This window comes from Xanthobacter albus (assembly GCF_043194895.2).
Lineage (GTDB): Bacteria > Pseudomonadota > Alphaproteobacteria > Rhizobiales > Xanthobacteraceae > Xanthobacter.
Genome location: NZ_CM195532.1, coordinates 1,085,393 through 1,142,480, shown reverse-complemented (window position 1 = coordinate 1,142,480; position 57,088 = coordinate 1,085,393). Strand labels below are relative to the sequence as shown.

The 57,088-nt window shown below is 69.3% G+C and carries 49 protein-coding genes and 1 tRNA gene (2 of these 50 cut by a window edge); 21 read left to right on the top strand and 29 right to left on the bottom strand.

Translation table 11 applies throughout. The features are described 5' to 3' along the window. From V5F75_RS05060 to V5F75_RS05035, 6 genes are all read right to left on the bottom strand, one after another. Positions 1-631, bottom strand: partial view of an ATP-binding protein gene (locus V5F75_RS05060; protein ID WP_394033391.1) — the 5' portion only. Its footprint begins 845 nt before the window's first position; 631 of the gene's 1,476 nt are visible here — the first part of the coding sequence; its start codon is at positions 629-631; the stop codon falls past the left edge of the window. Positions 632-817: 186 nt separating this feature from the next. Next, positions 818-1,183: an HPr family phosphocarrier protein gene (locus V5F75_RS05055; protein ID WP_394033390.1), complete on the bottom strand. Its 366-nt coding sequence runs from the start codon at positions 1,181-1,183 to the stop codon at positions 818-820. Beyond that, positions 1,152-1,553, bottom strand: coding sequence for a PTS sugar transporter subunit IIA (locus tag V5F75_RS05050; RefSeq protein WP_394033389.1), 402 nt, complete (start codon positions 1,551-1,553; stop codon positions 1,152-1,154). Before V5F75_RS05050 ends, V5F75_RS05055 begins: the two co-directional genes overlap by 32 nt. A 105-nt stretch (positions 1,554-1,658) precedes the next feature. Then, positions 1,659-2,105 (bottom strand): HPr kinase/phosphorylase, encoded by a 447-nt coding sequence (locus tag V5F75_RS05045; RefSeq protein WP_394033388.1) that lies wholly within the window; start codon positions 2,103-2,105, stop codon positions 1,659-1,661. Between the two features lie 6 nt (positions 2,106-2,111). Beyond that, positions 2,112-3,875, bottom strand: coding sequence for a sensor histidine kinase (locus tag V5F75_RS05040; protein WP_394033387.1), 1,764 nt, complete (start codon positions 3,873-3,875; stop codon positions 2,112-2,114). A gap of 70 nt (positions 3,876-3,945) precedes the next feature. Further along, entirely contained in the window at positions 3,946-4,644 is a 699-nt protein-coding gene (locus V5F75_RS05035) for a response regulator transcription factor (protein WP_394033386.1), read from the bottom strand. A gap of 270 nt (positions 4,645-4,914) precedes the next feature. Here V5F75_RS05035 and V5F75_RS05030 point away from each other — a divergent pair, with 270 nt between their 5' ends. Further along, on the top strand, positions 4,915-5,682 hold the full coding sequence (locus tag V5F75_RS05030; RefSeq protein WP_394033385.1) for a HugZ family pyridoxamine 5'-phosphate oxidase: 768 nt from the start codon (positions 4,915-4,917) through the stop codon (positions 5,680-5,682). Positions 5,683-5,814: 132 nt separating this feature from the next. After that, positions 5,815-7,428: a phosphoenolpyruvate carboxykinase gene (locus V5F75_RS05025; protein WP_394033384.1), complete on the top strand. Its 1,614-nt coding sequence runs from the start codon at positions 5,815-5,817 to the stop codon at positions 7,426-7,428. A gap of 45 nt (positions 7,429-7,473) precedes the next feature. Here the strand turns inward: V5F75_RS05025 and V5F75_RS05020 are convergent, their stop codons facing one another. Continuing rightward, positions 7,474-8,001: a BA14K family protein gene (locus V5F75_RS05020; protein ID WP_394033383.1), complete on the bottom strand. Its 528-nt coding sequence runs from the start codon at positions 7,999-8,001 to the stop codon at positions 7,474-7,476. Positions 8,002-8,225: 224 nt separating this feature from the next. On the opposite strand from V5F75_RS05020, the gene V5F75_RS05015 reads away from it, so the two are divergent. Next, complete coding sequence (locus tag V5F75_RS05015; RefSeq protein ID WP_394033382.1) at positions 8,226-8,864, top strand: BA14K family protein; 639 nt, start codon at positions 8,226-8,228, stop codon at positions 8,862-8,864. 180 nt (positions 8,865-9,044) lie between these two features. Here the strand turns inward: V5F75_RS05015 and infC are convergent, their stop codons facing one another. Next, entirely contained in the window at positions 9,045-9,569 is a 525-nt protein-coding gene (gene infC / locus V5F75_RS05010; protein ID WP_394033381.1) for a translation initiation factor IF-3, read from the bottom strand. Between the two features lie 377 nt (positions 9,570-9,946). On the opposite strand from infC, the gene V5F75_RS05005 reads away from it, so the two are divergent. The 3 genes from V5F75_RS05005 to V5F75_RS04995 all read left to right on the top strand — a co-directional run bounded on the left by V5F75_RS05005 (position 9,947) and on the right by V5F75_RS04995 (position 13,944). Next, a complete protein-coding gene (locus tag V5F75_RS05005) occupies positions 9,947-10,792 on the top strand; it encodes a DUF3108 domain-containing protein (protein WP_394033380.1) in 846 nt (281 codons plus the stop codon). 310 nt (positions 10,793-11,102) lie between these two features. After that, positions 11,103-12,506 carry a glutamine synthetase family protein gene (locus V5F75_RS05000; RefSeq protein ID WP_394033379.1) on the top strand — a complete coding sequence of 468 codons (1,404 nt, stop codon included), beginning with the start codon at positions 11,103-11,105 and terminating at the stop codon, positions 12,504-12,506. Positions 12,507-12,651: 145 nt separating this feature from the next. Beyond that, positions 12,652-13,944, top strand: coding sequence for an NAD(P)/FAD-dependent oxidoreductase (locus V5F75_RS04995; protein WP_394033378.1), 1,293 nt, complete (start codon positions 12,652-12,654; stop codon positions 13,942-13,944). Between the two features lie 108 nt (positions 13,945-14,052). Here V5F75_RS04995 and V5F75_RS04990 read toward each other — a convergent pair whose 3' ends face one another. The 3 genes from V5F75_RS04990 to V5F75_RS04980 form a co-directional block, all read right to left on the bottom strand. After that, positions 14,053-14,448 (bottom strand): hypothetical protein, encoded by a 396-nt coding sequence (locus V5F75_RS04990; RefSeq protein WP_394033377.1) that lies wholly within the window; start codon positions 14,446-14,448, stop codon positions 14,053-14,055. Positions 14,449-14,682: 234 nt separating this feature from the next. Continuing rightward, the gene (locus V5F75_RS04985) at positions 14,683-15,423 is read right to left on the bottom strand and encodes a TerC family protein (protein ID WP_394033376.1); all 741 of its coding nucleotides are present in this window, start codon (positions 15,421-15,423) and stop codon (positions 14,683-14,685) included. Beyond that, positions 15,423-16,394: a lipid kinase gene (locus tag V5F75_RS04980; RefSeq protein WP_394033375.1), complete on the bottom strand. Its 972-nt coding sequence runs from the start codon at positions 16,392-16,394 to the stop codon at positions 15,423-15,425. The genes V5F75_RS04985 and V5F75_RS04980 overlap by 1 nt, the downstream gene beginning before the upstream one ends. A gap of 682 nt (positions 16,395-17,076) precedes the next feature. On the opposite strand from V5F75_RS04980, the gene V5F75_RS04975 reads away from it, so the two are divergent. The 9 genes from V5F75_RS04975 (at position 17,077) to V5F75_RS04935 (ending at position 27,012) form a co-directional block, all read left to right on the top strand. Next, positions 17,077-17,793 (top strand): TetR/AcrR family transcriptional regulator, encoded by a 717-nt coding sequence (locus V5F75_RS04975; protein ID WP_394033374.1) that lies wholly within the window; start codon positions 17,077-17,079, stop codon positions 17,791-17,793. 42 nt (positions 17,794-17,835) lie between these two features. Beyond that, the gene (locus tag V5F75_RS04970) at positions 17,836-18,201 is read left to right on the top strand and encodes an ArsC family reductase (RefSeq protein ID WP_394033373.1); all 366 of its coding nucleotides are present in this window, start codon (positions 17,836-17,838) and stop codon (positions 18,199-18,201) included. 145 nt (positions 18,202-18,346) lie between these two features. Then, complete coding sequence (gene lptF / locus V5F75_RS04965; protein ID WP_394033372.1) at positions 18,347-19,504, top strand: LPS export ABC transporter permease LptF; 1,158 nt, start codon at positions 18,347-18,349, stop codon at positions 19,502-19,504. Between the two features lie 17 nt (positions 19,505-19,521). Continuing rightward, complete coding sequence (gene lptG, locus V5F75_RS04960) at positions 19,522-20,613, top strand: LPS export ABC transporter permease LptG (RefSeq protein WP_394033371.1); 1,092 nt, start codon at positions 19,522-19,524, stop codon at positions 20,611-20,613. A gap of 236 nt (positions 20,614-20,849) precedes the next feature. Continuing rightward, positions 20,850-23,192 (top strand): LPS assembly protein LptD, encoded by a 2,343-nt coding sequence (locus V5F75_RS04955; RefSeq protein WP_509212141.1) that lies wholly within the window; start codon positions 20,850-20,852, stop codon positions 23,190-23,192. A gap of 240 nt (positions 23,193-23,432) precedes the next feature. Further along, positions 23,433-24,353 (top strand): SurA N-terminal domain-containing protein, encoded by a 921-nt coding sequence (locus tag V5F75_RS04950; RefSeq protein WP_394033369.1) that lies wholly within the window; start codon positions 23,433-23,435, stop codon positions 24,351-24,353. Continuing rightward, positions 24,353-25,387, top strand: coding sequence for a 4-hydroxythreonine-4-phosphate dehydrogenase PdxA (pdxA, locus tag V5F75_RS04945; RefSeq protein ID WP_394033368.1), 1,035 nt, complete (start codon positions 24,353-24,355; stop codon positions 25,385-25,387). The genes V5F75_RS04950 and pdxA overlap by 1 nt, the downstream gene beginning before the upstream one ends. Then, positions 25,384-26,271: a 16S rRNA (adenine(1518)-N(6)/adenine(1519)-N(6))-dimethyltransferase RsmA gene (gene rsmA, locus V5F75_RS04940; protein ID WP_394033367.1), complete on the top strand. Its 888-nt coding sequence runs from the start codon at positions 25,384-25,386 to the stop codon at positions 26,269-26,271. Before pdxA ends, rsmA begins: the two co-directional genes overlap by 4 nt. A gap of 192 nt (positions 26,272-26,463) precedes the next feature. After that, complete coding sequence (locus tag V5F75_RS04935) at positions 26,464-27,012, top strand: methyltransferase family protein (protein WP_394033366.1); 549 nt, start codon at positions 26,464-26,466, stop codon at positions 27,010-27,012. On the opposite strand, the gene metH is transcribed toward V5F75_RS04935, so the two are convergent. The 3 genes from metH to V5F75_RS04920 form a co-directional block, all read right to left on the bottom strand. Further along, positions 26,975-30,739: a methionine synthase gene (metH, locus tag V5F75_RS04930; RefSeq protein ID WP_394033365.1), complete on the bottom strand. Its 3,765-nt coding sequence runs from the start codon at positions 30,737-30,739 to the stop codon at positions 26,975-26,977. The genes V5F75_RS04935 and metH overlap by 38 nt on opposite strands. A gap of 154 nt (positions 30,740-30,893) precedes the next feature. After that, a complete protein-coding gene (gene metF / locus V5F75_RS04925) occupies positions 30,894-31,862 on the bottom strand; it encodes a methylenetetrahydrofolate reductase [NAD(P)H] (RefSeq protein ID WP_394033364.1) in 969 nt (322 codons plus the stop codon). Then, the gene (locus V5F75_RS04920; protein ID WP_394033363.1) at positions 31,862-32,911 is read right to left on the bottom strand and encodes an ArsR/SmtB family transcription factor; all 1,050 of its coding nucleotides are present in this window, start codon (positions 32,909-32,911) and stop codon (positions 31,862-31,864) included. The genes metF and V5F75_RS04920 overlap by 1 nt, the downstream gene beginning before the upstream one ends. A gap of 256 nt (positions 32,912-33,167) precedes the next feature. Between V5F75_RS04920 and V5F75_RS04915 the strand changes: the two genes are divergently transcribed. Both V5F75_RS04915 and V5F75_RS04910 read left to right on the top strand, forming a co-directional pair. Next, positions 33,168-34,343, top strand: coding sequence for a L,D-transpeptidase (locus V5F75_RS04915; RefSeq protein ID WP_394040913.1), 1,176 nt, complete (start codon positions 33,168-33,170; stop codon positions 34,341-34,343). A gap of 365 nt (positions 34,344-34,708) precedes the next feature. Then, the gene (locus tag V5F75_RS04910) at positions 34,709-35,284 is read left to right on the top strand and encodes an HdeD family acid-resistance protein (RefSeq protein WP_394033361.1); all 576 of its coding nucleotides are present in this window, start codon (positions 34,709-34,711) and stop codon (positions 35,282-35,284) included. Positions 35,285-35,393: 109 nt separating this feature from the next. Here the strand turns inward: V5F75_RS04910 and V5F75_RS04905 are convergent, their stop codons facing one another. From V5F75_RS04905 to V5F75_RS04875, 7 genes are all read right to left on the bottom strand, one after another. Then, complete coding sequence (locus V5F75_RS04905; protein ID WP_394033644.1) at positions 35,394-38,516, bottom strand: efflux RND transporter permease subunit; 3,123 nt, start codon at positions 38,514-38,516, stop codon at positions 35,394-35,396. 29 nt (positions 38,517-38,545) lie between these two features. Continuing rightward, complete coding sequence (locus V5F75_RS04900) at positions 38,546-39,643, bottom strand: efflux RND transporter periplasmic adaptor subunit (protein WP_394033360.1); 1,098 nt, start codon at positions 39,641-39,643, stop codon at positions 38,546-38,548. A 198-nt stretch (positions 39,644-39,841) separates the two neighbouring features. Beyond that, the gene (locus V5F75_RS04895) at positions 39,842-40,456 is read right to left on the bottom strand and encodes a TetR/AcrR family transcriptional regulator (RefSeq protein ID WP_394033359.1); all 615 of its coding nucleotides are present in this window, start codon (positions 40,454-40,456) and stop codon (positions 39,842-39,844) included. A 145-nt stretch (positions 40,457-40,601) separates the two neighbouring features. Then, positions 40,602-42,200: an ABC transporter substrate-binding protein/permease gene (locus tag V5F75_RS04890; protein ID WP_394033358.1), complete on the bottom strand. Its 1,599-nt coding sequence runs from the start codon at positions 42,198-42,200 to the stop codon at positions 40,602-40,604. Positions 42,201-42,241: 41 nt separating this feature from the next. Beyond that, positions 42,242-43,015: an amino acid ABC transporter ATP-binding protein gene (locus tag V5F75_RS04885; protein WP_394033357.1), complete on the bottom strand. Its 774-nt coding sequence runs from the start codon at positions 43,013-43,015 to the stop codon at positions 42,242-42,244. Between the two features lie 156 nt (positions 43,016-43,171). Then, positions 43,172-44,158 carry an NAD(P)-dependent oxidoreductase gene (locus V5F75_RS04880; protein WP_394033356.1) on the bottom strand — a complete coding sequence of 329 codons (987 nt, stop codon included), beginning with the start codon at positions 44,156-44,158 and terminating at the stop codon, positions 43,172-43,174. Positions 44,159-44,290: 132 nt separating this feature from the next. Next, positions 44,291-44,779: an Hsp20 family protein gene (locus V5F75_RS04875; RefSeq protein ID WP_394033355.1), complete on the bottom strand. Its 489-nt coding sequence runs from the start codon at positions 44,777-44,779 to the stop codon at positions 44,291-44,293. A gap of 234 nt (positions 44,780-45,013) precedes the next feature. Between V5F75_RS04875 and V5F75_RS04870 the strand changes: the two genes are divergently transcribed. Then, a complete protein-coding gene (locus tag V5F75_RS04870; RefSeq protein WP_394033354.1) occupies positions 45,014-45,958 on the top strand; it encodes an alpha/beta fold hydrolase in 945 nt (314 codons plus the stop codon). Between the two features lie 13 nt (positions 45,959-45,971). Here V5F75_RS04870 and hisN read toward each other — a convergent pair whose 3' ends face one another. Both hisN and V5F75_RS04860 read right to left on the bottom strand, forming a co-directional pair. Next, a complete protein-coding gene (gene hisN / locus V5F75_RS04865; RefSeq protein ID WP_394033353.1) occupies positions 45,972-46,754 on the bottom strand; it encodes a histidinol-phosphatase in 783 nt (260 codons plus the stop codon). Between the two features lie 1,139 nt (positions 46,755-47,893). Next, on the bottom strand, positions 47,894-48,781 hold the full coding sequence (locus tag V5F75_RS04860) for an N-formylglutamate amidohydrolase (protein ID WP_394033352.1): 888 nt from the start codon (positions 48,779-48,781) through the stop codon (positions 47,894-47,896). 221 nt (positions 48,782-49,002) lie between these two features. On the opposite strand from V5F75_RS04860, the gene V5F75_RS04855 reads away from it, so the two are divergent. The 3 genes from V5F75_RS04855 to hemH all read left to right on the top strand — a co-directional run bounded on the left by V5F75_RS04855 (position 49,003) and on the right by hemH (position 50,806). Further along, on the top strand, positions 49,003-49,329 hold the full coding sequence (locus V5F75_RS04855) for a response regulator (protein WP_509212170.1): 327 nt from the start codon (positions 49,003-49,005) through the stop codon (positions 49,327-49,329). Between the two features lie 163 nt (positions 49,330-49,492). Continuing rightward, a tRNA-Val gene (locus V5F75_RS04850) sits at positions 49,493-49,567 on the top strand. Between the two features lie 195 nt (positions 49,568-49,762). Then, positions 49,763-50,806, top strand: coding sequence for a ferrochelatase (hemH, locus tag V5F75_RS04845; RefSeq protein ID WP_394033351.1), 1,044 nt, complete (start codon positions 49,763-49,765; stop codon positions 50,804-50,806). Positions 50,807-50,908: 102 nt separating this feature from the next. Here the strand turns inward: hemH and V5F75_RS04840 are convergent, their stop codons facing one another. The 6 genes from V5F75_RS04840 to V5F75_RS04815 all read right to left on the bottom strand — a co-directional run. After that, positions 50,909-52,153: a phenylacetate--CoA ligase family protein gene (locus tag V5F75_RS04840; protein ID WP_394033350.1), complete on the bottom strand. Its 1,245-nt coding sequence runs from the start codon at positions 52,151-52,153 to the stop codon at positions 50,909-50,911. 50 nt (positions 52,154-52,203) lie between these two features. Beyond that, the gene (locus tag V5F75_RS04835; RefSeq protein WP_394033349.1) at positions 52,204-53,043 is read right to left on the bottom strand and encodes an ABC transporter ATP-binding protein; all 840 of its coding nucleotides are present in this window, start codon (positions 53,041-53,043) and stop codon (positions 52,204-52,206) included. A gap of 67 nt (positions 53,044-53,110) precedes the next feature. Continuing rightward, complete coding sequence (locus V5F75_RS04830; protein WP_394033348.1) at positions 53,111-54,406, bottom strand: ABC transporter substrate-binding protein; 1,296 nt, start codon at positions 54,404-54,406, stop codon at positions 53,111-53,113. A 98-nt stretch (positions 54,407-54,504) separates the two neighbouring features. Then, the gene (locus V5F75_RS04825; RefSeq protein ID WP_394033347.1) at positions 54,505-55,575 is read right to left on the bottom strand and encodes a branched-chain amino acid ABC transporter permease; all 1,071 of its coding nucleotides are present in this window, start codon (positions 55,573-55,575) and stop codon (positions 54,505-54,507) included. A 4-nt stretch (positions 55,576-55,579) separates the two neighbouring features. Beyond that, positions 55,580-56,473, bottom strand: a complete 894-nt coding sequence (locus V5F75_RS04820) for a branched-chain amino acid ABC transporter permease (RefSeq protein ID WP_393987504.1) — start codon at positions 56,471-56,473, stop codon at positions 55,580-55,582. A gap of 133 nt (positions 56,474-56,606) precedes the next feature. Continuing rightward, a protein-coding gene (locus V5F75_RS04815) for a long-chain fatty acid--CoA ligase (protein WP_394033346.1) crosses the window boundary here: on the bottom strand, positions 56,607-57,088 show its end. The gene runs 1,486 nt beyond the window's last position; the window shows 482 of its 1,968 coding nt (coding positions 1,487-1,968); its start codon lies off the right edge, out of view — the gene reads right to left on this strand; it ends in the stop codon at positions 56,607-56,609.

Sequence of the window (57,088 nt, the reverse complement as noted above, 5' to 3'; positions counted from 1 at the left end):
TGCGTTCCGTGAGCCGCCGCATGGGCCGCACGAACAGGGCATTGAGACCGAAATAGACGAGGGCGCCGGCCGCCGCCGCCACCAGCAGCGACACCAGCAGCGTGGTGGTGGTGAAGCGCAGCAGCGCGCGCTTCAGCGGCGTCTCCGACATCACGATCTCGATGAAGTCGGCGCCGGACGGCGGATCGCCCACCACCCGCAGCATGCGCCCGTGGGGCGCGGCGAGCGTGTCGAACGCGCCGGCGACCGCGCTCAGGAGCGTGACGTCGCGCATGTCCACATGCACGTCCACCTCGGGCGGCATATCGGAGACGGCGAGCAGGCGGCGCGTCTCCTCGCGCTTCACCACGATCACCTGGGCGCCCACGCTCGCCAGGAGCTGGCGGGTGAGGTCCATGGGGATGCTGTCCTGCGGGGCCGCGTCGAGCACCAGGGCCGCCGTGCGGGCGGCGGCGAGGCGGTCCGAGAGCCAGGCGACGCGGAAATTGGCGATGGTGGGCACCAGCACCGCCGCCTCCACCGTCGCCACCACGATCACGGTGAGCACCAGCAGCTTCGCCGAGAGGCTGAAGCCGCGCCGGCGGGTATGCAGCGGGGTCGTCGCGGGCTGGTCGGCTCTCGAAGCGAACATGGCACCCTGGGCGGAACGCCCGTCCCCGGCGGCTTCCGCGCACCGCGCGCGGAAATGTGAACGCTAGAAATAAGCATAGACCTTGCGCGGCGCCAGCGCAGGCATTTCCCGCGAGGATGGCGGAAGGTCGCGCACGTGCGCCGGGGGCTCGTGGGGGCTTGCGCCAGGGGCCGGGTGGCCGGGGCCCTATTCCTCTTCGCCGAAGCGGTCCGCCACCAGGGTGGCGAGGGCGTCGAGCACCGCCGCCGCCTCGCGGCCGGTGGCCGTGACGGTGACCGAGGTGCCGGGCGAGGCCGCCAGCATCATCAGCCCCATGATGGAATTGCCGCAGACCTCCTCGCCGCCGCGGCACACGCCCACGCGGGCGTCGAACCGCTCCACCGTCTGCACGAATTTGGCGGAGGCACGGGCGTGAAGGCCGCGCTTGTTGATGATGGGCAGCACCCGGACCAGGGCGCCCTCGGCCACAGGGTGGCCGCAGGCGAGCGCCGCCTCTTCCGCGAGGGCGGGATCGAAGGGGCTATTTGCCGGCGAGGACGCGGCTTGCGACATTGATGTATTTCCTGCCGGCTTCCTGGGCCACGTCCACGGCCTCGGCCAGCGGCAGCTCGCCCCGCACCTTCGCGAGCTTGACGAGCATGGGCAGGTTGATGCCCGCCACCACTTCCACGTCCGGGGTGTTCATGACCGAGATGGCGAGGTTGGAGGGGGTGCCGCCGAACATGTCGGTCAGGATGACCACCCCGTCGCCGGAGCGCACGCGCTCCACGGCTTCGATGATGTCGTGGCGTCGCCGCTCCATGTCGTCGTCCGGCCCGATGGTGACGGCGGCGATCTGGCTTTGCGGGCCCATGACGTGCTCAAGCGCCGAGCAGAACTCATCGGCGAGGCGACCGTGGGTGACGAGGACAAGACCGATCATGCTTCCTCCGCCTTCACCCCCCGATGAAGGCCTCCCGCACCGCGGGGATGCCATATTCAGAGCGGCTCAAAATTTACGCAAGGGGTGCAACGCACAAAAGCAGATTTAGTTTTCGCACGGCCGGCTGGCGAGCGCGGCGGCCACCAACAACGCAGCGCGATCAAGACGATCGACAGCGATGCGCGGCAGCGCGCAGCCAGAGATGAGAACGGTTTGCGCCTCTTCCGGCGGCAGGCGCGCCGCATCGGCGGCCTGCAGGTCCACCACCAGGGCCAGCGACACCCTGTCGCGATGCGGCAGGTGCCGCACCCCCAGCCCACGCACCTCGATGAGCCCCGCCAGCGCCGCCGGCGGCCGCGCCACCAGCGCCCCGCCCTCCTGCGCCAGCAGCACGCGGTCGTCCGCCACCAGCTCCGCCGGGGGCAGCGCCCGGGGCGCGTCCAGGATGAGCGAGAGCGCGAGGGTGGACTTGCCCGCCCCCGAGGTGCCGCGGATGAGCACCCCCCGCCCGCCGATGGCGACACAGCTCGCGTGGACGGAGGGGGCGGCCATGGCGCCTCAACCGGCGGGAAGGCGCACGACGAAGCGGGCGCCGGCCACGCGCTCCGCGCCGTCCGCCCCCCTGGCCATGCGGTTCTCGGCCCAGATGCGCCCGCCGTGGGCGTCCACGATCTGCCGGGAGATGCTGAGGCCCAGGCCCGAGTTCTGGCCGAAGCCCTGGTGCGGGCGGTCGGTATAGAAGCGCTCGAAGATGCGCGAGAGGGCATCGGGCTGGATCCCCGGCCCGTCGTCGTCCACGAGGATCTCCATCGCGTCCTTCAAGTGACGGCAGGTGACGCGCACCTCGCCGCCGTGGGGCGAGAAGGAGCGGGCGTTCGACACCAGATTGTCCACCACCTGCCCGAGGCGGGAGGCGTGGCCCGGCACCACGAACGAAGCGGAAGCGCCGGAGGCGCGCTCGAACGCGAGCGCCACCGTCACGCCGTCGTCCTTGCGCACGTCCTGGGCCATGCCCACCACCATCTCCAGGAGCTGCTTCAGGTCCACCTCCACCGCCTCCTGGCGCTGGAGCTCGGCATCGAGGCGGCTCGCGTCGGAGATGTCGGAGATCAGGCGGTCGAGGCGCTTCACGTCGTGCTGGATCACCTCCATCAGCCGCCCGCGGGAGGTGTCGTTCCTGGCGAGCGGCAGGGTTTCCACCGCGCTGCGCAGGGAGGTGAGCGGGTTCTTCAGCTCGTGCGCCACGTCGGCGGCGAAGCTCTCGATGGCCTCGATGCGGTTGTAGAGCGCGCGCGTCATGTCCCGGAGCGCGCCGGAGAGATGCCCGATCTCGTCGGAGCGGGCGGTGAAATCGGGAATCTCCACCCGCGTCTTGATGCGCCGGCGTACCCGCTCGGCGGCGGCGGCGAGCTTGCGCACAGGATCGGCGATGGTGCCGGCCAGCAGCACCGAGAGCAGCACCATCACCACCGCCGCAACCAGGAACACGCGCACGATGACGAACCGCTCGGCGCGCACCGCCTCGTCGATCTCGCCGCCCTGGGTGGACAGCAGCAGCACGCCGAGGATGGCGCGGAAGCGCTGGATGGGCACCGCCACCGAGACCACCACCCGGCCGCGCTCGTCCACCCGCACCTCGCTCGCCTTGCCGCCCAGGGCGGCGGTGGCGACCTCGGGATAGTCCTTGCCGGCGAGCGGGCCGTGTTCCTTGTAGAGCGGCAGGTCGCCGCGGCCGAACCAGAGCTGCACCGCCCGCCACAGGCGCTCCAGGGGACCGGGCTTCGGCTCCGTGGGCGAGGGAATGTCATAACGCAGGATCTCCCCGCGCGAGTAGAGCGAGCGGGAATCGAGCAGGAGCTGGCCGTCGCGGTCGTAGATGCGCGCGCGGGTGCGGGTGGGGCCCACGAGGCGCCGCAGCACCGGCGCCACCCGCTCCGGATTGATGGGGAATTCCAGCGGCGCGAAGCCCTCCTCGCCGGGGCCGTAGCTCTCCCCCGCCTGCAGCTCCAGGAGCCGCTCGGGGTCCACGGTGATGGAATTGGTCTCCACCTGGGCCGAGGAGGCGATGGCGGCGGCGATGATCTCGCCCTGCACCAAGAGGCTCTGGATGCGCGCGTCGATGAGGCCCGAGCGGAACTCGGACAAATAGAGGATGCCCGACACCAGCGCGCACAGGCCAGCGAGATTGAGCAGCACGATGCGCTGGGTGAGCGAGGAGAAGCTCTTGACCGCAACGAAGCGCCGCGCGCGCTTCAGCGCGCCGAGCACGCCGCGCGCCTCGGGCTCGGCCGCGCCCTCGCGGGGGTCCGCGTCCACCGTCATCTCCCGCTCCTGCGCACCCGGCGCCGCGCGGCGCCGGAAGCCATTGCCCGCCGTGGCACCTGCGCGATGCTCATTCCTTGAAGCGGTAGCCGACGCCGTAGAGGGTCTCGATCATCTCGAAGCTCTCGTCCACCGACTTGAACTTCTTGCGCAGGCGCTTGATGTGGCTGTCGATGGTGCGGTCGTCCACATAGACCTGGTCGTCATAGGCCGCGTCCATCAGGGCATTGCGGCTCTTGACCACGCCGGGGCGCTGGGCCAGCGCCTGGAGGATGAGGAACTCGGTGACGGTGAGGGTCACCGGCTCGGCCTTCCAGGTGCAGGTATGGCGCTCGGGGTCCATGCGCAGGTTGCCGCGCTCCAGCACCTTGGCGCTGTCCACCTCGCGCGGGGCCACGCCGTCCTTGGCGCCGGCGCGGCGCAGCACGGCCTTCACCCGCTCCACCAGCAGGCGCTGGGAGAAGGGCTTCTTGATGAAGTCGTCGGCGCCCATCTTGAGGCCGAACAGCTCATCGATCTCCTCGTCCTTGGAGGTGAGGAAGATCACGGGCATGTCGGTCTTCTGGCGCAGGCGGCGCAACAGCTCCATCCCGTCCATGCGCGGCATCTTGATGTCGAGGATGGCGAGGTCGGGCGGATTGGTCTTGAAGCCGTCGAGCGCGGAGGCGCCATCGGTGTAGGTCTCGATGCGATAGCCTTCCGCCTCCAGGGCGATGGACACCGAGGTGAGGATGTTGCGATCGTCGTCAACCAGGGCGATGGTGGGCATGACACCTCTTTCAGCCGTCGGACAAGCCGGCTCTCTGCAGCCATAACGCGCCTGTGAACCCGCCGCGCGTGGCCGAAATGTGACACTCAAGCGCCAACCGCCGCAAAATAGCGAGATTCTCACCGGACGCCAAACCTTCTCCCCGCTTCAGCGGTGGATGACGCCGCCCGAAGCCGGAACCGTTCCAATGTCGCACCCGCGGCGGCGCCCGCCCTTGCGGGCCGCCGGGGGCGCGGCCATCCTCCGCCGCGACAAGAGGGAGACGCGACCGTGACCGACACCGCATCCGACACCCCTGAGGCCGCGCCGGAGCCGAAGCCCGTGGCCGTGACCGCCGCCGCCACCGTGCGCCGCCTCATCCGCGAGGCCCGCTTCGGCACCCTCGCCACCCTGGACGCCGACGGCGGGCCCTATGCCTCCCTGGTAGCCGTAGGCACCGATCCGGAGGGGCGCCCCACCCTGCTCATCTCCCGCCTCGCGCGGCACACGCAGAACATCGCGCGCGACACCCGCGTCTCGCTCATGATCTCCGACGCCGGCGCCGCCGACCCGCTGAACGCCGCGCGGGCGAGCCTCGTCGGCCGCATCGTGGAAGCGGGCGACCCGCTGGTGCGCGCGCGCTACCTCGGCCGCCACGAGGCCGCGACCGGCTATGCCGACTTCAAGGACTTCGGTTTCTTCCGCATCGACGTGGACCATGCGCACCTGGTGGAAGGCTTCGGCCGCATCGTGGACGTGCCGGGCGAGAAGCTCCTCACCGACTGGAACGGCGCCGACGACATCCGCGCCGCCCATGACGGCATCGTTTCCCACATGAACGCCGACCATGCCGACGCCGTGGCCCTCTACGCCACCGTGCTCGCCAAGGCCCCGGATGCCGCCTGGCGCATGGTGGGCATCGACCCGGAAGGCTTCGAGATCACCTCCGGTGAGCACGTGCGGCATCTCATCTTCCCGCAGCGCAGCAACAACGTGGGCGAGATCCGGAAAAGTCTTGTCGCCTTGGTGGAGGAGGCCCGCAAAGCCAAGGTGGCCTGAAGGAAAGACACGAAAAGCGCCTTTTCTTCCCTCATCTCCTCTTCTAGCCTTGGGATGCGCGGGGCTGCGGCCCGCCGCCTCCGCGCCCAGGGCCGGTTCCAAGCCGGCGAGAACATCCATGGAGGAAACGCCGTGCTTGAGACCGGTCACCGCAACAGCGCCTGCGGCGCGGACAGCTTCGGCTTGAGGCACCTGACCGCCGTCCACTGGAACCTGCCCGAGCCGCAGCTTTACGAGCACGCCCTGCAGCGGCTGGAAGGCCGGCTCTCCTCCGGCGGCGCGCTGATGGCCGAGACCGGCGCCCACACCGGCCGCAGCCCCAAGGACAAGTTCGTGGTGCGCGACGGCGCCACCGAGGGCACCGTGTGGTGGGACAATGCCGGCGCCATCTCGCCCGCGCAGTTCGAGGCCCTCTACCAGGACTTCCTGGCGGCGGCCGAGGGCAAGGAGCTCTACGCCCAGGACCTCCACGGCGGCGCCGATCCCGCCTGCCGCATCAAGGTGCGCGTCTACACCGAGCTCGCCTGGCACTCGCTGTTCATCCGCACCATGCTGCGCCGGCCGGAGCGCGCCGAGCTGGACGGCTTCGTGCCCGAGCTCACCATCATCGACCTGCCCTCCTTCAAGGCCGATCCGGAGCGGCACGGCGTGCACTCGCAGACGGTGATCGCGGTGGATTTCAGCCGTGGCATCGTGCTCATCGGCAATTCGGCCTATGCGGGCGAGATGAAGAAATCGGTCTTCACCGTGCTCAACTACCTGCTGCCGCAGAAGGGCATCATGCCCATGCACTGTTCGGCCAACGTGGGCGCCGACGGCGACGTGTGCCTGTTCTTCGGCCTGTCCGGCACCGGCAAGACCACCCTCTCGGCGGACGCCCGCCGCACCCTGGTGGGCGACGACGAGCATGGCTGGAGCTTCGACGGCGTCTTCAATTTCGAGGGCGGCTGCTACGCCAAGACCATCCGCCTGTCGGCGGAGGCGGAGCCGGAGATCTTCGCCGCCTCCAACCGCTTCGGCACGGTGCTGGAGAACGTGGCCCTCGATCCCGCGACCCGAGTACCGGACTTCGACGACGACAGCCGCACCGAGAACACCCGCGCCGCCTATCCGCTCCACTTCATCCCCAATGCCAGCGCCACCGGCCGGGCGGGAGTGCCGAAGAATGTGGTGATGCTCACCTGTGATGCGTTCGGCGTGCTGCCGCCCATCGCCCGCCTCACGCCGGCGCAGGCCATGTACCACTTCCTGTCCGGCTACACCGCCAAGGTGGCCGGCACGGAGCGGGGCGTGAAGGACCCGGAGGCCACCTTCTCCACCTGCTTCGGCGCGCCCTTCATGCCGCGCCACCCCTCGGTCTACGGCAACCTGCTGCGCGACCTCATCGCCACCCACGGCGTGGACTGCTGGCTGGTGAACACCGGCTGGACCGGGGGCCGCTACGGCGTCGGCCGGCGCATGCCCATCAAGGTGACACGCACCCTGCTCGACCGGGCGCTCGACGGCTCCCTGAAGGACGCCGACACGCGCACCGATCCCTATTTCGGCTTCAAGGTGCCCACCAGCGTGCCGGGCATCGAGCCGCACATCCTCCATCCCTCCAAGACCTGGGCGGACAAGGGCGAGTTCGACGCCACCGCGCGCCGGCTGGTGGCCATGTTCCAGGAGAATTTCGCGAAGTTCGAGGCCCATGTGGACGCCGCCGTGCGCGACGCCCAGCCCCACGTGCGCATCGCCGCCGAATAGGCGGCGGAACAGAGGGCGGCGGGTGCGCCGCCCTCCGCGCGGCCCTCACGGGCAGGAATAGACCTGGCCGTCGTAGCCGATGAAGGTGCCGGTGCGCGGGTCGTAGGAGCGGTAGCGCTGCATGCAGTAGGCCACCGCCTCGCGCTGCTGCTGGGCGCTCATCTGGTTGTTCTGCTGCGCGGCCGAGATCGCCGCCGCGCCGAGCGCCGCGCCCACGATGCCCGCGGCGATCCAGGCGCCGCTGTTGTCGCGGTAATACCAGCCGTTGTTGCGCCAATAGGGATTGCCCCAGCCCGGGTGCGGCCCCGGAGGCGGGGGACGCCAGCCGGGCGCGGGACGGGGGCCGCGGCCCGGGCCGGGACCAGGGCCCCACCAGCCGGGCGGGGGCGCCTGCACCTTGACGGGGCCGGCGGCGTGATCGCCGAGAGGCGCCAGTCCACCGGCGAGGCCCTGCGCCTGCACCGGCGCCATGGCGGCGGCGATGCCGGCCGCGCCAATGCTGGCGGCCAGCACCCACGACATCGCCCGGCGGGCGAGCGGGGAGGCGGCGACCGTATGCTCTCGCATCTGCATGCTGTTCTCCGTTTGCGCCGCCGTGACGCGGCGCGGCGAATCCTGTGCCCCAGGCGGAAGGCCGCTTGAAGGCAACGCGAGCGCCAACGCTACAGGCGACATGGTAAACGATTTGCGTCACGCCGCCGCAATTGCCGTTTTCTTGACGCAGGGGGACGCCGCTCCTGTTCAAGAATCGACACAATGGCGCGCGAACGTGGGAATGCTCGATTGGAGTACTCATCATGTTCGGGATCAAGAAGGTGGCCCTGGCGGCGGCGGTCGCGGCAAGCGGCATCCTTTGGTTTTCCCCGGTGCCCGCGGGGGCGCAGGCCCTGCGCCTCGGCCTCTCGGACCAGACCGCTCTCGGCGCGGGGGTGGAACAGGTCCAGTGGCACGGGCGGCCGCGCGGCGCCTATCGCGGACCGGCGATGCGGGGCGGCTACCCCGCGCGCATGGCCGGGCCCCGCTACATGGGCCCGCGATACGGAGGCCCTCGATACGGAGGCCCGCGTTATGCGGGTCCGCGCTACATGGGGCCCCGCTACGCGGTTCCACGCTATGTCCAGGGTGGCCCGGGGTGGGGCAATCCGGGGTGGCGCCCGCCGCCCGGCGCCTGGGGTCCGGGCCGGTGGTATCCCGGCCAGGGCTGGTGGCGGCCCAATTATGGCTGGGGCTATTATGACAACAGCGGTGCCTGGATCGCGCTCGGCGTGGCGAGCGGCCTCGCCCTCGGCGCAGCCGTGGCGGCGCAGCCGACCTATGTGGAGCCCGTCTATCCGTCCGGCGACGCGGTGGCCTACTGCGCGCAGCGCTACCGTTCCTATAACGTGCGCACCGGCACCTTCACCGGCTACGACGGGCTGCAGCACCCCTGCCCCTGAGGCGGAAGCCCGACCGGCGCATCCGTGCCGGTCAGGCCCTGTCATGAACCGCGTGGACATGCAGGAGGGACGCGAACGCCCAGGCGCCCCGGCCCTCCCTGCGCAGCCCCAAAACACAAGGACCCGGAGCGGCCTCCCGCTCCGGGTCCTTGTCGTTCGAGCATCAAGTCTCCGGCGCCGTCAGCGGGGCGCGAGGATCATGATCATCTGCCGGCCTTCCAGCATCGGCTCCGCCTCGACCTTGGCGATGGTGGAGACCTCTTCCTTCAGCTTCTGGAGAAGCTTGTAGCCGATGTCCTGGTGCGCCATCTCGCGACCGCGGAAGCGCAGCGTCACCTTCACCTTGTCGCCTTCCTCGAAGAAGCGCTGCATGGCGCGCATCTTCACCTCGTAGTCGTGGTCGTCGATGCCGGGTCGCAGCTTGATCTCCTTGACCTCGACCACCTTCTGCTTCTTGCGGGCCTCGGAGGCCTTCTTCTGATTCTGGTACTTGAAGCGGCCGTAGTCGAGAATCTTGCAGACCGGGGGCGCGGAATTGGGCGCGATCTCCACGAGGTCGAGGCCGGCTTCCTGCGCCAGCGCCAGCGCGTCGCGGATGGCCACCACGCCGCGGTTCTGGCCCTCCTGATCGATCAGCTGGACTTCGCGGATGCGGATTTCCTCATTGACGCGCGGTCCATCCTTCTCCGGCGCGACGGGTCTCATGGGGCGGCGAATGGCTGCGATCTCCTCAGCAGTGGAACCTGTTCCGCGGGCGCTCGGGGCGGCACCGACTGTCGCGCGGCCTCTTTCGCTGCCGCCGTCGTCGTAACCCAAGGCTCGGGGGTGACCCCAAAGATCGTGATAAACGGGCCGAAAGTCAATGACCCTGCGGGATTTCGCGCGATTCGGCGGCGCCGGGCCCGGCAGCCGCAGCCAAGCTTACCCGCGCGGGCCCGCTGGACGGTTGCGGGCGACGCACGGCATAGTCGCAGCAGCCACAGTTCAGCCGCGTTCGGCCCGCATCTCGATGCCGATTCCCCTGCGCGCGTGCGGAACGGGGGCCGCATTCTCGCCGGCCGCGCCGGAGCCACGGTGAAACCATGACCCACGCCGCTTTTCCACCGCGCCCGCTGCGCGGCCTTCTCGCCGCCGCGCTCCTCGCCGCCGCGACGCCGGCGCTGGCCGATGGCCGGCTCGACGCCAAATACGTGCTGAGCGTGGGCGGGGTGGAGCTCGGCCGCGCCTCGGTGGTGCTGGAGGCGGGCAGCGAGGCCTATGAGATTTCCGGCTCCGGCCGCATCACCGGCGTGCTGCGCGCCGTGTCCTCCGGCAAGGGCGTGGTGGCCGCCCGCGGCATGCTCACGCCCAGCAAGATGGTGCCCCGCCTCTATGCCCTGAACGCCGAGGCCGACGGCAAGAAGGAGGGCGCGCGCCTCGCCATGGCCGGCGGCGCGGTGGCGGAGATGGAGGTGGAGCCGCCCCTGAAGCCCCTGCCCGACCGCATCCCCGTCACCAACGAGACGCTCCAGAACATCATCGACCCCATGAGCGGCGCGTTCGTCTACGTGCCGCCCCCGACGAACCCGCTCTCGGCGGCCGCCTGCGAGCGGGCGGTGCCGGTGTTCGACGGGCGCCAGCGCTACGACATCGTGCTCAGCTACCTGCGCACCGAGCAGGTGAAGGCTTCCGGCTATAAGGGCCAGGCGGTGGTGTGCGGGGTGCGCTACAAGCCGGTGGCCGGCCACCGGCCCACCCGCTACACCGTGCAGTATATGGAAGACAACAAGGACATGTTCGTGTGGCTCGTGCCCATCGAGGGCACCCGTCTCATGGCGCCGTTCAAGGTCTCCGTCGCCACCATGATCGGCACCGCCGTGTTCCAGGCCACCAGCTTCGAGGCCAAGGCCAAGGACGCCCCGGTGCCCGCGAGCGCCCAGAAGCCCTGATCGGGACGGGCGCGGCTCCCCCCGCGGGAATCGGCGGGCGCGGGCGCGGCCCCACCAGCCCTGGTAGGGGGCGAAAGGCGAACATCCCGTCCCGCGCGATTCGGTCGTGATTCGTTCGGCCCCTGTTCACGCGGGGGCCGCGGGGCCGCCGGCCGTCCCCCGGCGGGACACGACGGCCCGAACCACGGGATGCCGCCGGAAATTACCGCGATGCAGCAAAGGCTGTGCCGGCCGGCGCGTCCCGCGTTGACACTCCCCGTGCCGCCGGTGTTCCCTGAGGGCGCGTGAGCGTGTCACGCAAGAGGACATCATGTCGAAACGCTCCAAGGTTGCGGAGAAGCATGCGGCCGACGCGCCGCGCGGCCCGGCCTCCCTCGCCGAAGCCAAGGCCTGGATGGCAGCACGGGAGATCACCGAGATCGAGTGCACCGTGCCGGACCTTGCCAGCGTCGCCCGCGGCAAGATCATGCCGGTTTCCAAATTCCTCACCTCGCCGGTGATGAACCTGCCGCTTTCCGTCTTCCTTCAGACCATTTCCGGCGAATATCCCGCCTATGAGGGCCTGGTCGATTCGGTGGTCGCCGACAGCGACCTCGTGCTCGAGCCCGACTTTTCCACCCTCTGCACGGTGCCCTGGGCGCAGGACCCCACCGCCCAGGTGATCCACGACGCCTACCACCGCGACGGGCGCCCGGTGGAGATCGCGCCCCGGCAGGTGCTGAAGAACGTCCTCAGCCTGTACGCGGCCAAGGGCTGGAAGCCGGTGGTGGCGCCGGAGATCGAATTCTATCTGGTGGAGCCGAACACCGATCCGGACTATCCGCTGAAGCCGCCGGTGGGCCGCTCCGGCCGGCCCGAGATCGGCCGCCAGTCCTACTCGATTCAGGCGGTGAACGAGTTCGACGCCCTGTTCGAGGACATGTACGACTATGCCGAGGCGCAGGGCCTGGAGATCGACACCCTGATCCACGAGGACGGCGCCGCGCAGATGGAGATCAACCTGCGCCACGGCGATCCCCTGGCGCTGGCCGATCAGGTGTTCCTGTTCAAGCGCACCATCCGCGAGGCGGCGCTCGCCCACAAGATCTACGCCACCTTCATGGCCAAGCCCATCGCCAACGAGCCGGGCAGCGCCATGCACATCCACCAGTCGGTGGTGAGCGCCGCGACCGGGCAGAACATCTTCTCCGACGAGAGCGGCGACCCCACGCCCGAGTTCTTCTCCTTCATCGCCGGGCACCAGAAATACCTGCCGGCGGTCATGTGCATCCTGGCGCCCTATGTGAATTCCTACCGGCGCCTCACCCGCGATTCCATGGCGCCCATCAACCTGCAATGGGGCTATGACAACCGCACCGCGGCCCTGCGCGTCCCTCCGTCCTCTCCGGCGGCGCGGCGGGTGGAGAACCGGGTGCCCTCGTCCGACGCCAACCCCTATCTCGTCATCGCCGCCTCCCTGGCCTGCGGCTATCTCGGCATCGTCGAGGGGCTGCGCGCCACCGACCCGCTGGAGGACGACGCCAAGAATCTCGGCTTCGAGCTCCCCCGCGGCCTTCTGGAGGCGCTGGCCGAGTTCGAGGACTGCCAGCCGCTGGCCGATGTGCTCGGCAAGCGCTTCGTCGCCACCTATGCGGCGGTCAAGCAGGCGGAGTTCGAGACCTTCATGCGCGTCATTTCCCCGTGGGAGCGCGAATATCTGCTGCTGAACGTGTAGGACCCGGCACGGCGGGAGATCCTCTCGCGGGCCCACGAGGTCTGCGGGAAGGGGCCCGCAGCGCCGGTCCAGCACCGCGACGACGATGCCCCCCGCGCGCCCACACCGGCGGCGGGCTCTCCGGACGCCAGCAACGGAGCGTTTCATGGCCCCTCCCCGCCCCATGGCGCACCCCGCCTCATGGTATGTGGCGACCGCCAACCCCATGCCGGACTTCCCGCCCCTCCAGGGCGCGGCGAAGGCCGACGTGTGCGTGCTCGGCGGCGGCTACACCGGCCTCTCGGCGGCCCTGCACCTCGCCGAGGCCGGCTTCGACGTGGTGCTGCTGGAAGCCTCGCGGGTCGCCTCCGGCGCCTCGGGGCGCAATGGCGGGCAGATCCATTCCGGCCAGCGCCGCCACCAGGACTTCCTGGAAGCGGCGGTGGGCCTCGACGACGCCCGCAAGCTGTGGGCGCTGGCGGAGGAATCGAAGGTGCTGGTGCGCGACCTCGTCGCGCGCCACGCCATCGCCTGCGACCTGAAGGACGGCCTCATCCTGGCCGACCACAAGCCCCACTACGTGGCCGAGAGCCACGCTTATGCCGCCCACCTGCGCGACACCTACGGCTATACCGCGATCGAGCCCCTCGACCGCGCGCAGATGCGCGCCCTGGTGGGCTCCCCCGCCTATTACGGCGGCGTGTTCGACCATGGCGGCGGCCACCTGCACCCGCTCAACTTCGCCCTCGGCCTCGCGGCGGCGGCGGCGCGGGCCGGCGCGCGCATCCACGAGGGCACCCGCGTCACCGCGGTGGCGGACGGCGCCGACGGCGTCACCGTGACCACCGAGGGCGGCGGCACCGTGAAGGCCGCCTTCCTGCTCGAATGCGGCAACGGCCTCATGGACGGGCTCGACCGGCGGGTGGACACCCATGTCATGTCCATCTGCAACTACATCGCCGCCACCGAGCCCCTGGGCGAGCGGGCGCGGAGCATCATCGCCAACGACGCGGCGGTGGCGGACAGCAAGTTCGTGGTGAACTACTTCCGCCTCTCGCCGGACGGGCGGCTCCTGTTCGGCGGCGGCGAGAGCTACCGCCGCAACCTGAGGGACAACATCCCCGAGTTCGTGCGCCCCTTCATGGCGCGCATCTTCCCGCAGCTCGCCGATGTGCGCATCGATTACGGCTGGGGCGGCGTGCTCGGCATCACGCTCACGCGCCTGCCGTTCGTGCGGCGGCTCTCGAAGCATGTGCTGGTCTCGGCCGCCTATTCCGGCCACGGGGTCGCGCTCGCGCCCCTGTTCGGCAAGATCCTGGCGGAGGCGGTGCAGGGCCAGCTCGAGCGGTTCGACCTGCTGGGCCGCCTGCCGGTGCCCAGCTTTCCCGGCGGCACGCTGCTGCGCTACCCGCTGCTGGTGGCGGGCCTCAGCTACTACGCCCTGCGCGACAAGCTCTGAACGGCGCACCACGCCGAGCGGCGTGGCGCCATCGCCGGGCGCGGCCAAACGCGGGCCCGCGCCCCTTCATCAGCTTCCCTCGGATGCCACCGAAGGCCCCACCTCTGCTCAGTCCAGGCCGCCGAGGCGGCGGGCCTCGGCCAGCGCCTTGAAGCAGCCGCTCTCGTCGCCCGCCGCCTGCAGGTTCATGGCCTGGTTGAGCGCGCCGTAGGCACCCGTCTGCGGCCCGGTGAGGCCGGCCGCCTCCAGCGAGCCGGGCGTGGGCTGCTGGGCATCCTGCGCGCCGATGCTCTGCGCCTGGGCGGGCGGCTGCTTCGGCGGCGGGAACTTGGCCTTGAGCTGCTGCTGCACGGTGACGATCTGCTCCAGGCACGCCTGCGCGCGCGCGGGCAGGCTGCCGGCCAGGAGCCCCACGGCGAGGGTGGCGAACAGCGCCGCCTTGAGGGCGACGGCCTTGAGCGGAAGGCAGATGAAGGCGAGCGCACGCACGATGACGGGTCCCATGGCCGTTCCTCGGTTCTGAAGCATTGTCCCGCGGGCCGGCACCGACGCGGGGCCGGTGCCTTGTTCCTGTTAGAGCGTTTTCGAGCGAAGTGGAAACCGGTTCGCGTGAAGAAAACGCGTCAACTCGAAAATCTGGAGCGTTTTCCCGAGTCCAGGCAAGGGGGGAACGCTCCGGAGCCCAGCCCCGCCCGCCCCGCAAGGGGGCAGACGGCGCCGCCGGGCGGAACCCCGGCCTCAGCCGTGCCCGGCCTTCTCCCGGCGCCTGCGGGCCACCATGTTCAGCCCCTCGATGGCGGCCGAGAAGCCCATGGCGGCATAGACGTAGCCCTTCGGCACATGGGCGCCGAAGCCCTCCGCGATCAGCGTCATGCCGATCATGATGAGGAAGCCGAGGGCCAGCATCACCACCGTGGGATTGGCCTCGATGAACCGGGCCAGCGGATCGGCGGCGAGCAGCATGCAGGTCACCGCCACGATGACGGCAATGATCATGATCGGGATGTGCTCGGTCATGCCCACGGCGGTGATGATGCTGTCGATGGAGAACACGAGGTCCAGCATCAGGATCTGCGCGATGGCCGAGACGAAGCCCAGGGACACCTTGGTGTCGAACAGGTCGTCGCTGGGGTGGGGGTCCACGTTGTGGTGGATCTCCTTGGTCGCCTTCCACACCAGGAACAGGCCGCCGGCGATGAGGATCATGTCGCGCCAGGAGAAGCCCTGGCCGAACACCGTGAACACCGGCGCGGTGAGGGTGACGATGATGGCCACCGTGCCGAGCAGGCCCAGCCGCAGGATCAGCGCGAGGCCGATGCCGATGCGCCGCGCCTTGGCGCGGTATTGCGGGGGCAGCTTGTTGGTAAGGATGGAGATGAAGATGAGGTTGTCGATGCCGAGCACCACTTCCATGGCGATCAGCGTGACGAGCGCGACCCAGGCCGCGGGATCGGCGGCAAGCTGCAGCAGGTAATCCATTACGAGGCACCTTGGAAAATGGACATCGGGAGGGGCGAAGCGGGGGCCTGCGACGGCCCCGGCACGGGCGGCGGCGCATGGACGCGCAGGGCCGCGGGCAGCACGCGGAAACAGGCGGGCGTGAAGGTGACGAGCTCGCCATCGGTGTTGACGGGCCGGGGCCGGCTGGTGCGCACCACCACTTCGGTGGTGCCGAAGGCGCGCACGTCGTTCCACTGCCCCTGCGTGCCCCGGCGCAGCGAGGGCAGCAGCGCCAGCAGGCGCCACCAGTGGTCCACCTCCAGGCTGTAGAAATCGAGCCGGCCGTCGTCGGCCGTGGCGCCGGCTTCCACCGCCATGCCGCCGCCGTAGTAGCGCCCGTTGCCCACCGAGACCTGGAGCGTGCGCACGTTCTCCACCGTGCCGTCATGCTCGATGAAGGCGGTGAACAGCCGCGACTGCCACAGCAGGCGCGCCGCCACCACGGCATAGCCGAGCACGCCGAAGCGCTTCTTGGCCGCGGCGGTGAGGACGCGGGCGAGATCGGCGCTGAAGCCGATGCTGGCCACGTTCAGGAAGGGGTGGCCGTTCACGTCGCCGAGGTCCACCGGGCGCGGCGCGCTCTCCACGATCAGCCGCGCCGCCGCCACCGGATCGGCAGGAATGCCGAGTGTGCGGGCGAAGTCGTTGGCGGTGCCGAGCGGCAGCACGCCCAGCGGCAGCCCCGTGTCGCGCAGCCCGGAAGCTGCGGCATTCAGGGTGCCGTCGCCGCCCCCCACGATCACCAGATCGACGGTGCCGGCCGCGGCGCGGATGAGATCGGAAAGGACGGCGGGGCCCGCCACGCGCTCCGGCCACGGCGCCTCAGCGAGCACGATGCCGCCGGCGGTGAGCGCCGCCCGCGCCGGGCCGAGCGGCGCGGCACCCTGGCGGGCGCGGGGATTGACGATGAGAAGGGCGCGCCGCGGTCCGCGCGGCGGAAGCGCCGTCATGGGAGCCGCCCGGCGGGCGCGCCTTCGGCGGCGCGCGGCAGGGAAAGCGGGGAAAACACGAAAACCGGCATGGGGCCTCGGGACGTGGCAGCGGGGACGCTGCATGCCGCGAGGCGACGGCGACCGGGGCACGCCGGATCACCGCGCGTCCAGGCGACACGCGAAGATCCGACATCACGCGGCTGGAAGTCGCGCCAGAGGGGCCCGGATCGGTGTGCCTAAGGTAAGGGCGAAGGGCGCCGCACCAAGGTCGGCATACTGTGGCGTAATGCCGCATACCGCATCGCAGCACGGCGGAGGCGTCGGCCACGGCGTGGCGGAGCGAGACACCCGCGAGCGCGCGCGGGGCAAGGAATATGGCGGTGCGGGAGAAAACCGAAGGGAGGGAGGAGAGCGGGGGCGATGCCCTCCTCCCTCAGCCCGATCAGCCGATGGGTTGCGGAGCCAGCGAACTGACCGAACGGTTCGGTCGAACGACTTTGACATACCCCACCCCCTTGGGTATGGCAAGAGGGAACCGAACGGTTCGGTCAAAACTTCTGAACCCAGCGGCCTCTCCACCGCGGGCCAATGCCCTTCCGGCGCCGTCGCACGCCGCTTGCATGGAGCTCCATGCCCGACGGCCGACTTGCGCATACGGTACGGGATGGCACAGAACGGGGATGAAAGGAGAGGACGCCAGGTGACGACCCAAGACCCCATCGCCCTCCAGGACCCCGCCGCGCCCCGCCGCCCGTTCACGCAGACGCGGAGCCCGGCGCCGGCCTGCGACGTGCGCGAGAACGCGACTGCCGCCGGGCAGGACCCCGAGAAGCGCCGCAAGATTCTCTCCGGCGCGCGCGAGGTCTTCCTGGAGCGCGGCTTCGACGCCGCCAGCATGGGCGACATCGCCCGCGCCGCCGGGGTGTCCAAGGGCACGCTCTACGTCTACTTCCAGAACAAGGAAGACCTGTTCTCCGCCCTCGTCTCCAGCGAGTGCAGCGAGACCGCCGAGCGCCTGTTCGTGCTCGACCACAACGAGCCCGACATCGAGAAGGTGCTCTCCACCCTCGGCCACTCCTTCATCGCGGCGATGATCCGGCCCGAGCACATGGCGACCCTGCGCACTGTGATCGCCATCGGCAGCAAGTTTCCAGAGATCAGCCACCTCTTCTTCGAGGCCGGCCCCTGCCAGGGCATCCGCCGGCTCAGCGACTTCCTCACCGCCAAGGTGGAGCAGGGCGCGCTGAGCATCGACGATGTGGAACAGGCCGCGAGCCAGTTCCTCTCCCTGTGCAAGGACGGCATCACGGTGCCGATCCTGATGGGCAGCGCCGAATCGCCGGACCCCGCCCACGCGGAGAAGGTGGTGAAGGGCGCGGTCTACCTCTTCATGAGCGCCTACGGCACGAAACGCTGAGCCGCCGGTCCCCCAGCCCCTTCGCCAACGGGATAGGATTGCATGTCGAACGCGGTGACCCTCTACGGCATCAAGGCCTGCGACACCATGAAGAAGGCCCGCGCCTGGCTCGATGCCAATGCCGTCGCCTATGCCTTCCACGACTACAAGACCGAGGGCCTCGACCGCGCGACGCTCGCCGGCTGGGTGGAGAAGCTGGGCTGGGAGCCGCTGCTCAACCGCGCCGGCACCACCTTCCGCAAGCTGCCGGAGGCGGACCGCGCCGGGCTCGACGCGGAGAAGGCCATGGCGCTGATGCTTGCCCAGCCCTCCATGATCAAGCGGCCGGTGCTGGCGCGCGGCGGCGCGCTATTGGTGGGCTTCAAGCCCGAGGCCTACGCCGCCGCCTTCACGGGGCAGGCCGCGTGACCGCAGCGGCTCGCCCGGGCACGCCATCGTTCCGCCGGGGCTGCCCCTGGGGACGAATTGCGCCCTCCGCCGGTTGCGGCTATCCAGGGCGGCCCGACAACCAAGCGAGCGCGGCGGGCGGCTCCACGCACTGGGTAGAGGCTTGATGGGCCGTCTCGATCGCTACATCTTCTCAACGGCCGCCGTGGCCTTCGCGGGGGTGGTGGTGGTGCTCGCGGGCATGATCTGGTCCACCCAGGCGCTGCGGCAGCTGGACCTCGTCACCAGCCAGGGCCAGACCATCATCGCCTTCGTGGCCATCACCAGCCTGACCATGCCGACCCTGGTGCTGGTGATCGCCCCGGCGGCTCTGTTCATCGCCACCGCCTACACCCTGCTGAAGCTCAACGGCGACAGCGAGATCGTGGTGATGGCCGCGGCCGGCATGAGCCCATGGCGGCTGCTGCGGGCGCTGATCCTGCTCGCCATCCTGGTCTCGCTGTTCTGCTCCGCTCTGGCGGTGCTGGTGGTGCCCACCAGCCTCCGCGCCTTCCGCGACCAGGTGACCAAGGTGCGCGCCGACGTGGTGTCGTTCGTGGCGCAGCCCGGACGCTTCGTGACGCTGACGCCGGGCCTCGTGTTCCATGTGCGCGAGCGCGCCTCCAACGGCGTGATGCACGGCATCTTCATCCACGATGCCCGCGACAAGGAGATCACCACCTACCTCGCCGAGCGCGGCCAGATCGTGGACAACGAGGCCGGCACCTTCCTGGTGCTGGAGAACGGCTCCATCCACCGCCGCGGCGGGGAAAAGAGCAACTCGACCTCGGTGGTGGAGTTCCAGCGCTACGCCCTGGACCTGTCCTCCCTCGCGCCCAACAACCCGGCCCAGGACATCCGCCCGGCCGAGCGCCCCATCGCCTATGTGTACCAGCCGCCGGAGGACGACATCTACCAGAAGGTGCAGCCGGGGCGGTTCCGGGAGGAGCTGCACAAGCGCCTCTCGGCCGGGCTTTATCCGCTCGCCTATTTCGCCATCGCCGCGGCGGCGCTGGCGCGGCCGCGCACCACCCGCCAGAGCCGCGGCGCGGCGCTCCTCGCCATCATTCCCGCCATGGCCGCGGTGCAGATCGGCAATTTCGCCATCGCCGGCCAGCTGCGCGCCCAGGATGCGGCGGTGCCGCTCATCTACATCTTCCCGCTGGTGGTGGTCGTCCTGTGCGCGCTGCTGCTCAGCGACCGGGTCAACATCACGCCGCCGCGCGCCCTCACCGCCTTCGGCGAGGGCCTGGGCCGGCTCTTCACCCGCCGCAAGGCGGCCTGAGCGATGGGTGCTGCACCATGATCGGCCCCACCCTCGGCTTCTATTTCGCGCGGCGCTTCGCCTCGGCGGTGGCGCTGATCTTCTTCGGCTGCGTCGCCCTCATCATGCTGGTCGACTTCCTGGAGATGGCCCGCCGCACCGCCGACCGCGACAATGTCACGGTCGCCATGGTGGCGCTGGTCACGGTCTTTCGCGCGCCGGCCTTCACCGAGCAGCTCCTGCCGTTCGCGGTGCTGTTCGGCTCCATCGCCACCTTCGTGCTGCTGTCGCGCCGGCTGGAGCTGGTGGTGGCGCGGGCGGTGGGCCTCTCCGCCTGGCAGTTCATCGCGCCGCCGGTGATCGTGGCCTTCCTCATCGGCGTGTTCGCCACCACCGTGTTCAATCCGGTCTCGGCCGACTTCAAGGAGCGCGCCAACGAGCTGGAGAGCGAGATCTTCGGCTCCTCCCCCACGCTCGCCATCACCGGCAAGCAGGATTTCTGGGTGCGGCAGCAGAGCCTGGACGGCCAGAGCATCATCCAGGCCTCCGCCTCCTCGCAGGGCGGGCGGGTGCTTTCTTCCGTCGTGGTTTATGAATTCTCAACGGACGGAAAGCTCATGGAGCGGGTGGAGGCGCGCACCGCCACCCTCGGCGACGGATCGTGGATTCTCAAGGACGCACGGGTCATCATCCCCGGCCAGGACCTGCAGAAATTCGACACCTACCTCATTGCCACCAATCTCGACCCCAATCAGGTCCAGGACAATCTGGTGGCGCCCGAGACAGTGCCATTTTGGCAACTGCCGTCGGCTATTCGCAGTGCGGAACACGCCGGCTTTGGCGCAGCGCGGTATCGGCTTCAGTTCCAAAGCCTTTTGGCTCGGCCCTTTTTGCTGGTGGCAATGGTGCTGATCGCCGCGGTGGTGGGCCTGCGCGTGTTCCGCTTCGGCGGTGTGGGGCAGACGATTCTCGGTGGCGTGGCCGCGGGCTTTCTGCTTTATGTGGGGACCAAGCTTGCCGAGGATCTCGGAGAAGCAGGAATTGTTCATCCTGTTGCTGCAGCATGGTTTCCAGCGGTGACGGGAATCGTTATGGGGGCTCTCATTCTGTTGCATCGGGAGGACGGATGAGGGTCGCTTCGAACCCCGTCTCAGAGCTCGGAAGCTCCAGCCACGGTCTTCGGATTCGGGGTGCGGGTCTTCGTGTATCCGCTCTGATGGGCCTCTTCCTGCTCCTGTCGCCCGCCGTCGGCCCTGCTGCGGCGCAGCAAGGAGCCTCCACGGCTGCCCCCACTCAGGCCGCCGCCCCCCAAGGGTCCGCCCCTCAGGGGATGACGACGGGTGCCGCCTCGGCATTCGGCGGCACCATGCTGCCCAACCATCAGCTCGACCCGAACCAGAAGATGCTGGTGACGGCCGACCAGATGGAATACGACACCCAGGCCGAGACGGTGGCCGCCGTCGGCAACGTCCAGATCTATTACGACGGATCGACCCTCGAGGCCGACCGCGTCGAGCTCGACCGCAAGGCCAACGTCCTGCGCGCGAGCGGCCATGTCCGCATGAAGGAGAAGGACGGCAAGATCGTCACGGCCGACAATCTCGAGCTAACCCAGGACTTCAAGCAGGGCTTCATCAATTCCCTGCGGCTCGACACGCCGGACAAGACCCATTTCGCCGCCGCGCGGGCCGACCGCACGGAAGGCAACGTGACCGTGCTGCAGAACGGCGTCTACACCGCCTGCGAGCCGTGCCGGGAAGACCCCACACGTCCGCCGCTGTGGCAGATCCGGGCCAAGAAGATCATCCACAACCAAGACGAGCGGATGATCTACTATGAGCATGCCACGCTGGAGTTCTTCGGCCTGCCCATGGCCTACTTCCCGTACATGTCGTCGCCTGACCCGACGGTGAAGCGCAAGACCGGCTTCCTCGCGCCGGACTTCTTCACCTCGAGCCAGATCGGCTACGCGGTGGGCATTCCCTTCTTCTGGAACATCGCGCCCGACCGCGACATGACCATAACCCCGGCATACACCTCCAAGCAGGGTCTGCTGATGCAGGGCGAATGGCGCCAGCGCCTGATCAACGGCAGCTACGCCATCCGCGCCGCCGGGATCATGCAGGAGGACAAGGAAGCGTTCATGAACAACGCGTCCGACCCCCTGCCCGGCTACAGGGACAATCGCGGCGCCATCCAGACCACCGGCAACTTCGCCATCAACCAGTTCTGGTCCTTCGGCTGGGACGGCACCCTCGCGTCCGATCGCACCTTCCTGCGCGATTACGACCTGATCGGCGACTCGGTGACCACCAAGATCTCCACCGCCTACCTCACCGGCCAGGGCGACCGCTCCTTCTTCGATCTGCGCGGGCTGTACTTCCTCGGCCTGTCGGTGACCGACAACCAGGACACCATCCCGATCGTCGGCACGCTCAACTACTCCAAGGTGTTCGACAAGCCACTGTGGGGCGGCGAATCCGGCTTCAAGGTGAACCTCACCAGCATGACCCGCGACGAGGCCGCCTTCCTCGGCACCTCCTCCCTGTGGTCCAGCGGCGGCGCCACCGGCGTGCCCACCGGCTCGTGCACGCTCGCCAATCCCAATGCGGCGCAGTGCCTGCTGCGCGGCGCTCCCGGCGACTACACGCGCCTTTCCGGCGATCTCTACTGGAAGAAGACCATCACGGACTCCTGGGGCCAGATGTGGACCCCGTTCGTGACGGCGCGGGTGGACGTGGCCTCGGTCAACGTCGGCGCCCTGCCCTACAACTACATGTACGGGCCGACCCTGCCCGGCCAGAATCCCCTCCAGTCCGGCAGCGAAGACCTCATCCGCGCCATGCCGGCGGTGGGCGTGGACTACCGCTACCCCTTCATCTCGATGGAAAGCTGGGGCACCCAGACCATCGAGCCGCGGGCGCAGATCATCATCCGCCCGAACGAGACCGACATCGGCTCCTTCCCCAACGAGGATGCCCAGAGCCTGGTGTTCGACGACACCAACCTCTTCGAGATCAACAAATATTCCGGCTATGACCGGGTCGAGGGCGGCAGCCGCGCCAATGTGGGCCTGACCTATACGGCCAACGTCAACGGCTTCGGCACCCTGAGCGCCCTGGTCGGCCAGTCCTACAACCTGTTCGGCAAGAACTCCTTCGCCTACGGAGACATGGCCAACACCGGCCTCGAATCCGGCCTGGAGACCAACGCCTCCGACTACATCGCCCGGGTGAGCTATTCGCCCACCAGCAACCTGGAGCTCATCTCCCGCTTCCGCTTCGACAATGTGGACTGGTCGCTGCAGCGGCTGGAGCTTCAGGGCCGCGTCGCCGTCGACAAGCTGAGCGTGTCGGTCACCTACGGCCGATACGAGGCGCAGCCGTTGCTCGGCTATTACAACCTGCGCGAGGGCGTCTACACGACCGCGTCCTACAAGCTGAACGACTTCTGGACCCTCAACGGCGGCGTGCGCTACGACATCGCCCAGTCCGAGATGGACTACACCCTGCTGGGCGTAGGCTATAAGGACGACTGCTTCACGCTGAACTTCAACTACATCCAGGACTACAGCATCAACGGTCCCAATTCCTCTCCGGTCACCAAGCTGATGCTCCGCATCGGCCTGCGCACCCTGGGCGAAAGCGGGATCTCGACCTCGATGGGCTCCGGCTCCGGCTCCGGTTCCTCGAACAGCCTGTTCCAGTAGCACCGTGGCCGGCGCCTTGAGCGCCGGCTGGCGAGGCGCTACATTCGATGCCCGAGAGGCATTGGGCCAGAGCTCCGTCTCCGCGGCGCGGCTGGCTGCGGGGCCGGGTGGCGGGGCGGATCGGTGCGCCGGATCGCTTGGCCCCATTGCCGCCACAGGACGCGGGAAAAAGTGGAAGGTGGCGTCGCGCCGTCCGCTTTCAGGGCCGGTGCCGGCACCCGCCACGCTTCGGAAAGGACCATGAGCATTCCTCACCGTCTCGCCCCCGCGATCATCTTCGCGCTCAGCCTGCTGATCCCGTTCCTCGGCTCCGGCTTCGCCGCGCGCGCCCAGCAGATCGTGGTGATGGTGAACGGCGAGCCCATCACCTCCTATGATGTCGCGCAGCGCCAGCGCCTGCACCAGCTGCTCGACAAGAAGAGCCTCTCCGCCAAGGAGGCGCTGCAGGAGCTGATCGACGACCGGATCAAGATCCAGCAGGCCCGCAAGCTGCAGACCGACCTGGAGCAGAAGGACATCGACCGCATGTATGCCTCGGTGGCCGAGCGCTCCGGCCGCACCACCGAGCAGCTCACCCAGGGCCTCGCCCAGTCCGGTCTCGACGCCCAGGCCTTCAAGACCAAGCTCGCGGCCGACTATGTCTGGGGCCAGTACGTGCGCAGCCGTTCCGGCAACGTCACCATCCGCGACGCCGACGTGGCGGCGGCGCTTCAGCAGCGCGGCCAGACCACCCTGGTCTCCACCGAATATGCGCTGCGCCCCATCATCTTCGTGGTGCCCCGCAAGGCCAACAGCTACGGCGCGCGGCTGCAGGAGGCGAATGCCCTGCGTGCCCGCTTCAACGGCTGCGAGGCGGGCCTGGAGGCGGCGAAGAGCCTCAAGGAGGTGGTGGTGCGCCCGCAGGTGCTGCGCCTCTCATCCGAGATGCCGCCCAACCTGCAAAAGATCCTCGACCAGACCCCGGTCGGCCGCCTCACCCCGCCGGAGGTGAGCCAGTCGGGCGTCGAGACCTTCGCCGTGTGCGACAAGCGCGAGGTGCGGGGCGAAAGCTCGCAGAAGCGCGAGATCAAGGACGAGCTCTCCACCAAGCAGTTCACCGCGGAATCCAAGAAGCTCATGGATGACCTGCGCAAGGGCGCGCTCATCCAGTATCGCAACTGATGCCGCAACCCGCCCAGCGTCTTCTCGCGCTCACCGCCGGCGAGCCGGCTGGTGTCGGCCCTGAGCTTGCGCTGATGGCGTGGCGCGCGCGTGATCGGCTGCCGGCGTTTTTCGTCGTCGGCGACGAATGGCTTCTCGCCGCCCGTTCCGAGCGGCTGGGGCTCGGCGTGCCCGTCGCGGCCTGCGCGCCGGAAGAGGCTGCGGCAGTGTTCGAGAACGCATTGCCAGTGGTCCGCGCCGGCCCACACGTCACCGCCGCGCCGGGCCGGCCCGATGGCACCAGCGCTGCCGCCGTGCGCGCCAGCCTCGATACCGCGCTGGATCTCGTGCGCGGGGGCGGCGCCGCCGCGCTGGTGACGAACCCGCTGGCGAAGTCAGTCATGTACGCCGCCGGCTTCCCCTTCCCCGGCCACACGGAATATCTCGCCGCCCGTGCCGCGGAAGGTGCGGGCCCCGCGCCGCGCGCGGTGATGATGATCTGGTCGCCGCTTCTCGCGGTAGTGCCGGCCACCATCCACGTGCCGCTGCGGCAGGTGCCGGACCTCGTGACCGTGGAGCTGCTGGTGGACACCGGCCGCATCGTGGCCGCGGACCTGCGCCGCCGCTTCGGCCTGCCCATGCCGCGGCTCGCCTTCGCCGGGCTCAATCCCCATGCGGGGGAGGACGGCACCCTGGGCCGCGAGGATGAGGAGGTGGTGCGCCCGGCGGTGGCGCGGCTCGTGGCCGAGGGCATCGACGCCCGCGGGCCCCTGCCAGCCGACACCCTCTTCCACCCGGAAGCGCGGGCCGGCTACGACGTGGTGGTGGGCATGTACCACGATCAGGTCCTCATTCCGGCCAAGACCCTGGCCTTCCATGACGGGGTGAACGTGACCCTGGGCCTGCCCTTCATCCGCACATCGCCGGACCACGGCACCGCCTTCGACATCGCCGGCACCGGCCGCGCCAATCCGGCGAGCCTGATGGCCGCCCTGCGGCTCGCCCGGCGCCTCGCCGACACCGAAGCCCATTCCTGCGAGGCCCCCCCCGCGTGAGCGCCCTCGACGACCTGCCGCCCCTGCGCGACGTCATCCGCCGGCATGACCTTTCCGCCCGGAAGTCGCTGGGCCAGAACTTCCTTCTGGATCTCAACCTCACCGGCCGCATCGCCCGCGCCTCCGGGCCCCTGGAGGGGGTGACGGTGGTGGAGGTGGGGCCCGGACCCGGTGGCCTCACGCGGGCGCTTCTGGCGCTCGGCGCGCGCAAGGTGGTCGCCATCGAGCGCGACCCGCGCTGCCTCGGCGCGCTGGCGGAAATCGCGGCCCATTATCCCGGCCGCCTGGAGGTGATCGAGGGCGACGCGCTGAAGGTGGACGTGCGGCCCCACCTGGGCGAGGGCCCGGCGCGGGTGGTGGCGAACCTGCCCTACAACGTGGCGACCCTGCTGCTGGTGGGCTGGCTTTCCACGGACCCGTGGCCGCCGTGGTTCTCGTCGCTCACGCTGATGTTCCAGAAGGAGGTGGCCGAGCGCATCGTGGCCCCGCCGGGCTCGAAGACCTATGGCCGCCTCGCTGTGCTCGCGGGCTGGCGCACCACGGCGCGCATCGCGTTCGACGTGGCGCCTTCCGCTTTCGTGCCGCCGCCCAAGGTCACGTCCTCGGTGGTGCATCTGGTGCCGCGCGCGGAACCCCTGCCCTGCGCCCTCGCCGCCCTTGAGAGGGTGACGGAGGCCGCCTTCGGCCAGCGCCGCAAGATGCTGCGGCAGAGCCTGAAATCCCTGGGCGTGGACCCGATGCCACTGCTCGCCGCCGCCGGCGTGGCCGAGACCGCGCGCGCCGAGGAGATCGACGTCGCCGGCTTCGTGGCCCTCGCCAATGCCTATGCGGAAGGCCGGGGCAACGTGCCGTGGGGAGCGCTCAAGGGGCTCAGCGAAGGGTAACCCGCCGGCCGGGCGCACATCCGGCATGCACAGCGGCCCGGGCCTGTCTCGATCCGGCTTCCCTGGCGAGCCCGCGGCCTCGCCAGGAGCGCGCACCCTTGATATCATCGCCCCCGGCCTCGGGGCCGCGCCGCGCAAGCGGGACAGAAGGCCCATGAGCAGGCCCCTAAGCCACCCTGGCGAGCCGTTGGCATGAGCCCCGGATCGGAAGTCCCTTCCTCCCTCGCGCGCCGGCCCAATAGCCTGCCGTGGCCGCCGATGATCTATGGCGCGGCCCTGATCGCGGGTCTCGGTCTCGGCTGGCTGCTGCCCCTGGGCTGGCCGGCCGCGCTTTCGGGCCTGCCCATGCGCACCGGCGGGGCGGGCGTCGCGCTCCTGGGGCTCGGGCTCGACCTGTGGGCCGTCGCGACGCTTCACCGCGCCCACACCAACATCCTGCCCCACCGGGGCGCGGACCACCTCGTCACCCACGGGCCGTTCGCGCTCACCCGCAATCCCATCTACCTCGGCAACACGCTGCTGGTGCTGGGCCTCGGCCTCGCGCTCCTCAATGCCTGGCTGGCGGCGGCGGCGCTGGCCGCCGCCCTCGCCACCGACCATCTGGCCGCCCGCCGCGAGGAATGGCACCTCGCGGCCCGGTTCGGCCCCGCCTTCACCGCCTATGCGGCGCGGGTGCCGCGCTGGATCGGCCCAGCGCGGCCGCTCACTCCGCCGCCGCCTTCCGGGCGGGGTCGTAATTGAGGATGGGGGCAAGCCACTTCTCGGCCTCCGCCACCGTCCATTCCTTGCGGGCGGCGTAGTCCTCCACCTGGTCGCGCTCGATGCGGCCGACGCCGAAATAGGCCGCCTCCGGGTGGGAGAAGTAGAGGCCCGAGACCGCCGCCCCCGGCCACATGGCGAAGCTCTCGGTGAGGTGGATGCCCACCGCATCGGTCGCGTGCAGCAGGGAGAACAGCGTGCCCTTCTCCGTGTGGTCGGGCTGGGCCGGATAGCCCGGCGCCGGGCGGATGCCGCGATACCCCTCCGCGATCAGCTCGTCGTTGGAGAGCGCCTCGTCCGCCGCATAGCCCCAATACTTGGTGCGCACCAGATGGTGCATGCGCTCGGCGAAAGCCTCCGCGAGGCGGTCGCACAGGGCCTTGAGCAGGATGGCGGAATAGTCGTCGTTGGCGGCCTTGAAGGCAGCCACCCGCTCGTCCTCGCCGACGCCGGCGGTGACCGCGAAGCCGCCCACATAATCGGCCACGCCGCTCTCCATGGGCGCCACGAAGTCCGAGAGCGCGAGGTTGAAGCGCCCCTCGCGGCGGGCGAGCTGCTGGCGCAGGGTGTGCAGCGAGGTGAGCGGATTGGCGCGGGTGTCGTCGCGGAACAGCACGATGTCGTCGCCCACCGCGTTCGCCGGCCAGAAGCCGATGACGGCGCGGGCGGTCACCCACTTTTCCTCCACCATCTTCTTCAGCATGGCCTGGGCATCCTCGAAGAGGGCGCGGGCCGGCCCGCCCACCACCGGATCCTGGAGGATCGCCGGATAGCGCCCCGTCAGCTCCCAGGACTGGAAGAAGGGCGTCCAGTCGATGAAGGGCACGAGGTCGGCAAGGTCGTGATCCTCGAACACCTCGGTACCGAGGAAGGCCGGCCGGGGCGGAACGTAGCCGGAGAAGTCCAGCTTCAGAGCGTTCTCCCGCGCCTTGGCGAGGGGCACGCGCTGCTTGTTCGCGTCGGCGCGGGCGTGGGCGTCGGCGAGCTTGGCGTATTCGGCGCGGATCCCCGCCACATAGGAGCCGCGGGTCTCGGTGTTGAGCAGGTTCGAGACCACGCCCACGGCGCGGCTCGCATCGGTGACATAGACCGCCTGCCCGCGCTCATAGCGGGGCGCAATCTTCACCGCGGTGTGGACGCGGGAGGTGGTGGCGCCGCCGATGAGCAGCGGCACCTCGAAGCCCTCGCGCTCCATCTCGGCGGCCACGTTCACCATCTCGTCGAGGGAGGGGGTGATGAGGCCGGAGAGGCCGATCACATCCACCTTCTCCGCCTTGGCCGTCTCCAGGATCTTCGCGGTGGGCACCATCACGCCGAGATCAATGACCTCGTAATTGTTGCACTGGAGCACCACGCCCACGATGTTCTTGCCGATGTCGTGGACATCGCCCTTCACGGTCGCCATCAGCACCTTGCCGGCGGCGGAGGCGGCGGAAAGGCCCATCTCGGCCTTCTCCTTCTCCATGAAGGGCATGAGATAGGCCACCGCCTGCTTCATCACGCGGGCGGACTTCACCACCTGGGGCAGGAACATCTTGCCGGCGCCGAACAGGTCGCCCACCACGTTCATGCCGGCCATCAGGGGGCCTTCGATGACGTGGAGCGGGCGCGCGGCCTGGGCGCGGGCCTCCTCGGTGTCGGCCTCCACATAATCGGTGATGCCGTTGACGAGGGCATGCTCCAGGCGCTTCTCCACCGGCCAGGTGCGCCAGGTGAGGTCGGCCTCCTTCTTCTCCCGGCCCTGCCCCTTGAAGCCCTCGGCCAGCGCCAGCAGGCGCTCGGTGGCGTCCGCGCGGCGGTTCAGCACCACGTCCTCGCAGGCCTCGCGCAGGCCCGGCTCGATCTCGTCATAGACGGCGAGCTGGCCGGCATTGACGATGCCCATGTCCATGCCCGCCTGGATGGCGTGGTAGAGGAACACCGCGTGCATGGCCTCGCGCACGGGCTCGTTGCCGCGGAAGGAGAAGGAGAGGTTGGAGACGCCGCCCGAGATGTGGGCGTGCGGCAGCCCCTGGCGGATCCAGCGGGTGGCCTCGATGAAGTCCACGCCATAGCCCGCATGCTCCTCGATGCCGGTGGCCACCGCGAACACGTTGGGATCGAAGATGATGTCCTCGGGCGGGAAGCCCATCCCGGTCAGGATGTCGTAGGCGCGCTTGCAGATCTGCGTCTTGCGCGCATAGGTGTCGGCCTGCCCCGTCTCGTCGAACGCCATCACCACCACGGCGGCGCCGTAGCGGCGCACGAGGCGCGCCTTCTCGCGGAAGGCCTCCTCCCCCTCCTTGAGGGAGATGGAGTTGACGATGCCCTTGCCCTGCAGGCGCTTCAGCCCCTGCTCGATGATCTCCCACTTGGAGGAATCCACCATCACCGGCACGCGGGCGATGTCGGGCTCGGAGGCGACGAGGTTGAGGAAGGTGATCATGGCGGCCTCGCTGTCCAAGAGGCCCTCGTCCATGTTGATGTCGATCACCTGGGCGCCGCTCTCCACCTGGTCGCGCGCCACCGCGAGCGCGGCGGGGAAGTCGCCGTTGGTGACGAGCTTGCGGAAGCGCGCCGAGCCGGTGACGTTGGTGCGCTCTCCCACGTTCACGAACGGGATCTCGCGGGTCAGCTCGAACGGCTCCAGGCCGGAGAGGCGCAGGCGTGGCTCCACCTCCGGCAGCGGGCGCGGCGCCTTGCCCGCCACCGCGCGGGCGATGGCGCCGATATGGTCCGGCGTGGTGCCGCAGCAGCCGCCCACGATGTTGACGAGGCCGGAGCGGGCGAACTCGCCCACCAGCTCGGCCATGGCCTCCGGGCTCTCGTCATAGAGGCCGAACTCGTTAGGCAGGCCGGCATTGGGATAGGCGCACACGAAGGTGTCCGCCACCCGGCCGATCTCGGCGATGTGGGCGCGCATCTCCTTCGCCCCCAGCGCGCAGTTGAGGCCGATGGAAAAGGGCTGCGCGTGGCGCAGCGAATACCAGAAGGCGCTGGGCGTCTGGCCCGAGAGGGTGCGGCCCGAAAGGTCCGTGATGGTGCCGGAGATCATCACCGGCAGGCGGAAGCCCAGCTCGTCGAACAGGCCCTCGATGGCGAAGATGGCCGCCTTGGCGTTCAGCGTGTCGAAGATGGTCTCGACCAGGAGAATGTCCGCCCCGCCGGCGATGAGGCCGCGCGCCTGCTCGCCATAGGCCTTGGCGAGCTCGTCGAAGGTCACGGCGCGGAAGCCGGGGTCGTTCACGTCCGGCGAGATGGAGGCGGTGCGGTTGGTGGGGCCGAAGGCGCCGGCCACGAAACGGCGGCGGCCGTCCTCCTTCTCCGCCAGCGCCGCCGCCTCGCGGGCGAGGCGGGCGCTGTCGAGGTTCAGCTCGTAGACGATCTCCTCCATGCCGTAGTCGGCCTGGGCGATGGAGGTGCCGGAGAAGGTGTTGGTCTCCACGATGTCGGCGCCGGCGCGGAAATACTTCAGGTGGATCTCGCGCACCGCATCCGGCTGGGTAAGGCTCAGGATGTCGTTGTTGCCCTTCACGTCGCGCGGCCAGTCCTTGAAGCGCGCGCCGCGATAGCCGGCCTCGTCCAGCTTGAGGGCCTGGATCATGGTGCCCATGGCGCCGTCCAGCACCAGGATGCGCTCCCGCGCGGCGGCCGCGAGCGCGGCGCAGACATCGGCGGCGGTGGCGGGCGTGTGGGCGGCGGGGGTCTCGACGGACGTGGGGACGGACATGAGCTTCGGTCTCTTTGAGGCTCGGGGCATGGCCCGAAGGCCGCCTCGCTCGGATGAGGATGATACGCGAGAAGACGCCGGGGACGAGGGCGCCGGGACGAGGGCTCTGAGCCACGGGCTCTGGGCCTTGGGCTCCGGCGCCTTCGGGAAGGTCTCAGCCCGCGGCGGCCCGCGCTGCCGCCGGCGCGCCCGCGCCGGGCCGCAGCCCCAGCAGGTGGCAGATGGCATAGACGAGGTCGGCGCGGTTCAGCGTGTAGAAATGGATGTCGTCGACGCCCCGGTCCACGAGGTCCGTCACCTGCTCCGCCGCCACCGCGGCGGCGATGAGCTTGCGCGTCTCGGGGTCGTCGTCCAGCCCCTCGAAGCGCTTGAGCAGCCAGGCCGGCACGCTCGCCCCGGTGCGTGTGGCGAAGCTGGAGGCCTGCTTGAAGTTGGTGACCGGCAGAAGGCCCGGCACGATGGGAATGTCGATGCCGCGCGCCCGCACCTTGTCGAGATAGCGGAAATAGACGTCGTTCTCGAAGAAGAACTGGGTGATGGCGCGGGTGGCGCCGGCGTCCACCTTGGCCTTCAGCACGTCGATGTCGGCGTCGAGGCTCGCGCTCTCGGGATGCTTCTCCGGATAGGCGGAAACCGACACCTCGAAATCGCCGATACGCTTGATGCCGGCCACGAGATCGGCGGCATAGGCATAGCCGCCCGGCGCCGGCTCGTAGCTTGTGCCGACCCCGGTGAGCGGGTCGCCGCGCAGGGCGACGATGTGCTTCACCCCCGCCTCGCCATAGGCGCGGATCACCGCATCCACCTCCGCGCGCGTGGCGGCGACGCAGGTGAGGTGGGCGGCGGGCGCGAGATTCGTCTCCTTCGCGATGCGCGCCACCGTGGCGTGGGTGCGCTCGCGCGTGGAGCCGCCGGCGCCGTAGGTGACCGAGACGAACTCGGGGCTCAGGGGCGCCAGCCGGCCGATGGAGGCCCAGAGGGTCTTCTCCATCTCCTCGGTCTTGGGCGGAAAGAACTCGAAGGAGACGGAAACGGGCGCGCGCTCCGTCTCGCGGCTCGCCCGCACCGGGCCGGTCTGCACGGGGCCCGCCTGCACGGGACCCGCCTGCACTTGCCCACTCATCACGCCACCTCCCTGTCGGCCGCGCCCGTCCCGGCCGGCGTCGGCCGGGCCTTGCCGGCCCCCTCGTCCCCCGCCGCGGGGCGCGGATCGCGCGCCAGCCACAGCGAAACCGTCAATCCCGCGTCATGCCCCGGCGCCAGCGTCTCGAACCGCTCCGGCACCAGCCCGGCCTGGGCAAGCCACCCCTCCACCGCCTCGCGCGCGAAGCCGAGCCGCCGGTGGGCGTGCGCCTCGCGCAGGAACTCGAGGTCGTGGGGCGCGAAATCCACCACCAGCAGGCGGCCGCCGGGCCTCAGCACCCGCGCCGCCTCGGCCAGCGCCCGGCCGGGGTCCTCCAGGTAATGAAGCACCTGATGGACGATGACCGCATCGAAGGAATCCCGCGCCGCCGGCACCGCATAGGCATCGCCCTGCCGCAGCAGGCAGTGGCGCAGGCCCGCGCGCTCCAGGTTGGTGCGCGCCACCGCCAGCATCTCGGGCGAAAGGTCGAGCCCCATGCCGCGCTCGATGTCGCCGGCGAACAGCTCCAGCATCCGCCCGGTGCCGGTGCCGAGGTCGAGCAGCGCGCGGATCGGCGCGCCGGAAAGCGCGGCGCGCACCGCCGCCTCCACCGCCGCCTCCGGTACATGGAGCCGGCGCAGCTCGTCCCACTCGCGCGCGTGGGCGGCGAAATAGGCCTGGGCGGCGGCGGCGCGGGCCGCGCGCACCGCCTCCAGCCGCTCGCGGTCCCGCGCCAGGACGGGGTCGGCGGGATCTATAAGGTCGAGCAGGCGGGCGGCGACCCGCGCCAGGGGGCCCTCCCCGGTGCGGCGGTAGAAGATCCAGCTCGCCTCGCGGTGGCGTTCCAGAAGCCCCGCCTCGGCCAGGAGCTTCAGGTGGCGCGAGATGCGCGGCTGCGACTGGCCCATGATCTCGGTGAGGTCGGACACCGTCAGCTCCGCCTCCCCCAGCACCGCCAGCAGGCGCAGGCGGGTATCCTCCCCGCTCGCCTTCAGGGCATCGAGCAGGGCGGGAAAGGAGAGATGGGCAGCGGCCTCGGAGGAAGACATAAAGATATCTTTATATCTATTGCAACGCCATTTCAAGGCGCGAGGCCCGCACAAGCCATACCGATCACGATATGCGGCGTTGCACGCTCGTGCGTTGCGTGCCCGCCAAGGCAGCGCTACACGCGATCAAGAGGGTTTGTGCCCGATGTCGCGCGGGGCGGCGACGGGCGTACAGCCTCAACCTCAGCGTGCCGAAATTTCTGCTTCGCCGTTTCCAATTTCGTCACGTTTCAGGGTTAACTCCGATCTCATGACGTTGCGCCAGAAACTCCTCCTCGCCGCCTTCGGGGCATCGATTTTCTCCGCGCCCGCTCTTGCGCAGGGCGTGCACAACTCGGGCTATGGCACCAGCCAGGCCGGCGATGAGACCGGCACGGTCCCGCCCGGCGCGGTGAGCGGCGGCTACAATTCGGCGCCTCCCGGCTACAGCGATCCCTATGCCCGCACGCCCACCCGCGTGAGCGACGACGTGGAGCGCTCCGAGGTTTCCGCGCCGCCCGGCTACCAGCAGGCGCCGTCCTACAACACGCCGAGCGGCGGCACGGCCTATCAGCAGTCGCCCTATCCGCAGCCGGCCACGTCCGGCAGCGGCTACGGCCAGGCGCCCACCACCGCGTCGGCGCAGCCCGCGCCCGTGCCCTATCCGCAGCAGCCCTATGGCGGCCAGCCCGCCTACCAGAGCGGCGCGGCGCAGCAGGGCTACGGCGCCCAGCAGCAGAGCGCGCCCGGCTACGCCTATGGCGGCCAGGGCAACCAGGGCGGATACGGCAACCAGGCCGGGTATGGCGGCGCTTCGGCTACTCCTGCGGCGCCGCCCGCCGGCGTCTACAGCACCAACGCGGCGGTAGTGCCCGGCACCCAGGAGGCCCCCTCCGGCCCCCGCATCGAGGACGTGGACCCCGCCGAGCCGGTGCCGGATCGCTTCCGCCGCCAGACGGTGGACTATGTGACCACCCAGCCGGCCGGCACCATCGTCATCGATACTCCGAACACCTACCTCTATTACGTGGTCGGCAACGGCAAGGCCATCCGCTACGGCATCGGCGTGGGCCGCGACGGCTTCACCTGGTCCGGCACCGAGCGAATCACCGGCAAGAAGGAATGGGCCGACTGGCGCCCGCCGGCGGAGATGATCCAGCGCCAGCCCTACCTGCCGCGCTTCATGGCCGGCGGCCCCGGCAATCCGCTGGGTGCGCGCACCATGTATCTCGGCGGCACCGTCTACCGCATCCACGGCACCAACGAGCCGCAGACCATCGGCAAGTTCGTGTCCTCCGGCTGCTTCCGCATGCTCAACAACGACGTGGAAGACCTCTACGACCGCGTGAAGACGGGCACCAAGGTGGTGATCCTGCCGAAGACCTCCTCCGCGGTGCAGGCCAATGCGGCCGGCGGCGCCCTGCCGCCCGCGGGCCCCGTCGCCCAGCACTGAGGGGCAGCCTTCGCGGCAGAACCCCTGAAAAGAATGAAAAAGGCGCGCCCACTTGGCGCGCCTTTTTTGCTTTCCGGGCCTGAGGCTTCCGGTGCGGCGGCATGGGTATGGAGCAGTAAGCCGCTGAACGGCGCAGCCCGCCGGCAGGCGGCGGCTCCCCCCAATCCGCGATTACGCCCCCCGCATCAGCGACACCCAAGGCGAATCCCCTCCCTCGGCGCGCCCAGGCGCCGGCGCCGCCGAGCCTCGCCGTCTTGTGCTCTGCACACTTCGGCCACATTCTATGCGTGCGCCTCATCCTGTATGATCGCCGGCGAGGGGCGCGCCCACGCGCGGCGTGTGGGCTCCCACCTGGAGACGGTAACATGACAATGTCTGCGTCCACTCCGGCGTCTGCGGTCGCCGATCGCCTGCACGCCATCCGTGCCAACTGGGGGTGGTTCGTCGCCCTCGGCATCGCCTTCGTGGTGCTGGGCCTCATCGCGCTCGGCCACGTGCTGCTGTTCACCCTGGGCGTCACCCTCTACGTGGGTGCGCTCATCCTCGTCGGCGGCGTGGTCCAGGTCATCCATGCGTTCCGGGTGCAGGGCTGGGGCCAGTTCTTCTACTGGCTGCTGGCGGGCGTGCTCTACGTGGTGGCGGGCGGCCTCATCATGTACCATCCGGCGCTCGGCGCGGACGTCATCACCCTGCTCATCGGCGTGGCGCTGGCGGTGGAAGGCATCGTCCGCATCGCCGCGGGGCTCGGCTCGCGCGCGGGCAGCGGCTGGGTCTTCATCGTCTTCTCCGGCCTCGTCACATTGCTGCTGGGCGCCATCATCATCGCCCACTGGCCGGTGAACTCGCTCTACATCCTCGGCCTGTTCCTGGGCATCGACCTCATCGTCAACGGGGTCGGCACGGTCTTCTTCGGCCTCGCGCTGCGCAAGAAGGCCGCCTGAACGCCCGCCGAGGCACCACAGAATGCAGCGCGGCCCCGGTCGGCGAGGACCGGGGCCGCACGCATAAGACGTCACGCGCGCCGACGGGGGCGATGCCGGCGCGGACGCCTCATTCAGCCGGGTGGGGCAGCGGCGCGGGGCCCCGCGCGTCCGTCACCTTCACCCGGAACCAGGTGGCATAGAGCGCCGGCACCACCAGCAGGGTGAGGGCGGTGGCCACCAGCAACCCGCCCATGATGGTGATGGCCATGGGCCCCCAGAACACGCTTTCCGCCAGCGGGATCATGCCCAGCACCGCCGCCAGCGCGGTGAGGACCACCGGGCGCGCCCGACGCAGGGTCGCCTCCACGATGGCCTGATGCGGCGTAGCGCCAGCGGCGATGTCGTGGTCGATCTGGTCCACCAGGATCACCGTGTTGCGCATGATCATGCCGGCCAGCGCGATGAGCCCCAGCAGGGCCACGAAGCCGAACGGCTGGTGCGTCAGCAGCAGCGCCGCCGCGGCGCCGATGAGCCCGAGCGGCGCGGTCGCGATCACCAGCGCGAGGCGCGAGAAGCTCTGCAGCTGGACCATCAGGATGGTGAGCATCACGATGATCATGATGGGGAACACCGCCGCCAGGGACTTGTTGGCCTTGGCGCTTTCCTCGATGGAGCCGCCGGTCTCGATACGGTAGCCCGCCGGCAGCGCCTGCTTGAGGGCGGCGAGCTTCGGCAGCAGGCGCAGCGTCACGTCCGGGGGCTGCACGCCGTCCTTCACGTCGCCGCGCACGGTGAGCACGAGGTCGCGGTCGCGCCGCCACAGGATGGGCTCCTCGCTGGCATAGGCGATGCGCGCCACCTGGCCGAGGGGCACCGCCACGCCGTTGCGGTTGGTGACGGTGAGGGCGCCGAGCCGCTCCAAGTCCACCCGCTCCTCCGGCACCGCGCGCGCCACCACGCCGATGAGCAGGTTGCCCTCCCGATACTGGGTGACGGTGTAGCCGGAAAGCAGGGTCTGCAGCGTCTCCGCGAGGTCGCGCGGGGTAGTGCCCAGCGCGCGGGCCCGGTCCTGGTCCACGGCGAGGGTGATGGACTTCACCTGCTCGCCCCAGTTGAGGTGCGGTTCGATGATGGCGGGGTCCGCCGCCATCACGCCGCGCACCTTCTCGGCGATGTCGCGCACCGTCAGCGGGTCCGGCCCCACCACGCGGAACTGCACGGGGAAACCCACCGGCGGGCCGAACACGAAGCGGTCCACCCGCACCCGCGCCTCGGAGAGGGCGCCCTCGGCCACCTCCCGCTCCAGCCGCGCCTTGATGCGCTCGCGGGCGGCGAGATCCTTGGTCACGATCACGATCTGCGCGAAATTCGGATTGGGCAGCACCGGATTGAGCCCCAGCCAGAAGCGCGGCGCCCCCTGGCCGATGTAGGTGGTGGAGGAAAGGATGTCGGCATCCGCCCCCACCAGGGCCTCGGCCTTCTTCGCGGTGGCCTGGGTGGCCTCGATGGAGGTGCCTTCCGGCAGGCGCATCTCCAGGAACAGCTCGGTGCGGGTGGAGGTGGGGAAGAACTGCTGCTGCACGAAGCCGAAGCCCGCCACCGAAAGGGCGAACAGCCCCGCGGTAGCGCCGATCACCATGACGCGGTGGCGCAGGCACGCCTCCAGCATGGCCCTGAGCATGCGGTAGAGCCGCCCGTCGTGCAGATCGTGCGCGGCGTGCCGGCCCTTCATGTCGGGCAGGATCACCGTGCCCAGATAGGGCGTGAACAGCACCGCCACGAACCACGACGCCACCAGCGCGATGCCCACCACCCAGAAGATGCCGCCGGCATATTCGCCCGAGGATGAGCGCGCGAAGCCCACCGGCAGGAAGCCCGCCGCCGTCACCAGCGTGCCGGTGAGCATGGGGAAGGCGGTGGAGGTCCAGGCGAAGCTCGCGGCCGAGAAGCGGTCCCACCCCTCCTCCATCTTCACCACCATCATCTCGATGGCGATGATGGCATCGTCCACCAGAAGGCCGAGCGCGATGATGAGGGCGCCGAGGGTGATGCGGTGGAGGTCCATGCCGGAGGCGAACATCACCAGGAACACGATGGCGAGCACCAGCGGCACCGAGAGCGCCACCACGATGCCCGAGCGCAGGCCCAGGGACAGGAAGCTCACCACCAGCACGATGGCGAGCGCCTCCGCGAAGGTCTTCAGGAACTCGCCCACGGATTCGCCCACGATGTGGGGCTGGTCCGCCACCTGCACCACGTCGATGCCCACCGGCAGCTCACCCATGGCCTCCGCCATGGCCGCCTTCAGCTCCCCGCCCAAAGTGAGGATGTTGGCGCCCTGGGCCATGGAAACGCCGATGCCCAGCGCCGGCCGCCCGTGCTGGCGGATGAGGAAGGCCGGCGGGTCCTCGTAGCCGCGCTTCACGGTGGCGATGTCGCCGAGCCGCACCAGGGCGCCACCGGCGTTGATGGGCACCTCGGCGATGGCTTCCGCGCCGATGAAGGCGCCGGTGAGGCGCAGGTTGATGCGGTCCGCCTTGGTGTCCACCGCGCCGCCGGCCACCACCGCGTTCTGCCGCGCCACGCTGTCGAAGATCTGCGCGGGGGTGATGCCGAGGGTGGCGAGGCGGGCGTGGGAGAACTCGATGTAGATGCGCTCCGGCCGTTCGCCGATGAGGTCCACCTTCTCCACGTCGGCCACGCGCAGCAGGCGCTGGCGGATCATCTCCGCCTGCCGCTTCAGCTCGGCCGGGGTCGCCCCCTCCCCGCTCAGCATGTAGACGGCGGAATAGACGTCGCCGTATTCGTCGTCGAAGCCGGGGCCGACCACGCCCTGGGGCAGGTCGCCCCGGATGTCCCCCACCTTCTTGCGCACCTGGTACCACAGGTCCTTCACCGCCGCCGGCGGCGTGGTGTCCGACAGGTAGACTTGCACGAAGGAGACGCCGGGGCGCGAATAGCTCTCCACCCGGTCGAGGTGGGGCAGGGTCTGGAGCTTCTTCTCGATGGGGTCGGCCACCTGGGCCTGCATCTCCGAGGCGGTGGCGCCGGGCCACGCGGCGGAGATCACCATCACCTTGATGGTGAAGGAGGGGTCCTCGGCCCGGCCGAGGTTCAGGTAAGAGTAGAAGCCCGCCGCGCCCAGCAGGATGATGGCGAACAGGGTGAGCGCGCGATGGGTGATGGCGAAGCGCGAGAGGTTGAAGGGGCTCGCCAGCGCCTTCCGCTCCTCCGGCGTGGGGCCGGGCACGGCGGAATCGGGGGGAAGGGGCGCGTCGCTCACGGGGTCGCCTCCGGAGCGAGGGCGGCGGTGGCGGTGGAGCCCTTCGCCGGCACGGTGCGCACGCTCTGGCCCGGCTCCAGCGTCTGCACGCCGAGCACCACCACCTGATCGCCCTGCTCCACACCCTTGGAGATCAAGGCGGAATCATCGGTGTAGCCGGCCACTTCCACGGGCCGCGCGACCAGCGTGTGGCTCGACGGGTCCACCACGAACACGCGGGGGCCGTGGCCCTTGTCGAACACGGAGGAGAGGGGCAGGCGGGCCACCCTGGCGCGGTCCTTCGGACTCAGGACCACGGTCGCGGTCATGCCCAGCGCGACGGCCTCGTCGGTGCCGTCCAGGGTGAAGCGGGCGGCATAGGTGCGCGAGGCCGGATCGGCCTGCGGCGACAACTCCCGCAGGCGGGCGGCGATGCGGCGGTTGGGCTCGGCCCAGAGGGTCACGCTCGCATCGGAGCCGCGGGCGGCGGAAAGGGCGGTCTCCGGCAGGGCCACCAGCGCCTCCTTCTCATCGAGCCGCGCCACCCGCACGATGGTCTGCCCGGCCGAGACCACCTGCCCCGGCTCGGCGGAGGTGGAAACCACCACGCCCGCCGTGTCGGAGATGAGATCGGCGTAGGAAAGCCGGTTCTCGGCCAGCTCCAGCGCCCGCTTGGCGCGCTCGAGCCGGCCCACCGCCTCTTCCTTGGCGAGGGACTTGCGGTCCAGCTCGGCATTGGAGGCGACGCCCTTGGCGGTGAGGGAGCGGTAGCGGCCGTCGTCGGCGGAGGTCTGGGCGAGGTTGGCGGTGGCGGCGGCCAGCTCGGCGCGGGCGCTCTCCACCTCCAGCTTCAGGTCTTCCGGATCGATGCGGGCGATGAGGTCGCCCGGCGCCACGCGGTCGCCCACCTCCACCCGGCGCTGCACCACCTTGCCGCCCACGCGGAAGGCGAGGTCGATCTCGCGCCGGGCGCGCACCACGCCCACGAAGGTCTTTTCCGCCTCGCGCGGGCGCAGTTCCGCGCGGGTCACCTGCACCGGGCGGGCGGGTGCCGCCGCGCCCTGGGCGGGAGCCTGCTCGCCACAGCCGGCAAGGGCGGAGGCGACAGCGAGCACAAGGGCTAACCCCACTCCCCCGGCGGCGATCCGGGACGGTCGGGAGGCTTCGGCGGGCCGACGCAGCGGCGACGGACGGCGGGAGAGGAAGGCCATGGCACCGACCCTGTTGATTGAACGGTTACGGTTCAACGCTGACGACTTTCGATAATCGTCACAAAATGGACGCACGACGCCGGAAACGGCCCGCGCATCCGGCTATTCGAGCGGCGAGCGCCGCACTTCGATGCTCCGCAGCAGGAAGGCGATGGTGGCCTTGAGACCGGCATCGAGGTCGTCGTCGATATGCTGGGCCACCAGCATCGGATGGCAATACATCACCATCGCACCCAGGATCAGCCGGCTGACCACCTGCGAATCGTGGGGCACGAACACCCCCTCCCGCATCCCGTCCTCCAGCACGCGGGCCACCAGGAGGCGGATATGCTCCTTGTGGGCCTCGATATTGTCCCAGTTGTTCTCGATGGCCACCTGCACCATGTCGTGCAGGCGCCGCTCGTCCAGGAAGTTCGCCTTGTGGTAGCGCAGCATGGCGAGATAGATGCCGGCGATGCGCGCCTGCGGCGTGCCCGGCCCCGCCGCGATGGCCGATGCCTCGCGGTCGATCTCGCCCAGGCAGCGCTGGCAGATGGTGGCGACGATGGCGGTCTTGGAGGGGAAGAAGCGGTAGACGTTGGCCGGCGACATGCCGAGCTCGGCGGCGATGTCCGCCACCGCGGTCTTGGCGAAGCCCATGCGGCGGAACAGGTCTTCCGCCACCCGCGCGATCCGCTCGCGCGTTTCCTCCGCCGTCTCCCTGTGCCTGACGTTCACGCTCGCCTCCGCTGAACTGACGAATTTCATAATTCATCAGACATCAGGACGCAAGAGCGCAACCGCCAAACGGCGCCCCGCCGGAGCGAGGCGCGGCGCTTGAGCGGACCCGCCCGGCACCGGTCAAGGACCGGGGCCGATGGGATCACTGGTTGGAGCGGCTCATGCCCCGGCTCACGTGCTTCTCGGCCCAGTGGGCGAGGCGCACGAAGGGCAGGCCCAGCAGCAGGTAGATGGCCGCCACCAGGATGCCGGTGCCGAAATAGTCGTAATAGGTGGTGGAGATCTGCTCGTAGGTCTTGGTGAGCTCCACTAGCGAGATCACCGACACCAGGGACGAATCCTTGATGAGGGAGATGAAGTCGTTGGTGGTGGGCGGCAGCACCATGCGCGCCGCCTGGGGGATGATGACGTTCCGCAGCGCCTGGCGCTCGGTCATGTTGAGCGCCACCGCCGCCTCCATCTGGTGGCGCGGCACGGCGAGCAGGCCCGCGCGGTAGTTCTCCGCCTCATAGGCCGCGTAGTTCAGGCCCAGCGCCAGCACACCGGCCACGAACGGGTCGAGCTGGAGGCCGATCTTGGGCAGGCCGTAATAGATGAACAGCACCTGGATCAGCAGCGGAGTTCCGCGCACGATCTCGATATAGACCTGGGCGAGCCGGTCCAGCAGCTTGCCGCCATAGACCCGGCACAGGGCCAGCCCCGCGCCGAGGCCCACCGCCAGCACCATGGCGAGGATGGAGATCTCCATGGTCATCAGCGCCGCCCAGCCGAGCTGCGGCAGGAAGCGGGCGTAGCGCTCCAGCTGCGCCTTCCAGCCGGAGGGCTGGGTGGCGGCGACGAAATGATCGTAGTTCACCGGCTGGGCGGTCATGGGCTTGGCGTCGCCCGTCACCTGCGCCATCATCGGCGACCACAGCGCCCAGGAGTCGAGGATGGCGTGCAGGCTGCCGTCCGCCTCCATCTGCGAGAGGGCGGTGTTGACGGCGGCGAGCAGCTCCGGGTCCGCCCCCTTCTTCATGGCGATGCCGTACTCGATGCGGCCGACCATGGGGCCCGTGAACTGCAGCTCGCGGTCCGGCAGGGCGTAGTAGACGGCGATGGGGAAATCCATCACCGTGGCATCGAGGCGGCCGAGCTTGAGATCGGAATAGGCGTCGATCTCCTCGTCATAGGTGCGCACGTCGATGCCGCCGACCTTGCGCAGCACGTACTCCATCTGGCTCGACTTCAGCGTGCCGACCTTCTTGCCCTTCAGCTCGACGAGCCCGTCCACCGGCGTTTCGCCCCGGCGGATCACGATCTGGCCGAAGGTGGTGTAGTAGGGAATGGAGAAATCCGCGCCCGCCAGGTGGGCGGGAGTGATCTCCAGCCCGCTCAGGGCCACGTCGTAGAGGCCGTTGTCGAGGCCGGGGATCAGGTTGCTCCAGTCGTTCTGGACGAACACCACGGGCCGGCCGAGATGGCGGCCGATCTCCTCCATGATGTCCACCTCGAAGCCGACGGTGCGGTTCGGGTCGGCCGGATCCTTGAAGATGTAGGGCGCCCCGGAGGTGCCATCACCGCCGTAGCGCAGCGGGGGGCCGGAGGGCTGCGCCGGCGTGGCCGCCGGGGCGGCGGTCTCGGCCCGCGCGGCGGGCCCGCCGCAGGCCAGCGCCAGGACGAGCGCCCAGGCGGCGAGGAACAGCGCGGGCACATGGCCGGCAAGGCGCGGGCGGGCGAGGCTCGAAGGCAGTCGACGCATGGCGGACCCCAAGCGGGAGCGGAGGAAGAGAGCGGCGCGCATCACAGGAACCGGCGCAGGAACTGCCGGGTGCGCGGGTCCTTGGGGTTCGAGAACATCTCGTCCTCGTCCGAGATCTCGATGATCTCCCCCTTCTCCATGTAGATGATGTAGTCGGAGGCATCGCGGGCGAAGCGCATCTCGTGGGTCACCACGATCTGGGTCATGCCCTCGCGGTCCAGCTCCTTCATCACGTCCAGCACCTCATCCACCAAGCCGGGATCAAGGGCGGAGGTGGGCTCGTCGTAGAGCATCACCTTGGGCGCCATGGCGAGCGCGCGGGCGATGGCGCCGCGCTGCTGCTGGCCGCCCGAGAGATCGATGGGGTAGTGCTCCAGCCGCTCGCCCAGGCCCACCTTCTGGAGCAGGCGCTCGGCATTGGCCTCCGCCTCGTCCTTCCGCATGCCCTTCACCACCATGGGCGCGAGCATCACGTTCTCCAGCAGCGTCTTGTGCGGGAACAGGTTGAAGCTCTGGAACACCATGCCGACATTCTTGCGCAGCAGGTGGGCGGCACGCTCCAGCTCGGCGGTCCCCGCCGGGCCGGCGCCCTTCGCGCCGGGCGCGCGCTTCAGCGCCACGCCGCACACCTCGATCACGCCGGCATCAAGGCTTTCGAGGCCGTTCAGGCAGCGCAGGAGGGTCGACTTCCCGCAGCCCGAGGGACCGATGATGGACACGAGGTCGCCTTCCTCGATCTGGAAGCTCACCCCCTTGAGGATGTCCAAGGCGCCGTAGGACTTTCGCACGTCATCGACGCGCACGATCGGCTCCATCACCCGCCCCCTGCAGCCAGTTCACCCCATGGGACACCGGGGTAACGGCGACAGGTGACACGCCCATGACCGAGCGCGCGCCGGACGAAAGCTCCTCCTTCGGCGACGCAACCCTCGCAAACCCCTGGACGGGCTTCGCAATCTGCGGGCGCCGGGTCAGCGCCCGTCGGCCACCACGCAGCCGGCCGGCATCTCGCCGCCGGCCAGCACGGCGACGATGCAATGGGCCGAGATCATGTTGCCGCGCGCCAGCGCCTCGCGGCTGGAGCCGGCCGCATGGGCGCTCGCCACCACATCGGGGCGGGCGGCGAGCGCCTGCGCCACCGGGCGCAGGGCGGGATCGCCCTCTGCCTCGAACACGTCGAGCCCGGCGCCGCCGAGCCGCCCGGCCTCAAGCGCCGCGAGCAGCGCCGCGTCGTCCACCAGCCCGCCGCGCGCGGTGTTCACCACCACCGCGCCGGGCTTCAGCAGGGCGAGGGTCCCGGCATTGAGGAGATGGCGCGTCTCAGGGCCCAGGGGGGCATGCAGGCTCACTAGGTCGCTCGCCGCGAGCAGTTCCGGCAAGGTGGAGAAGGTGACGCCGGCGACCGAAAAATCGGGCCGGGGGGTTTCCACCAGCACCCGCACGTCAAAGCCGTGGAGCCGGCGGGCCACCTGCCGCGCGATGCGCCCGAAGCCCACGAGGCCAACCGTCTTGCCGTAGAGGTCGCTGCCGCTCACCACCCGCCAGTCACCGGCCGCCAGCGCGGCCTGGCTCTCGCGCAGGCGGCGCAGCACGGCCAGCATCAGCGCCAGGGTATGGTCCGCCACCGCGGCGTCGTTGGCGCCGGCGGCGATGGTCACCACCCGGCCGAGCGCCTCGGCCGCGCCCGCGTCCACCCGCTCATAGCCGACACCGCGCCGGGCGATGACCTTCAGCCCCGGATGGCGCTCCAGCACCGCCCGCGTCACCGCCCGCTGGCCGACGATCCAGCCCGCGGCGCCTTCCAGCAGGCGGTCGAGGTCGGCGTCGGAGATGTCCGTGTCGAGGGCATCGGGGGCGAGCCCCGAGGGCACCACCTCGAAGCCGTGGGCGGCGAGGTGGCGGGCGGCGGCGTCATCGAACAGGCGGGTGGTGACGAGAACCTTGGGCGCGGGAGCCACGGGGGACAATCCTTCAACGGGCGGGCACGAAGCCCCTTTCCTCGGCCCTTCCGCCGCCACGATCAAGGGCGCCGACGCAAAAACGGCGGCGCTCCCGCGCCGCCGTCATAATGCACACCGTCGATGCCGCGATCACGCAGCCTTCGGAGCCTCCGTCTCGATGGTCTTGCCTTCGAGCGGCTTCGGGGCCTCGGCCTGGGTGTTGATGGGGATGACGCGGGGCTTCTTCGCCTCGGGAATGGTGCGCACGAGATCCACGTGCAGCAGGCCATTCTCCAGGGCCGCGCCCTTCACCTCCACATGGTCGGCGAGCTGGAAGCGGCGCTCGAAGGCGCGCGCGGCGATGCCGCGATAGAGCACCTGGGCGTTTTCCGCATCGGCGCCGGATTTCTTCTCGCCCTTCAGGGTGAGGGTGTTCTCCTTCACCTCGATGCTCAGCTCGGCATCGGTGAAGCCCGCCACCGCGACCGTGATGCGATAGGCATTCTCGCCGGTGCGCTCGATGTTGTAGGGCGGGTAGGTGGGGGCCGCATCCACGCCACCGACCGAATCGAGCAGCGAGAAGAGACGGTCGAAGCCGACGGTGTTGCGGTACAGGGGAGACAGATCGAACGTACGCATGGCATATCCTCCTTCGAAGCGACATGCAGGGCCCGCCGAAGCCGGGCCCGAGGTGTGGCGCCGTCGTCATGACCGGCGCCTTTTCGTAGGTGGGAACGCACCCGCGGGCCGTCAAGGCCCGCTCCGGAGCAGGCGCGGAACCGGACGCGCGGGCGCGAGATGATTGTGGCCGGGCGGGCCAGCGTGTAACCCTCATCCGGCCGGCGTGGCCGGCGCAGCCCGAGCCGAGACGCGATGAGCCTCTTCTCCATCCCGAGCAATCCCGTCCCCGAGGGCGCCGTCACCGGAGAGATCGTCGCCGCGGACGGCGTGCGCCTGCGCTACGCGCGCTGGATGCCGGAGAGCGGCCTGAAGGGCACGGTCGCCATCTTCACTGGCCGGGCCGAGTTCATCGAGAAATATTACGAGGTGGTGCGCGAGCTGCGCGCGCGCGGCTTCGCGGTGGCGATCCTGGACTGGCGCGGCCAGGGCGGCTCCCAGCGGCTGCGGCGCAACCCGCGCAAGGGCCACGTGCGCCGCTTCGCGGACTACCAGCTCGATCTCGACGCCTTCGCCCGCGAGGTGCTGCTGCCCGATTGCCCGGCGCCCCACTTCGCCATCGCCCATTCCATGGCCGGCGCCGTCATGCTCCAGTCGGTGGTGGCGGGGCGGCGCTGGTTCGACCGCATGGTGCTGGTGGCGCCCATGCTGCGGATCGACGCCCTTCCCGTGCCGCGCCTAGTGCGCGCGCTGGTCACGACGCTCTCCTGGTGCGGCCTCGCCCGCGCCTTCGTGCCCGGCGGGCGCGGCACCCCCATCACCGAGGTGCCGTTCGCGCGCAACCGCCTCACCTCCGATCCCGCGCGCTACGGCCGGACGGCGGAAATGGTGCGGGCCTTCCCCCAGCTCGGCCTTGGCGCCCCCACCAACGGCTGGCTCCACGCCGCCTTTCGCGCCATGGACCAGCTCGCCGACCCGGAGGTGGTGCGCGAGATCCGCCAGCCGCTGCTGATGGTGGCCGCCGGCGGCGAGCAGGTGGTCTCAAACCCCGCCATCGAGCACCTGGCCACCCGCCTCATCGCCGGCGCCCAGGTGGTGGTGCCCGCCGCGCGGCATGAGATCCTGATGGAACAGGACTTCTTCCGCGCCCAGTTCTGGGCCGCCTTCGACGCCTTCATCCCCGGCACGCCGGTGGCCTGAGGCGCCCCCCGCCTCAGGCGGTGAGGATGCGCAGCGCCTGCTCGTGCACCGCGCGGCTGCCGGCCGCCACCACGCGCCCGCCCTTCGCCGGCGAGCCGCCCTCCCAGCTGGTGACCACGCCGCCCGCGCCCTCGATGATGGGGATCAGCGCCACGATGTCGTGGTCCTTCAGCTCGGTTTCGATAACCAGGTCCACCAGCCCCGCCGCCAGCATGCAGTAAGCGTAGCAGTCGCCGCCGTAGCGCGAGAGGCGGGCCTGCTCCTCCACGCGGGAGAAGGCCGCCCGGTCCGTCGTGTTCATGAGGCGCGGGCTGGTGGTGAAGAGGATGGCATCCTCGACGCGGCCGCAGTCGCGCACCCTCAGCGCGCGCTCGCCGGCCGGGCCGCGATAGCGCGCGCTGGCGCCGTCGCCGAAGAAGCGCTCCTTGATGAAGGGCTGGTGCATCATGCCGTAGACCGGGTCACCCTCCTTCAGCAGGCCGATGAGCGTGCCCCAGGCGGGCAGGCCGGCGATGAAGGACTTGGTGCCGTCGATGGGATCGAGCGCCCAGACATAGGGCGCGTCGGCGGCCACGTTGTCGAATTCCTCGCCGATGATGCCGTGGCTCGGAAAAGCCTCGCGGATGAGGCGGCGCATCACCTGCTCGGCGGCGCGGTCGGCCTCGGTCACGGGGTCGAACGCCTTGCCCCGGCTCTTGTCCTCCACCCCGAGCGCGGTGCGGAAGAAGGGCAGGATCGCCTCCCCCGACACGGTCGCGAGCTTGTGGACGAAATCGTCGATGGCGACGGCGGTCATGATACGCGCACTCCGATGGGCGAGCGCGCGGGGACGCGCGCAAACGGAAATGGGCGGCGCACCGCCCGGCCGTTCATGGAGATGCAGCGGATGGGGGGCGGGATCAAGTGCGATCGGTGTGAGTCGGCGCCCGATGGCGCGTCGGCGCGCATGCCAAGGCGGCATAACCGATTAAAGATTAGGCAGATGAAAGGAAGCCCCGGATTTCCCAAGCGCTTAGGCGTCACATAGCTGCCTAAACAATCCGCGCCTATGCACCTTGATGCACACATGGGCAAGCCGCATATTGATGCAGCGCGGCATTGCTTGTTGCGGTGCCGCTGCCCTCCTTGGGCGTTTCCTCCCTAGACTTGGGCCGCTCCCCATGGGTCAGCGGCCCCTTTCTTTTTGGCCGAGCCCCGGACCGGTTTCACCCGCTCCCGACGGCTCGCCTGCCCCCACTCACATCCGCATGGAAGCTTCGCGCCTCGCGAGGGCGTGCGCCGACGGCGTGACCCGGCGGGCGAGGCCACGCGATTCGGCTCGAAAGACATGAGAGATCCGTGCCGGAGCCCGCCCGAAAGCCTCGCCGCGCCTTTCGGGCGGAAAATTTCATATTAAAAATCAAATACATGGCGAAATTCACGGGAATGCGACAAACCGGCACTTGATTTTTGGCAGTGCACTCGGCTATTTGTGCATTGCGACATGGCGATTGGCGTCGCTGTGTCGCTGCCCTCCTTGGGCGTTTCCTCCCTAGACTTGGGCCGTTCGCCAACGCGGACGGCCCCTTTCTTTTTGGGCACCCTCTTCCGAGATCCCGCCCTCAGCCTCGCCCCGCCGCTTCTTTGTCGGCGCCTTCCTTTGCGAGGCCGCTCCGGACTTTTTTCGCCATCGCCGGACTGCAGGGCCCTTTTCGAGCCTCTGGCCCGCCCTGCGCGAAGGCTTGCCCGAACACCTGCGCCCACCGGAATTCTTCTGTACACCGGCAAGCCTAAGGCAATGCCTTTCCGCGCGGCGCTCGGAAATTCAACCGCGTCAAATTCGTATAACTGCCATTCAAAAAACGCAAGGCACCATTTTCAAATTTGCAGAGCCTTGTCACGCGGCCGTCGTTGAGGACGAGCCGCGTCACCGCCGGCATGCAGGTTTTGAAGGGCCTATTCCGCCGCCGCGCGGGGCGTATCGAGCACCGCAAGTACCTGGGCGAACACGCGCGGCATGGCATTGCGGATGTCGGATCGCAGCTGCTCGAAGCCCGCGCCGCGCACATAGTGCGCTTCCTCCATGTAGAGGGCGCGGTTCACCTCGATCTGCACCGCGTGCAGGCCGGCGGCGGGGTTGCCGTAGTGCTCGGTGATGTAGCCGCCCGCATAGGGCTTGTTGCGCAGCACCCGGTAGCCGGCCGCCGACAGCTCCCGCTCCAAAGCGGCGGTGACGATGCTGGAGCAGCTCGTGCCGTAGCGGTCGCCGAGCACGAAGTCCGCCCGCAGGGTCTCGTCACGGGCGGAGGTGGAGGGCATGGAGTGGCAGTCCACCAGCACCGCGAGGCCGAATCGCTGCTGGGTGGCGGCGATGAGCCGACGGAGCGTCTGGTGGTAGGGCTTGTAGAACGCCTCGATGCGCGCGAGCCCCTCCGCCACCGTCAGCCGCCGCGGATAGATCTCCTGCGCGTCACCCACCACGCGGGCGATGGTGCCGAGCCCGCCCGCCACCCGCACCGAGCGCGTGTTGCAATAGGGCGGCAGCCGCCCCTCGAACATGCGCGGGTCGAGCTCGTAGGGCTCACGGTTGAGATCGAGGAAGGAGCGCGGAAACAGGGCGCGCATCAGCGGCGCGCCGGCGTTCACCACGTCCTCGAATAATTCGTCCACGAAGCTGTCCTCGGACCGGCGCAGCGTGGCAAAGTCCAATCGCGCCTGCGCCACGAAGCTCGTGGGGTAGATGCGGCCCGAATGCGGGGAGTTGAAGATGAACGGCCCGGCGGCGGCCTCCGGCCCCAGGATCTCGAATGTGGGATCAATGGTCTCGGCGAGGCAGGCAGTCATCGCGCGCCGTGAAACTCCGGAAGGATTCTAAATGCTTGTTCCGCCTACATGATGCCCGTCGAGAGGGGGGCTTGTGAAGGGGGCGCGGCACTTTCACTCCGAATTTACCCGATTGGGCGAGACATTCACATGGGTTCCGGCCGCGACGGCGGGACTGCGGCATACGATTGATCAGGGGAAACGGCGTGTCCAAGATCCTGCTCGCCGAAGACGACAACGACATGCGGCGCTTCCTCGTGAAGGCGCTGCAGAATGCCGGCTATTCGGTGGCTTCCTACGACAACGGCAAATCCGCCTACGAGCGGATGCGCGAGGAGCCGTTCGAGCTCCTCCTCACCGACATCGTGATGCCGGAGATGGACGGGATAGAGCTGGCGCGCCGCGCCACCGAGCTCGATCCCGACCTCAAGGTGATGTTCATCACCGGCTTCGCCGCCGTCGCGCTGAATGCCGACGGCGAGGCACCGGCCGAGGCCAAGGTGCTCTCCAAGCCCTTCCACCTGCGCGACCTCGTGTCCGAGGTCGGCAAGATGCTGGACGCCGCCTGACCACCCTCCGGCTGCCCTCGCGTTTCCCACAGGCGCGAAAAGGCTGGTGAAATCAGGCAGTTACACGAACCTTGAGCGAACCGGGCTCCGCTTCGCTCAAAAACCATTCCGGGCGCCTTGCTTCGCGGACGCGAAGTCGATATAGAGGCGCCTCCTGCAGGTGGGGCGCGTAGCTCAGCGGGAGAGCACTACGTTGACATCGTAGGGGTCACAGGTTCGATCCCTGTCGCGCCCACCATTTCTTCCCGACCATCCAGGCTTCGGCCGAACCGCGTGTCAAGCGTGCATCGCATGCGCGTACGCCGTGCCATCCTCCGGTCCGGCAGCGGCCGCGAGAGGACGCGACGGCCTTCAGAGCGTGACACCGGCGCCTGTCCACAACGCGATTGACGCCGCCCCCTCCAGGCGGCATCAGCGCGCCAGAGGTGCCGCCATGACCCTGCCCCCCGCCCCGCTTCCCGCCGATCATCCCCCCGTCGCCTTCGGGCGCATCGGCGTGCTCATCGTCAATCTCGGCACCCCCTCGGGCACCGACTACTGGTCCATGCGGCGCTACCTGAAGGAATTCCTCTCCGACCGGCGGGTGATCGAGGTGAACCCGCTGGTGTGGGCGTTCGTGCTCAACGCCATCATCCTCACCCGCCGCCCCGCCGCCAAGGGCCGGGACTACGCGAAGATCTGGAACACCGCGCGGAACGAGGGCCCGCTCCTCACCATCACCCGCGCCCAGGCGGAGACGCTCTCCGGCATGCTCGCCGGCCGCGATTCGCGCCTGGTGGTGGATTTCGCCATGCGCTACGGCGCGCCCTCCATCGCCGAGCGGCTCGGCGCGCTGCAGCAGGCGGGGTGCGAGCGCATCCTTGTGGTGCCGCTCTATCCCCAATATGCCGCCGCCACCACCGCCACCGTGGCCGACAAGGCGTTCGACGCGCTCAAAGCCATGCGCTGGCAGCCGGCGGTTCGCATCGCCCCGCCCTGGCACGACGACCCGGTCTATATCGACGCGGTGGCGCAGGACCTGGAGCGCCACCTCGCCGCGCTGGATTTCGAGCCGGAGGTGATTCTCGCCTCCTTCCACGGCATCCCCAAATCCTACCACCTGAAGGGCGACCCCTATTCCTGCCAGTGCGCCAAGACGGCGCGCCTGCTACGGGCACGGCTCGGCATGGGGGAGGAACGGCTGCGCCTCACCTTCCAGTCGCGATTCGGGCGCGAGGAGTGGCTCCAGCCTTATACCGACGCCACCGTGAAGGCGCTCGCCGAGAGCGGCGTGAAGCGCATCGCCGTCTTCAATCCCGGTTTCGTGGCGGACTGCCTGGAGACGCTGGAGGAGATCGGGGTCGAGAATCGCGACATCTTCCTCGCCCATGGCGGCGAGAAGTTCGCCGCCATCCCCTGCCTCAACGACGGCCCCGCCGGCATGCGCGTGCTGGAAGACGTGGTGATGCGCGAGCTTGGCGGCTGGATCGACCGCTGACCCCAGCAGGAGCCGGGGGCTCCCGCACGGACCGCGGTTTCCGATCGACGCGGCAGCCCTCAAGCCGCCGCGCGGGTCGGGAGGCTCATCGGGCCCCCGCCGTCACACCGGGCGGCGGTCCTCGATGGTCTTGGCGTCCGCCGGCAGGGTGCCGGGCGCGAGAAGCGTGAGGCGGCCGCGCAGCTTGGTGGCGGCGCGCAGGTCGTCCAGCAGCGCCTCCTGCGCGAGGGATGCGGCGTCGGCCACCTCCACTTCCAGCAGCATGTCGTCCGCATCGCCAAGCCGCTCCACCACGAGGCGCGCCCTGGCCACGGCGGGATGCTTCTTCACCGCCGCGCTCACCTGCACCGGATGCACGAACATGCCGCGGATCTTGGTGACCTGGTCGGCCCGGCCCATCCAGCCCCTGAGCCGCACGTTGGTGCGCCCGCAGGGGCTCAGGCCCGGCAGCACCGCCGAGAGATCGCCGGTGGCGAAGCGCACCAGGGGATAGTCGGCGTCGAACAGGGTGACGACCACCTCCCCCACCTCCCCCTCGCTCTCCACCGGATCGCCGGTGCCGGGGCGCAGGATCTCCACGAGGCAGCCCTCGTCCACGATCATCCCCTCCTCCGCCTCGCTCTCATAGGCCACGAGCCCGAGATCGGCGGTGCCGTAGCACTGGCGGGCGGTGATGCCGGCCGCCTTCAGCTCGGCCCGGTGGGCGGGCAGGAAGGCCTCGCCGGTCACCAGCGCCTTCTTCAGGGAGGAGATGTCGGTGCCGCTCTCGCGCGCCTTGTCGAGCAGGATCTTGAGGAAGGAGGGGGTGCCGCCGTAGCCGTCGGGACGGATGTCGGCGATGGCGCGCAGCTGCAGGTCGGTCTGCCCCACGCCCGCCGGCACCACCGCGCAGCCCAGCGCATGGGCGCCGCCCTCGATCATCGAGCCCGCCGGGGTGAGATGGTAGGAGAAGGAATTGTGCACGATCTCCCCGACCCGGAAGCCGGCCGCGTAGAGCGCGCGGGCGAAGCGCCAGAAGTCCGGCCCGTGCCCTTCCGGATCATAGATCGGCCCCGGCGACATGAAGATGCGCGACAGCCTGCCCGGCGGCACCGCGTTCAGCCCGCCGAAAGGCAGGCTCCTGGGCTGGATCTCCAGCAGGTCCGACTTTCGGGTGACGGGGAGCTTCGCCAGCGCGGCGCGACTGGTCAGCGCCTGCGGCTCCACATCGCGGAACAAGGCGGCGAAATAGGCCGACCTGCCCTTGGCGTGTGCCACCTGGGCGGAAAGCGCCGCCAGCAGCGCCGCCTCGCGGGCTTGCGGGTCGCGGGTTTCGGCGGCGTCGTAATAGCGGTTCGGATCGGTCATCGCGCGGCCTGCGGAAGAGGTTTGATGGCGTCACGGCGGGGGCGGAGGCTTCACAGCCACCTTTTGCGGCGCTTGAAGCTCTTGAGGTTCTTGAAGGACTTGCGCTCCTCGCCGCCGCCCTGGCCGAGGTAGAATTCCTTCACGTCCTCGTTGGTCTGCAGCATCTGCGCGGTACCATCGAGCACGATCTTGCCCTGCTCCATGATGTAGCCGTAGTCCGCCACGGAGAGCGCCACCCGCGCGTTCTGCTCCACCAGCAGGATGGTGGCTCCCAGCTCCACGTTGAGCTTCTTGATGATGGCGAACACCTCCTTCACCATCAGTGGCGAGAGGCCCATGGAGGGCTCGTCCATGAGGATGAGCTTGGGGCGGGCCATCATGGCGCGGCCGATGGCCAGCATCTGCTGCTCGCCGCCGGAGAGATAGCCGGCGAGGCCCGTGCGCTCCTTGAGGCGCGGGAAGAATTCGTAGACGCGCTCGATATCGCTCTTCACCTCATTGTCGCGCCGGGTGAAGGCGCCGAGGCGCAGATTCTCCAGCACCGTCATGTCGGAAATGATGCGCCGGCCTTCCATGACCTGGAAGATGCCGCGCCGCACGATCCTGTCCGGCTCGATGCCGTTGATCTTCTCGCCCAGGAAATTGACCTCGCCGCGGGTGATCTCCCCGTCCTCGGTCTTCAGCAGGCCGGAGATGGCCTTGAGCGTGGTGGACTTGCCGGCCCCGTTGGAGCCGAGCAGCGCCACGATCCGGCCCTTCGGCACCTTCAGCGAGAGGCCGCGCAGCACCAGGATCACGTCGTTATAGACCACCTCGATGTTGTCCACCGAGAGCAGCGGGGCGGACCCGGCCTCGGCGGCCGGTTCGAGCTTCAATGCGGCTTGGGCCATGGGCGCCTCCAAAATCTGTCGTCCTGCGGGCGGAAGGGGCGCCGCGCCATGGCGGCGCCCCGCCGGCTCACCAGCCCTGCAGCTCGGTCTTGCGGGGCAGGTCCACGGTGGTGACCTTCTCCAGCTTGATGGTGCCGTTCTTCACCAGCTCGGTCACGGAGGCGTCCGTGGGGCCGGTGACGACGGCGCGGTAGAGATCGACGCTGGTGGTGGGGCGATGGTCGCTCGCGGTCCAGGTGGAGGGCTTGCACACGCCTTCCATGCCCTTCGGCACCCAGTCCGCCTTCTGGTACATGCCGTCGCGGATGTTGACCCCGGTGACGCCGCCGTGCTTGTCCGCCCACTCCATGGCCTCCTTCATGTAGAGGGCGGTGCAGATGGCGGTGAGGTAGTGCACCGGGCGATAGGTGTTGCCCGAGGGATCGGAGATCTTGGAGATCTCACGCGCGGTGGCGAGGCCGGGCGCATCGCCGGCCCAGGTGGTGGCGGTGCGCACCGGGAACACCACGCCGTTCGCCGCCTCGCCGGCCGCCTTCATGGCGTTCTCGTCCATGCCCCACACATTGCCGAGGAACTGCACGTCCACCCCGGCGGTCTTGCAGGCCTTCAGCACCGAGATGTTGGAGCCGGCGGTATTGCCGAGATAAGCGTAGTTGGCGCCCGACTGCTTGAGCGTGAGGCACTGGGGCGTGTAGTCGCCGGGGGTGAGGGCGAAGGTGATGGGGTCCAGCACCTCGAAGCCCAGCTCCTTGGCATAGGCTTCGGCCGCCGCCTTGGGCGAGTTGGGATAGGGGTGGTTGGCGCCCATGTGCACCCATTTGGGCTTGCCGGGCTTGCCCTTGGCCTTCCAGTCGTCGGCGGCCCACTGCACCATGGCGCGGGCGGAGTCGGAATAGGACGGGCCGTAGAAGAAGTTGAAGGGCGCGGCGCGCTCGCTCTTCTCGTTCACCTTGCCCTTCGGGTCGGTGAGGGAGGCCGAGTAGGAACCCGAGAAATAGGGAATCTGCTCCTTGGTCACCATGGCCACCAGGGCCTCGGTGTCGGCGGTGCCCCAGCCCTGGATGGCGACCACCTTGTCGGAGCCCACCCACTTCTTGAAGGCGGCGAGGGCGCGGGGCACCTGGTAGCCGTATTCGTTGAAGTCGGAATTGATCTTCTTGCCGTCCACGCCGCCCTTGGCGTCGATGAAGGCGATGGTGTCCTGGATGCCCTGGCCGTAGGGCTGGCCCACGTCCGAGGTGCCGCCCGAATAATCGGCGAGGTGGCCGATGTTGATGTTCTGGGCCAGCGCCGGCGCGGCGGCGGCGAGCGCCAGCGTCGAGGCCAGCGTGAAGGCGGCGGCTTTGGTCTTCCTCATGGTCATCTCCTTGGCGTTTCCTCTTGCGCGGCGATTGTTCGCCGTCGGTATTCAGGCCCGGCCGACGGCCCGTGAGCTCTTCTCAGGGGCCGTCGGCATAAAGCTCAGAACGAGAAGGGATAAAGCTTCCAGTAGGCCTTGATCTGGCGCCAGCGGTGGGCAAGGCCGTCCGGCTCGAAGATCAGGAACAGGATGATGGCGGCGCCGATCAGCATCTCGCGCATGTAGGTGATGCCGTCCTTCAGGTGCAGCGCGTGGTCGATGGCCGAGCCCGAGAGCGCGGAGGCGAGCCAGCCGGTGGCCTCCGGCAGCAGCACCATGAAGATGGTGCCCATGAGCGAGCCCATGATGGACCCCAGTCCGCCGATGATGATCATGCCCAGGAACTGGATGGAGAAGAGGATGTCGAGCCCCTCCACCGACATGAACCCCACGTAGTGGGCATAGAGCGCCCCGCCGATGCCGGCGTAGAAGGACGAGATGCCGAACGCCATGGTGCGGTATTTCGCGAGGTTCACGCCCATCATCTCGGCCGAGAGATAATGGTCGCGCACCGCGATCAGCGCCCGCCCGTCGCGGGAGCGCATGAGGTTGGTGGCGCCGAGATACATGACCACCACGAAGAACAGCACCACGTAGAAGTATTTGTCGTCGCCCGAAAGGTCGTAGCCGAACAGGGTGAAGGGCGCGGCCATGGCGCCGTGGGTGCCGCCGGTGAACCATTCCGCGCGGACGAAGAAGTCCTGCAGGATGAACTGTGCGGCCAGGGTCGCGATGGCGAGGTAGAGCCCCTTCACCCGCGCCGCCGGCAGGCCGAAGATGAGGCCCACCACAGTGGTCCACGCCCCCGCGAGCACGATGGCGAGCGGCACCGGCACGCCCTTGTCGGCGAGATAAGCGGAGGCAAAGCCGCCGAAGCCGAAGAACACCGCATGGCCGATGGAGATCTGGCCGGAGAAGCCGACCAGGATGTTCAGCCCCAGGGCCGCGATGCCGAGGTATCCGATCTGGATGAACAGGCTCAGCACGTAGCGGGAGAAGAAGAAGGGCGCGAAGCACAGGGCCACCACCGCCGCCACGCAGAACAGCATGGCGAGGCGGGTCTGGAAGATGGTCTGGTCGGCCCTGTAGCTGGTGCGGTAGTCGCCGCACGGGCGCATGGTGTTGATGGCCATGGGATCAAACCCTCTCGATGTCGCGGGTGCCGAACAGGCCGTAAGGCTTGATCATGAGGATGATGATGAGGGCATAGAAGGGAATGATCTCATAGAGATTTCCCACCTTCAGGAACTGGCTGTCCACGTACTGTCCGAGGTTTTCCAGGAGGCCCACGATGAGCCCGCCCACCACCGCGCCGAAGATGCTGTCCAGGCCGCCGAGGATGACCGCCGGGAACACCTTGATGCCGAAGTAGGAGAGGGCCGACGAGACGCCGTTCACCATGCCCACCACGACGCCCGCAACCGCAGAGACCGCCGCCGAGATGCCCCAGGAGAGCGCGAACACCTGCCGCACCGAGATGCCGAGCGACTGCGCCACCTGCTGCGAGAAGGCGGTGGCCCGCATGGCGAGGCCCATCTTCGAATATTTGAAGAACCACGCGAAGCCGGCCATGATGGCGAGGCTCACGCCGGTGGACATGAGATAGGCCGTCTGCACCTGCAGGCCCAGCACGTTCACCTTGTCCACGCTGAAGATGGGCGGGAACGGCTGCGCGAAGGTGCCGAACATCCACTTCATCAGCGCCTGGAAGAAGATGGACATGCCGATGGTCACCATGATGACCGAGATGATCGGCTCGCCGATGAGCGGGCGCAGGATCACCATCTGCACCGCCATGCCGAACACCATCATGAAGCAGACGGCGATGAGGAAGCCCCAGAAGAAGGGGATGTTCCACGCCGTGAGCAGCCACCAGCACACCCACGCGCCGATGAGCAGGAACTCGCCCTGGGCGAAGTTCACCACCTGCGAGGCCTTGTAGATGAGCACGAAGCACATGCCCACCACGCCATAGAGCGTGCCGATGATGAGCCCGTTGATGATGAGCTGAAGAAGAAGCTGGGATTGCATCAGTTGAACTCCGCAAAAGCCCTCTCCCGCGCGGCGGAAGAGGTCGGGAGAAGGCCGGAACGGCGCGGCGGGGCGCCGGCGGTGCGCATGCTGCCGGAAGGCGCGGCCGCGCGCGGATGGAAGGCCCGCGCCATCACGCCGCCCTCCGCGATCCGCCGGCGGGCTCGGGGCCGAGGTCGATCACGTCGAGCGTGGTCTTCACCCGCTGCTTGCTGCCGTCCTGGAAGGTGATGGTGGTGTCCACGTCGATCACTCTCTCCCCGGCATACATGGAGTCGATGATCGAGCCGTAGCGCTCGTTGATGACGCCGCGGCGCACCTTGCGGGTACGGGTCAGCTCGCCATCGTCGGCGTCCAGCTCCTTGTAGAGCAGGAGGAAGCGGCCGATGCGCTGCTTTTCCGCCAGGGTCCGGTTCACCTCCTCCACCTCCTTGCGCAGGAGCGCGATGACTTCCGGCTTTGAGGACAGGTCCGTATAGGTGGTGAAGGCGATGCGGTTCTTCTCCGCCCACTTCGAGACGATGGAGAAGCGGATGCAGATGAGCGCGGCGAGGCTGTCGCGGTTGTCGCCCAGCACCACCGCCTCCGCCACATAGGGCGAGAACTTCAGCTTGT

What these genes read in the sequence shown, in the direction of transcription:
- V5F75_RS05020 (WP_394033383.1), bottom strand. Translation starts at nt 8,001, where the DNA reads ATGCAGATGCGAGAGCATACGGTCGCCGCCTCCCCGCTCGCCCGCCGG.
- V5F75_RS04990 (WP_394033377.1), bottom strand. Translation starts at nt 14,448, where the DNA reads ATGGGACCCGTCATCGTGCGTGCGCTCGCCTTCATCTGCCTTCCGCTC.
- metH (WP_394033365.1), bottom strand. Translation starts at nt 30,739, where the DNA reads ATGTCCGTCCCCACGTCCGTCGAGACCCCCGCCGCCCACACGCCCGCC.
- lptG (WP_394033371.1), top strand. Translation starts at nt 19,522, where the DNA reads ATGATCGGCCCCACCCTCGGCTTCTATTTCGCGCGGCGCTTCGCCTCG.
- V5F75_RS04980 (WP_394033375.1), bottom strand. Translation starts at nt 16,394, where the DNA reads ATGACGGCGCTTCCGCCGCGCGGACCGCGGCGCGCCCTTCTCATCGTC.
- V5F75_RS04885 (WP_394033357.1), bottom strand. Translation starts at nt 43,015, where the DNA reads ATGGAGCCGATCGTGCGCGTCGATGACGTGCGAAAGTCCTACGGCGCC.
- V5F75_RS04950 (WP_394033369.1), top strand. Translation starts at nt 23,433, where the DNA reads ATGAGCATTCCTCACCGTCTCGCCCCCGCGATCATCTTCGCGCTCAGC.
- V5F75_RS05005 (WP_394033380.1), top strand. Translation starts at nt 9,947, where the DNA reads ATGACCCACGCCGCTTTTCCACCGCGCCCGCTGCGCGGCCTTCTCGCC.
- V5F75_RS04860 (WP_394033352.1), bottom strand. Translation starts at nt 48,781, where the DNA reads ATGACTGCCTGCCTCGCCGAGACCATTGATCCCACATTCGAGATCCTG.
- V5F75_RS05035 (WP_394033386.1), bottom strand. Translation starts at nt 4,644, where the DNA reads ATGCCCACCATCGCCCTGGTTGACGACGATCGCAACATCCTCACCTCG.
- V5F75_RS05045 (WP_394033388.1), bottom strand. Translation starts at nt 2,105, where the DNA reads ATGGCCGCCCCCTCCGTCCACGCGAGCTGTGTCGCCATCGGCGGGCGG.
- V5F75_RS04995 (WP_394033378.1), top strand. Translation starts at nt 12,652, where the DNA reads ATGGCCCCTCCCCGCCCCATGGCGCACCCCGCCTCATGGTATGTGGCG.
- V5F75_RS05050 (WP_394033389.1), bottom strand. Translation starts at nt 1,553, where the DNA reads ATGATCGGTCTTGTCCTCGTCACCCACGGTCGCCTCGCCGATGAGTTC.
- V5F75_RS04870 (WP_394033354.1), top strand. Translation starts at nt 45,014, where the DNA reads ATGAGCCTCTTCTCCATCCCGAGCAATCCCGTCCCCGAGGGCGCCGTC.
- V5F75_RS04955 (WP_509212141.1), top strand. Translation starts at nt 20,850, where the DNA reads ATGCTGCCCAACCATCAGCTCGACCCGAACCAGAAGATGCTGGTGACG.
- V5F75_RS04830 (WP_394033348.1), bottom strand. Translation starts at nt 54,406, where the DNA reads ATGACCATGAGGAAGACCAAAGCCGCCGCCTTCACGCTGGCCTCGACG.
- V5F75_RS04935 (WP_394033366.1), top strand. Translation starts at nt 26,464, where the DNA reads ATGAGCCCCGGATCGGAAGTCCCTTCCTCCCTCGCGCGCCGGCCCAAT.
- V5F75_RS05015 (WP_394033382.1), top strand. Translation starts at nt 8,226, where the DNA reads ATGTTCGGGATCAAGAAGGTGGCCCTGGCGGCGGCGGTCGCGGCAAGC.
- V5F75_RS04910 (WP_394033361.1), top strand. Translation starts at nt 34,709, where the DNA reads ATGACAATGTCTGCGTCCACTCCGGCGTCTGCGGTCGCCGATCGCCTG.
- lptF (WP_394033372.1), top strand. Translation starts at nt 18,347, where the DNA reads ATGGGCCGTCTCGATCGCTACATCTTCTCAACGGCCGCCGTGGCCTTC.
- V5F75_RS04970 (WP_394033373.1), top strand. Translation starts at nt 17,836, where the DNA reads ATGTCGAACGCGGTGACCCTCTACGGCATCAAGGCCTGCGACACCATG.
- hemH (WP_394033351.1), top strand. Translation starts at nt 49,763, where the DNA reads ATGACCCTGCCCCCCGCCCCGCTTCCCGCCGATCATCCCCCCGTCGCC.
- V5F75_RS04875 (WP_394033355.1), bottom strand. Translation starts at nt 44,779, where the DNA reads ATGCGTACGTTCGATCTGTCTCCCCTGTACCGCAACACCGTCGGCTTC.
- V5F75_RS04890 (WP_394033358.1), bottom strand. Translation starts at nt 42,200, where the DNA reads ATGCGTCGACTGCCTTCGAGCCTCGCCCGCCCGCGCCTTGCCGGCCAT.
- V5F75_RS04820 (WP_393987504.1), bottom strand. Translation starts at nt 56,473, where the DNA reads ATGCAATCCCAGCTTCTTCTTCAGCTCATCATCAACGGGCTCATCATC.
- V5F75_RS05055 (WP_394033390.1), bottom strand. Translation starts at nt 1,183, where the DNA reads ATGTCGCAAGCCGCGTCCTCGCCGGCAAATAGCCCCTTCGATCCCGCC.
- metF (WP_394033364.1), bottom strand. Translation starts at nt 31,862, where the DNA reads ATGAGTGGGCAAGTGCAGGCGGGTCCCGTGCAGGCGGGCCCCGTGCAG.
- V5F75_RS04840 (WP_394033350.1), bottom strand. Translation starts at nt 52,153, where the DNA reads ATGACCGATCCGAACCGCTATTACGACGCCGCCGAAACCCGCGACCCG.
- V5F75_RS05040 (WP_394033387.1), bottom strand. Translation starts at nt 3,875, where the DNA reads ATGACGGTGGACGCGGACCCCCGCGAGGGCGCGGCCGAGCCCGAGGCG.
- pdxA (WP_394033368.1), top strand. Translation starts at nt 24,353, where the DNA reads ATGCCGCAACCCGCCCAGCGTCTTCTCGCGCTCACCGCCGGCGAGCCG.
- V5F75_RS04835 (WP_394033349.1), bottom strand. Translation starts at nt 53,043, where the DNA reads ATGGCCCAAGCCGCATTGAAGCTCGAACCGGCCGCCGAGGCCGGGTCC.
- V5F75_RS04855 (WP_509212170.1), top strand. Translation starts at nt 49,003, where the DNA reads ATGCGGCGCTTCCTCGTGAAGGCGCTGCAGAATGCCGGCTATTCGGTG.
- V5F75_RS05000 (WP_394033379.1), top strand. Translation starts at nt 11,103, where the DNA reads ATGTCGAAACGCTCCAAGGTTGCGGAGAAGCATGCGGCCGACGCGCCG.
- hisN (WP_394033353.1), bottom strand. Translation starts at nt 46,754, where the DNA reads ATGACCGCCGTCGCCATCGACGATTTCGTCCACAAGCTCGCGACCGTG.
- V5F75_RS04825 (WP_394033347.1), bottom strand. Translation starts at nt 55,575, where the DNA reads ATGGCCATCAACACCATGCGCCCGTGCGGCGACTACCGCACCAGCTAC.
- infC (WP_394033381.1), bottom strand. Translation starts at nt 9,569, where the DNA reads ATGAGACCCGTCGCGCCGGAGAAGGATGGACCGCGCGTCAATGAGGAA.
- V5F75_RS04920 (WP_394033363.1), bottom strand. Translation starts at nt 32,911, where the DNA reads ATGTCTTCCTCCGAGGCCGCTGCCCATCTCTCCTTTCCCGCCCTGCTC.
- V5F75_RS04985 (WP_394033376.1), bottom strand. Translation starts at nt 15,423, where the DNA reads ATGGATTACCTGCTGCAGCTTGCCGCCGATCCCGCGGCCTGGGTCGCG.